This is a genomic window from Enterobacter cloacae complex sp. SHL018, assembly GCF_049237905.1.
Classification (GTDB): Bacteria; Pseudomonadota; Gammaproteobacteria; order Enterobacterales; family Enterobacteriaceae; genus Enterobacter; species Enterobacter hormaechei_C.
On sequence record NZ_JBMKJE010000001.1, the window covers coordinates 1765215 to 1821803 of the forward strand.

The 56589-nt window shown below is 56.1% G+C and carries 56 protein-coding genes (1 of these 56 cut by a window edge); 16 read left to right on the top strand and 40 right to left on the bottom strand.

What is annotated here, in order from left to right:
- The first annotated feature begins 77 nt into the window (after window positions 1–77).
- Entirely contained in the window at window positions 78–833 is a 756-nt protein-coding gene (gene znuC, locus ACOTY5_RS08535; protein ID WP_017384350.1) for a zinc ABC transporter ATP-binding protein ZnuC, read from the top strand.
- Window positions 830–1615: a zinc ABC transporter permease subunit ZnuB gene (znuB, locus tag ACOTY5_RS08540; RefSeq protein ID WP_015570280.1), complete on the top strand. Its 786-nt coding sequence runs from the start codon at window positions 830–832 to the stop codon at window positions 1613–1615. The genes znuC and znuB overlap by 4 nt, the downstream gene beginning before the upstream one ends.
- 52 nt (window positions 1616–1667) lie before the next feature.
- Here znuB and ruvB read toward each other — a convergent pair whose 3' ends face one another.
- The 6 genes from ruvB to aspS all read right to left on the bottom strand — a co-directional run bounded on the left by ruvB (window position 1668) and on the right by aspS (window position 6923).
- Window positions 1668–2678, bottom strand: a complete 1011-nt coding sequence (gene ruvB / locus ACOTY5_RS08545; protein WP_003859753.1) for a Holliday junction branch migration DNA helicase RuvB — start codon at window positions 2676–2678, stop codon at window positions 1668–1670.
- An 8-nt stretch (window positions 2679–2686) separates the two neighbouring features.
- Window positions 2687–3301: a Holliday junction branch migration protein RuvA gene (gene ruvA, locus ACOTY5_RS08550; RefSeq protein WP_003859751.1), complete on the bottom strand. Its 615-nt coding sequence runs from the start codon at window positions 3299–3301 to the stop codon at window positions 2687–2689.
- A gap of 80 nt (window positions 3302–3381) precedes the next feature.
- The gene (gene ruvC, locus ACOTY5_RS08555) at window positions 3382–3903 is read right to left on the bottom strand and encodes a crossover junction endodeoxyribonuclease RuvC (RefSeq protein WP_003859749.1); all 522 of its coding nucleotides are present in this window, start codon (window positions 3901–3903) and stop codon (window positions 3382–3384) included.
- A gap of 34 nt (window positions 3904–3937) precedes the next feature.
- Window positions 3938–4678, bottom strand: a complete 741-nt coding sequence (locus tag ACOTY5_RS08560; RefSeq protein WP_003859747.1) for a YebC/PmpR family DNA-binding transcriptional regulator — start codon at window positions 4676–4678, stop codon at window positions 3938–3940.
- Between the two features lie 27 nt (window positions 4679–4705).
- Window positions 4706–5149 carry a dihydroneopterin triphosphate diphosphatase gene (gene nudB, locus ACOTY5_RS08565; RefSeq protein ID WP_006811037.1) on the bottom strand — a complete coding sequence of 148 codons (444 nt, stop codon included), beginning with the start codon at window positions 5147–5149 and terminating at the stop codon, window positions 4706–4708.
- A gap of 1 nt (window position 5150) precedes the next feature.
- Entirely contained in the window at window positions 5151–6923 is a 1773-nt protein-coding gene (gene aspS / locus ACOTY5_RS08570) for an aspartate--tRNA ligase (protein ID WP_017384352.1), read from the bottom strand.
- A gap of 262 nt (window positions 6924–7185) precedes the next feature.
- On the opposite strand from aspS, the gene ACOTY5_RS08575 reads away from it, so the two are divergent.
- Genes ACOTY5_RS08575 through cmoB form a run of 5 tightly spaced genes read left to right on the top strand, consistent with a single transcriptional unit; the run spans window position 7186 to window position 10766 of the window.
- Window positions 7186–7752 (top strand): hydrolase, encoded by a 567-nt coding sequence (locus ACOTY5_RS08575; protein WP_045142111.1) that lies wholly within the window; start codon window positions 7186–7188, stop codon window positions 7750–7752.
- Window positions 7749–8567, top strand: a complete 819-nt coding sequence (locus ACOTY5_RS08580) for a DUF72 domain-containing protein (RefSeq protein WP_421631892.1) — start codon at window positions 7749–7751, stop codon at window positions 8565–8567. The genes ACOTY5_RS08575 and ACOTY5_RS08580 overlap by 4 nt, the downstream gene beginning before the upstream one ends.
- Window positions 8568–8618: 51 nt before the next feature.
- Complete coding sequence (locus tag ACOTY5_RS08585; RefSeq protein ID WP_003859737.1) at window positions 8619–9014, top strand: MAPEG family protein; 396 nt, start codon at window positions 8619–8621, stop codon at window positions 9012–9014.
- A gap of 40 nt (window positions 9015–9054) precedes the next feature.
- Window positions 9055–9798 carry a carboxy-S-adenosyl-L-methionine synthase CmoA gene (gene cmoA / locus ACOTY5_RS08590; RefSeq protein ID WP_003859735.1) on the top strand — a complete coding sequence of 248 codons (744 nt, stop codon included), beginning with the start codon at window positions 9055–9057 and terminating at the stop codon, window positions 9796–9798.
- A complete protein-coding gene (cmoB, locus tag ACOTY5_RS08595; protein ID WP_032648765.1) occupies window positions 9795–10766 on the top strand; it encodes a tRNA 5-methoxyuridine(34)/uridine 5-oxyacetic acid(34) synthase CmoB in 972 nt (323 codons plus the stop codon). The genes cmoA and cmoB overlap by 4 nt, the downstream gene beginning before the upstream one ends.
- 174 nt (window positions 10767–10940) lie before the next feature.
- Here the strand turns inward: cmoB and cutC are convergent, their stop codons facing one another.
- Window positions 10941–11684 (bottom strand): copper homeostasis protein CutC, encoded by a 744-nt coding sequence (gene cutC, locus ACOTY5_RS08600; RefSeq protein ID WP_045142112.1) that lies wholly within the window; start codon window positions 11682–11684, stop codon window positions 10941–10943.
- Window positions 11685–11762: 78 nt separating this feature from the next.
- A complete protein-coding gene (locus ACOTY5_RS08605) occupies window positions 11763–12323 on the bottom strand; it encodes a VOC family protein (RefSeq protein ID WP_015570274.1) in 561 nt (186 codons plus the stop codon).
- 238 nt (window positions 12324–12561) lie between these two features.
- Here ACOTY5_RS08605 and argS point away from each other — a divergent pair, with 238 nt between their 5' ends.
- A complete protein-coding gene (argS, locus tag ACOTY5_RS08610) occupies window positions 12562–14295 on the top strand; it encodes an arginine--tRNA ligase (protein ID WP_045142113.1) in 1734 nt (577 codons plus the stop codon).
- 34 nt (window positions 14296–14329) lie between these two features.
- On the opposite strand, the gene ACOTY5_RS08615 is transcribed toward argS, so the two are convergent.
- From ACOTY5_RS08615 to ACOTY5_RS08690, 16 genes are all read right to left on the bottom strand, one after another.
- Window positions 14330–15469: a glycoside hydrolase family 88/105 protein gene (locus ACOTY5_RS08615; protein WP_062933968.1), complete on the bottom strand. Its 1140-nt coding sequence runs from the start codon at window positions 15467–15469 to the stop codon at window positions 14330–14332.
- Between the two features lie 4 nt (window positions 15470–15473).
- Window positions 15474–17057, bottom strand: a complete 1584-nt coding sequence (locus tag ACOTY5_RS08620; protein WP_032103965.1) for an MFS transporter — start codon at window positions 17055–17057, stop codon at window positions 15474–15476.
- A gap of 260 nt (window positions 17058–17317) precedes the next feature.
- Entirely contained in the window at window positions 17318–17710 is a 393-nt protein-coding gene (flhE, locus tag ACOTY5_RS08625; RefSeq protein ID WP_045142115.1) for a flagellar protein FlhE, read from the bottom strand.
- Window positions 17710–19788, bottom strand: coding sequence for a flagellar biosynthesis protein FlhA (gene flhA, locus ACOTY5_RS08630; protein WP_003859723.1), 2079 nt, complete (start codon window positions 19786–19788; stop codon window positions 17710–17712). The genes flhE and flhA overlap by 1 nt, the downstream gene beginning before the upstream one ends.
- The gene (flhB, locus tag ACOTY5_RS08635; RefSeq protein WP_017693236.1) at window positions 19781–20929 is read right to left on the bottom strand and encodes a flagellar biosynthesis protein FlhB; all 1149 of its coding nucleotides are present in this window, start codon (window positions 20927–20929) and stop codon (window positions 19781–19783) included. Before flhB ends, flhA begins: the two co-directional genes overlap by 8 nt.
- Window positions 20930–21079: 150 nt before the next feature.
- On the bottom strand, window positions 21080–21724 hold the full coding sequence (cheZ, locus tag ACOTY5_RS08640; protein WP_003859718.1) for a protein phosphatase CheZ: 645 nt from the start codon (window positions 21722–21724) through the stop codon (window positions 21080–21082).
- 10 nt (window positions 21725–21734) lie between these two features.
- Window positions 21735–22124 carry a chemotaxis response regulator CheY gene (gene cheY, locus ACOTY5_RS08645; RefSeq protein ID WP_000763862.1) on the bottom strand — a complete coding sequence of 130 codons (390 nt, stop codon included), beginning with the start codon at window positions 22122–22124 and terminating at the stop codon, window positions 21735–21737.
- A gap of 17 nt (window positions 22125–22141) precedes the next feature.
- Window positions 22142–23191 (bottom strand): protein-glutamate methylesterase/protein-glutamine glutaminase, encoded by a 1050-nt coding sequence (locus ACOTY5_RS08650; RefSeq protein WP_014884341.1) that lies wholly within the window; start codon window positions 23189–23191, stop codon window positions 22142–22144.
- Window positions 23188–24054 carry a protein-glutamate O-methyltransferase CheR gene (gene cheR, locus ACOTY5_RS08655; RefSeq protein ID WP_045142116.1) on the bottom strand — a complete coding sequence of 289 codons (867 nt, stop codon included), beginning with the start codon at window positions 24052–24054 and terminating at the stop codon, window positions 23188–23190. Before cheR ends, ACOTY5_RS08650 begins: the two co-directional genes overlap by 4 nt.
- A 19-nt stretch (window positions 24055–24073) precedes the next feature.
- Entirely contained in the window at window positions 24074–25675 is a 1602-nt protein-coding gene (gene tap / locus ACOTY5_RS08660) for a methyl-accepting chemotaxis protein IV (protein ID WP_045142117.1), read from the bottom strand.
- 44 nt (window positions 25676–25719) lie between these two features.
- Window positions 25720–27387 carry a methyl-accepting chemotaxis protein II gene (gene tar, locus ACOTY5_RS08665; protein WP_045142118.1) on the bottom strand — a complete coding sequence of 556 codons (1668 nt, stop codon included), beginning with the start codon at window positions 27385–27387 and terminating at the stop codon, window positions 25720–25722.
- 85 nt (window positions 27388–27472) lie between these two features.
- Window positions 27473–28435, bottom strand: coding sequence for a Csu type fimbrial protein (locus tag ACOTY5_RS08670; RefSeq protein WP_017384412.1), 963 nt, complete (start codon window positions 28433–28435; stop codon window positions 27473–27475).
- A complete protein-coding gene (locus ACOTY5_RS08675; RefSeq protein WP_045142119.1) occupies window positions 28432–30816 on the bottom strand; it encodes a fimbria/pilus outer membrane usher protein in 2385 nt (794 codons plus the stop codon). Before ACOTY5_RS08675 ends, ACOTY5_RS08670 begins: the two co-directional genes overlap by 4 nt.
- Window positions 30792–31553 (bottom strand): fimbrial biogenesis chaperone, encoded by a 762-nt coding sequence (locus ACOTY5_RS08680; protein ID WP_015570266.1) that lies wholly within the window; start codon window positions 31551–31553, stop codon window positions 30792–30794. The genes ACOTY5_RS08675 and ACOTY5_RS08680 overlap by 25 nt, the downstream gene beginning before the upstream one ends.
- Window positions 31554–31569: 16 nt before the next feature.
- The gene (locus tag ACOTY5_RS08685; RefSeq protein ID WP_017384414.1) at window positions 31570–32118 is read right to left on the bottom strand and encodes a Csu type fimbrial protein; all 549 of its coding nucleotides are present in this window, start codon (window positions 32116–32118) and stop codon (window positions 31570–31572) included.
- A 7-nt stretch (window positions 32119–32125) separates the two neighbouring features.
- Window positions 32126–32698 (bottom strand): Csu type fimbrial protein, encoded by a 573-nt coding sequence (locus ACOTY5_RS08690; RefSeq protein WP_017693232.1) that lies wholly within the window; start codon window positions 32696–32698, stop codon window positions 32126–32128.
- Between the two features lie 427 nt (window positions 32699–33125).
- Between ACOTY5_RS08690 and ACOTY5_RS08695 the strand changes: the two genes are divergently transcribed.
- Window positions 33126–34385 carry a dicarboxylate/amino acid:cation symporter gene (locus tag ACOTY5_RS08695; RefSeq protein ID WP_045142120.1) on the top strand — a complete coding sequence of 420 codons (1260 nt, stop codon included), beginning with the start codon at window positions 33126–33128 and terminating at the stop codon, window positions 34383–34385.
- A 96-nt stretch (window positions 34386–34481) separates the two neighbouring features.
- Here the strand turns inward: ACOTY5_RS08695 and cheW are convergent, their stop codons facing one another.
- The 6 genes from cheW to flhD form a co-directional block, all read right to left on the bottom strand.
- The gene (cheW, locus tag ACOTY5_RS08700; protein ID WP_039270525.1) at window positions 34482–34985 is read right to left on the bottom strand and encodes a chemotaxis protein CheW; all 504 of its coding nucleotides are present in this window, start codon (window positions 34983–34985) and stop codon (window positions 34482–34484) included.
- A gap of 19 nt (window positions 34986–35004) precedes the next feature.
- Window positions 35005–37014 (bottom strand): chemotaxis protein CheA, encoded by a 2010-nt coding sequence (gene cheA / locus ACOTY5_RS08705; protein WP_017384416.1) that lies wholly within the window; start codon window positions 37012–37014, stop codon window positions 35005–35007.
- Between the two features lie 4 nt (window positions 37015–37018).
- The gene (gene motB, locus ACOTY5_RS08710; RefSeq protein ID WP_003859697.1) at window positions 37019–37948 is read right to left on the bottom strand and encodes a flagellar motor protein MotB; all 930 of its coding nucleotides are present in this window, start codon (window positions 37946–37948) and stop codon (window positions 37019–37021) included.
- Window positions 37945–38832, bottom strand: a complete 888-nt coding sequence (motA, locus tag ACOTY5_RS08715) for a flagellar motor stator protein MotA (protein ID WP_003859696.1) — start codon at window positions 38830–38832, stop codon at window positions 37945–37947. The genes motB and motA overlap by 4 nt, the downstream gene beginning before the upstream one ends.
- A 123-nt stretch (window positions 38833–38955) precedes the next feature.
- Window positions 38956–39534: a flagellar transcriptional regulator FlhC gene (flhC, locus tag ACOTY5_RS08720; protein ID WP_003859695.1), complete on the bottom strand. Its 579-nt coding sequence runs from the start codon at window positions 39532–39534 to the stop codon at window positions 38956–38958.
- Window positions 39535–39536: 2 nt separating this feature from the next.
- Window positions 39537–39887, bottom strand: coding sequence for a flagellar transcriptional regulator FlhD (gene flhD / locus ACOTY5_RS08725; protein WP_003859693.1), 351 nt, complete (start codon window positions 39885–39887; stop codon window positions 39537–39539).
- Between the two features lie 796 nt (window positions 39888–40683).
- Here flhD and uspC point away from each other — a divergent pair.
- Complete coding sequence (uspC, locus tag ACOTY5_RS08730) at window positions 40684–41112, top strand: universal stress protein UspC (RefSeq protein ID WP_017384418.1); 429 nt, start codon at window positions 40684–40686, stop codon at window positions 41110–41112.
- A gap of 15 nt (window positions 41113–41127) precedes the next feature.
- Here uspC and otsA read toward each other — a convergent pair whose 3' ends face one another.
- The 6 genes from otsA to ACOTY5_RS08760 all read right to left on the bottom strand — a co-directional run bounded on the left by otsA (window position 41128) and on the right by ACOTY5_RS08760 (window position 47929).
- Window positions 41128–42552, bottom strand: a complete 1425-nt coding sequence (gene otsA / locus ACOTY5_RS08735) for an alpha,alpha-trehalose-phosphate synthase (RefSeq protein ID WP_045142350.1) — start codon at window positions 42550–42552, stop codon at window positions 41128–41130.
- Window positions 42527–43330 carry a trehalose-phosphatase gene (otsB, locus tag ACOTY5_RS08740; RefSeq protein WP_033486793.1) on the bottom strand — a complete coding sequence of 268 codons (804 nt, stop codon included), beginning with the start codon at window positions 43328–43330 and terminating at the stop codon, window positions 42527–42529. Before otsB ends, otsA begins: the two co-directional genes overlap by 26 nt.
- Before the next feature lie 153 nt (window positions 43331–43483).
- The gene (gene araH / locus ACOTY5_RS08745; RefSeq protein ID WP_003859689.1) at window positions 43484–44464 is read right to left on the bottom strand and encodes an arabinose ABC transporter permease AraH; all 981 of its coding nucleotides are present in this window, start codon (window positions 44462–44464) and stop codon (window positions 43484–43486) included.
- Between the two features lie 14 nt (window positions 44465–44478).
- The gene (gene araG, locus ACOTY5_RS08750) at window positions 44479–45993 is read right to left on the bottom strand and encodes an L-arabinose ABC transporter ATP-binding protein AraG (protein ID WP_045142349.1); all 1515 of its coding nucleotides are present in this window, start codon (window positions 45991–45993) and stop codon (window positions 44479–44481) included.
- Between the two features lie 71 nt (window positions 45994–46064).
- Window positions 46065–47054: an arabinose ABC transporter substrate-binding protein AraF gene (gene araF, locus ACOTY5_RS08755; RefSeq protein ID WP_017384422.1), complete on the bottom strand. Its 990-nt coding sequence runs from the start codon at window positions 47052–47054 to the stop codon at window positions 46065–46067.
- A 317-nt stretch (window positions 47055–47371) separates the two neighbouring features.
- Window positions 47372–47929 (bottom strand): DJ-1 family glyoxalase III, encoded by a 558-nt coding sequence (locus ACOTY5_RS08760; protein WP_045142355.1) that lies wholly within the window; start codon window positions 47927–47929, stop codon window positions 47372–47374.
- Between the two features lie 503 nt (window positions 47930–48432).
- Between ACOTY5_RS08760 and ACOTY5_RS08765 the strand changes: the two genes are divergently transcribed.
- Window positions 48433–48936: a non-heme ferritin-like protein gene (locus ACOTY5_RS08765; RefSeq protein WP_017384424.1), complete on the top strand. Its 504-nt coding sequence runs from the start codon at window positions 48433–48435 to the stop codon at window positions 48934–48936.
- 576 nt (window positions 48937–49512) lie between these two features.
- The gene (locus ACOTY5_RS08770; RefSeq protein ID WP_421631893.1) at window positions 49513–50856 is read left to right on the top strand and encodes an anaerobic C4-dicarboxylate transporter; all 1344 of its coding nucleotides are present in this window, start codon (window positions 49513–49515) and stop codon (window positions 50854–50856) included.
- 80 nt (window positions 50857–50936) lie between these two features.
- Here ACOTY5_RS08770 and ACOTY5_RS08775 read toward each other — a convergent pair whose 3' ends face one another.
- On the bottom strand, window positions 50937–51188 hold the full coding sequence (locus ACOTY5_RS08775; protein ID WP_003859683.1) for a DUF2766 family protein: 252 nt from the start codon (window positions 51186–51188) through the stop codon (window positions 50937–50939).
- A gap of 106 nt (window positions 51189–51294) precedes the next feature.
- Window positions 51295–51378: a stress response protein AzuC gene (gene azuC, locus ACOTY5_RS08780; protein ID WP_003859682.1), complete on the bottom strand. Its 84-nt coding sequence runs from the start codon at window positions 51376–51378 to the stop codon at window positions 51295–51297.
- 214 nt (window positions 51379–51592) lie between these two features.
- On the opposite strand from azuC, the gene ACOTY5_RS08785 reads away from it, so the two are divergent.
- Window positions 51593–53011 carry an MFS transporter gene (locus tag ACOTY5_RS08785; protein ID WP_045142347.1) on the top strand — a complete coding sequence of 473 codons (1419 nt, stop codon included), beginning with the start codon at window positions 51593–51595 and terminating at the stop codon, window positions 53009–53011.
- A gap of 42 nt (window positions 53012–53053) precedes the next feature.
- On the opposite strand, the gene ACOTY5_RS08790 is transcribed toward ACOTY5_RS08785, so the two are convergent.
- Window positions 53054–53692 (bottom strand): RpiB/LacA/LacB family sugar-phosphate isomerase, encoded by a 639-nt coding sequence (locus tag ACOTY5_RS08790; protein ID WP_003859680.1) that lies wholly within the window; start codon window positions 53690–53692, stop codon window positions 53054–53056.
- Window positions 53693–53937: 245 nt separating this feature from the next.
- Between ACOTY5_RS08790 and yecR the strand changes: the two genes are divergently transcribed.
- Both yecR and ftnA read left to right on the top strand, forming a co-directional pair.
- Window positions 53938–54276 (top strand): YecR family lipoprotein, encoded by a 339-nt coding sequence (gene yecR / locus ACOTY5_RS08795; protein WP_015570249.1) that lies wholly within the window; start codon window positions 53938–53940, stop codon window positions 54274–54276.
- Window positions 54277–54476: 200 nt separating this feature from the next.
- Entirely contained in the window at window positions 54477–54974 is a 498-nt protein-coding gene (gene ftnA, locus ACOTY5_RS08800) for a non-heme ferritin (protein ID WP_003859676.1), read from the top strand.
- A gap of 36 nt (window positions 54975–55010) precedes the next feature.
- On the opposite strand, the gene ACOTY5_RS08805 is transcribed toward ftnA, so the two are convergent.
- A complete protein-coding gene (locus ACOTY5_RS08805) occupies window positions 55011–55247 on the bottom strand; it encodes a YecH family metal-binding protein (protein WP_003859673.1) in 237 nt (78 codons plus the stop codon).
- 191 nt (window positions 55248–55438) lie between these two features.
- Between ACOTY5_RS08805 and tyrP the strand changes: the two genes are divergently transcribed.
- Window positions 55439–56589 carry the 5' portion of a tyrosine transporter TyrP gene (tyrP, locus tag ACOTY5_RS08810; RefSeq protein WP_045142354.1) on the top strand. The gene runs 61 nt beyond the window's last position, so the window shows 1151 of its 1212 coding nt (coding positions 1–1151); the start codon lies at window positions 55439–55441; the stop codon falls past the right edge of the window.

The following is a 56589-nucleotide window of genomic DNA, read 5'->3' on the forward strand; positions in this document are numbered from 1 at the left end:
AATGCGACTAATCATCGTAATGAATGCGTGGAATGTGATATTATAACATTCGATGACTTCTGCAAGCTTAAATTGACATGACGACTTTAGTTTCTCTTGAAAATGTTTCGGTCTCATTCGGCCAGCGCCGCGTCCTTTCTGACGTGTCGCTGAATCTGAAGCCCGGCAAAATACTCACGCTGCTCGGTCCTAACGGTGCAGGCAAGTCGACGCTGGTACGCGTCGTATTAGGCCTGGTAGCCCCTGACGCAGGTGTTATCGTCCGCCAAGACAAGTTGCGTATCGGCTATGTGCCGCAAAAATTACACCTCGATGCCACCCTGCCCCTGACGGTGAGCCGCTTCCTGCGCCTCCGTCCCGGTACGCGTAAAGCGGATATCCTCCCGGCGCTGAAACGCGTTCAGGCGGGACATCTTGTTGAGGCGCCCTTGCAAAAGCTGTCGGGCGGTGAAACCCAGCGCGTATTACTTGCCCGCGCCCTGCTCAGCAGCCCTCAGCTGCTGGTCCTGGACGAGCCGACGCAGGGTGTTGACGTCAACGGTCAGGTTGCGCTGTACGATCTGATTGACCAGCTCCGTCGGGAGCTAAACTGCGCGGTGCTGATGGTGTCCCATGATCTGCACCTGGTGATGGCCAAAACCGACGAAGTACTGTGCCTGAACCATCACATTTGTTGTTCCGGCACGCCGGAAGTGGTGTCAATGCATCCGGAATTTATCTCTATGTTTGGCCATCGCGGCGCCGAGCAACTGGGCATCTATCGTCATAATCACAATCACCGCCATGATTTACAGGGACGAATCGTCCTGCGTCGGGGAAATGGACACTCATGATTGAACTGTTACTGCCCGGCTGGCTGGCCGGGATTATGCTTGCCTGCGCCGCGGGTCCACTCGGCTCGTTTGTCGTCTGGCGCAGAATGTCCTATTTCGGCGATACGCTGGCCCATGCTTCATTGCTGGGTGTGGCGTTTGGTTTGTTACTGGACGTGAACCCGTTTTATGCGGTGATTGTCGTCACGCTGCTGCTGGCTGCCGGTCTGGTCTGGCTGGAAAAACGCCCTCACCTGGCAATTGATACCCTGCTCGGCATTATGGCGCACAGCGCCCTGTCGCTGGGCCTGGTGGTAGTGAGCCTGATGTCAAACATCCGCGTAGATCTGATGGCCTACCTGTTTGGCGATCTGCTGGCCGTCACGCCCGAAGATCTCATTTCCATTGCCATTGGCGTGGCGGTGGTGCTCGGGATCCTGCTGTGGCAGTGGCGGAATTTACTGGCTATGACCGTCAGTCCGGATCTGGCCTTTGTCGATGGCGTGAAGCTTCAGCGCGTGAAGCTGCTGTTGATGCTGGTGACGGCGTTAACCATCGGCGTGGCGATGAAATTTGTTGGCGCGCTGATCATCACGTCGCTGCTGATAATTCCTGCCGCCACTGCGCGCCGTTTTGCGCGTACGCCGGAGCAAATGGCCGGTATCGCGGTGATTATCGGAATGATTGCGGTGACGGGCGGGTTAACCTTCTCGGCGTTTTATGACACGCCAGCGGGGCCGTCGGTGGTACTGTGCGCGGCGGTGTTGTTTATTTTCAGTATGATGAAAAAGACCGCGCAGTAGTCAGCATGTCCCCGGTGGCGCTTCGCTTACCGGGGCTACAATTTATCGCTGCTTACGGCATCGCGGGCGGCGTAATGCCGAAATGATTCCACGCCCGCACCGTTGCCATACGACCACGCGGGGTACGCTGCAAGAAGCCCTGCTGGATCAGATACGGCTCCAGCACGTCCTCGATAGTCTCACGCTCTTCGCCAATTGCCGCCGCCAGGTTATCCAGTCCTACCGGCCCGCCAAAGAACTTATCCAGCACCGCCAGCAGCAGCTTACGGTCCATATAGTCAAAACCTTCGGCATCGACATTCAGCATATCCAGCGCCTGGGCGGCGATCTCGGCCGATATAGTGCCGTCGTGCTTCACCTCGGCAAAGTCACGCACCCGGCGCAGCAGGCGGTTGGCGATACGCGGCGTACCGCGGGAGCGCTTCGCCACTTCAAACGCCCCCTCTTCGCTCATATCCAGCCCCATGTAGCGCGCGCTGCGGCCTACAATATGCTGAAGGTCAGGCACCTGATAAAACTCAAGACGCTGCACGATACCAAACCGGTCGCGTAGCGGAGAGGTCAGAGAGCCGGCGCGGGTCGTGGCGCCAATCAGGGTAAACGGCGGCAGATCGATTTTGATCGAGCGCGCGGCCGGGCCTTCACCGATCATGATATCCAGCTGGTAATCCTCCATTGCCGGATAGAGCACTTCCTCCACCACCGGTGAAAGACGGTGGATCTCATCGATAAACAGCACGTCATGCGGTTCGAGGTTGGTCAGCATCGCCGCCAGGTCCCCTGCTTTCTCCAGTACCGGGCCGGAGGTGGTACGCAGGTTAACGCCCATTTCATTGGCGACGATATTCGCCAGGGTGGTTTTACCTAACCCCGGCGGCCCAAAAATCAGCAGGTGATCGAGCGCATCGCCGCGCAGCTTTGCCGCCTGGATGAAAATCTCCATCTGAGAACGAACCTGCGGCTGGCCGATGTACTCATCCAGCAGTTTGGGACGGATCGCGCGATCCACCACGTCATCTGGCTGAATAGTGCCTGCCGATACCAGGCGGTCTGCTTCAATCATCCTTTACCTCACAATGCAGCGCGCAGCGCTTCACGAATCAGGGTTTCACTGCTGGCATCCGGTTTAGCAATTTTGCTCACCATCCGGCTGGCCTCCTGAGGTTTATAGCCCAGCGCCACCAGCGCGGCAACCGCTTCCTGCTCGGCATCATCATCAGATGCAGGCGCGCCCGGGGAAGTCAGCACCAGATCGGCTGCCGGCGTGAACAGATCGCCATGCAGACCTTTGAAGCGGTCCTTCATCTCGACAATCAAGCGCTCGGCGGTTTTCTTCCCGATGCCAGGAAGTTTAATTAACGCAGCCGGATCTTCACGCTCAACGGCGTTCACAAACTGTGGCGCTGACATACCGGACAGAATCGCCAGGGCCAGCTTCGGCCCGACGCCGTTGGTTTTAATCAATTCGCGGAACAGGGTGCGTTCCTGTTTGTTATTGAAGCCGTACAGCAGCTGAGCGTCTTCACGCACCACAAACTGGGTAAAGACAACCGCCTCTTTGCCCGCCTCCGGCAGCTCATAGAAGCAGGTCATTGGCATATGGACTTCATAGCCCACGCCACCCACTTCCAGCAGTACTAACGGGGGTTGTTTTTCAATGATGATGCCTCTGAGTCTGCCTATCACGTGACGCTCCTGCGTTCTGGAAGAAATTAACTGCCGACATAATAAAAAAAGGCTGGATAAACATCCAGCCTGATTTGTCATTATCGTAACCTGCCTCGCGCCAGATTGAGCCGCGACTCGCTCATTTGCATCGCATTCTGGCTGACGTGACAGTGGGTAATCGCAATGGCCAGCGCATCCGCGGCGTCGGCCTGCGGGTTCGCAGGGAGCTTCAGCAGGGTACGCACCATGTGCTGCACCTGGCTTTTCTCCGCGCTACCAATGCCCACCACCGTCTGCTTAACCTGACGGGCCGCGTACTCAAACACCGGCAGATCCTGGTTCACGGCGGCAACAATCGCCACGCCGCGCGCCTGACCGAGCTTTAACGCCGAGTCAGCGTTTTTCGCCATAAAGACCTGCTCGATGGCGAAATAGTCCGGCTGGAACTGGGTGATGATCTCCGACACGCCCGCATAGATGAGCTTCAGGCGCGACGGCAGATCGTCCACTTTGGTGCGAATACAGCCGCTGCCGAGGTAGGTTAGCTGGCGTCCCACCTGACGGATAACGCCATAGCCGGTGACGCGTGAGCCGGGGTCAATCCCGAGAATAATCGACATCACGCGTCTCCCGTAAACGGTTTACAGGCTCTCATCAGAGAGTCGCTGCAACCTCATCAGAGATTTCACCGTTGTGATACACTTCCTGCACGTCGTCGCAGTCTTCGAGCATGTCGATCAGACGCAGCAGTTTCGGTGCGGTTTCCGCATCCATGTCCGCTTTGGTAGACGGGATCATGGAGACTTCAGCGTTATCCGCCTTCAGGCCAGCCGCTTCCAGCGCATCGCGCACGGCACCCATCTCTTCCCATGCGGTGTAAACATCAATAGCGCCGTCGTCGTAGGTCACCACGTCTTCCGCACCGGCTTCCAGCGCCGCTTCCATGATCGCATCTTCGTCGCCTTTCTCGAAGGAGATGACGCCTTTTTTGCTGAACAGGTACGCTACAGAACCGTCAGTGCCCAGGTTACCACCGGTTTTGGTGAACGCGTGACGCACTTCCGCAACGGTACGGTTACGGTTGTCGGACAGACACTCAACCATCACCGCCGTACCGCCAGGACCGTAACCTTCATAAATGATGGTTTCCATGTTCGCGTCTTCATCACCGCCCACGCCACGTGCGATGGCACGGTTCAGGGTGTCACGCGTCATGTTGTTGGACAGGGCTTTATCCACCGCTGCGCGCAGACGTGGGTTAGAAGCCGGATCGCCGCCGCCCAGACGCGCCGCTGTCACCAGCTCACGAATGATTTTGGTAAAGATTTTACCGCGTTTGGCATCCTGTGCCGCTTTGCGGTGTTTGGTGTTGGCCCACTTACTATGACCTGCCATAAAAAGTTCTCCAAAAATCGCGCCTTCTCAGGCAGCGTTAATTACAAATTCTTCAATCGCCTGCCGGTTGCTCCACGACTTGGTCAGTGCGGCGGCATCCGCCGCATTCACCCAGCGGTAGGTCAGGTGTTCCGTGAACACGATCTCCCGCTCATGAGGAAGCGCAAGGCAGAACCACGATTCCGTATTGCGCTCAATGCCCGGTGCATAGCGATGACGTAAATGGCTAAAAATTTCAAACTCCACCGTGCGCTGACAGTCCTTCAGGGTCAGTTGCTCGCGAGCAACGTCAATGGCGACCTCTTCCTTTACTTCACGCGCGGCGGCCTGCGGCGCGGTCTCTCCCTCTTCCAGGCTGCCGGTAACCGACTGCCAGAAATCCGGATCGTCGCGCCGCTGCAACATCAGCACCCGCTTCGTGTCTTCTGCATAAATGACCACCAGAACCGAAACGGGACGCTTATATGCCATATCAGTTTTTCTCTTCCTTCTTCACCACCTCAATGCCCAGCTCAGCCAGCGCGGCCGGGTTGGCAAAGCTTGGCGCTTCAGTCATCAGACACGCCGCTGCGGTGGTTTTCGGGAAGGCGATCACATCACGGATGTTGTCGGTGCCGGTCAGCAGCATGGTCAGACGGTCAAGACCGAAGGCCAGACCCGCGTGCGGAGGGGTACCGTACTTCAGGGCGTCCAGCAGGAAGCCAAACTTCTCGCGCTGCTCCTGCTCGTTAATGCCCAGAATGCCGAACACGGTCTGCTGCATTTCACCGCTGTGAATACGCACGGAACCGCCGCCCACTTCGTAGCCGTTGATGACCATATCGTAGGCGTTTGCCACCGCGTCTTCCGGCGCCGCTTTCAGCTCTGCCGCCGTCATCTCTTTTGGCGAGGTGAACGGGTGGTGCATCGCGGTCAGGCCGCCTTCACCGTCATCTTCAAACATCGGGAAGTCGATCACCCACAGCGGCGCCCATTTGCTTTCGTCGGTCAGGTTCAGGTCTTTGCCAAGCTTCAGACGCAGCGCGCCCATCGCATCCGCAACCACTTTCTTGTTGTCTGCGCCGAAGAAGATCATGTCGCCGTCCTGCGCGCCGGTGCGCTCAAGGATCGCTTCCACGATGTCCGCATTCAGGAATTTCGCCACCGGGCTGGTGATGCCTTCCAGACCTTTTGCACGCTCGGTCACTTTAATATAGGCCAGACCTTTCGCGCCGTAGATCTTGATGAAGTTGCCGTAGTCGTCAATCTGCTTACGGCTAAGGGCAGCACCGCCCGGAACGCGCAGGGCAGCCACGCGGCCTTTCGGATCGTTAGCCGGGCCAGCAAAGACCGCGAACTCAACGGCTTTCACCAGGTCTGCCACGTCCACCAACTCCATCGGGTTACGCAGGTCTGGTTTGTCGGAACCGTAGCGACGCTCGGCTTCCGCGAAGGTCATGACAGGGAAATCGCCCAGTTCAACGCCTTTCACGTCGTTCCACAGGCTACGCACCAGGGCTTCCATCACCTCACGCACCTGCTCAGCGGTCATGAAGGAGGTTTCCACATCGATCTGGGTAAATTCTGGCTGACGGTCAGCGCGCAGGTCTTCGTCGCGGAAGCATTTCACGATCTGATAGTAGCGATCGAAGCCGGACATCATCAGCAGCTGTTTGAAAAGCTGTGGTGACTGCGGCAGCGCGTAGAATTTGCCTTTATGGACGCGGGATGGCACCAGGTAGTCGCGCGCGCCTTCCGGCGTGGCTTTGGTCAGCATCGGGGTTTCGATATCAAGGAAACCGTGGTCATCCATAAAACGGCGCACCAGGCTGGTGATTTTCGCACGGGTTTTCAGGCGCTGAGCCATTTCCGGACGACGCAGATCCAGGTAGCGGTATTTCAGACGCGCTTCTTCGGTGTTGACGTGGTTGGAGTCCAGCGGCAACGCTTCCGCGCGGTTGATGATCGTCAGATCGGACGCCAGCACTTCGATAGCGCCGGTCGCCATGTCGGCGTTGACGTTTTTCTCGTCACGCGCACGCACGGTGCCCGTCACCTGAATGCAGAACTCATTGCGCAGCTCAGAAGCCAGCTTCAACGCATCAGCGCGATCCGGATCGAAGAACACCTGAACGATACCTTCGCGGTCACGCATATCAATAAAGATAAGGCTACCAAGATCGCGACGACGATTGACCCAACCACACAGGGTGACCTGCTGCCCGACGTGGGACTGACGCAGCTGCCCGCAATATTCTGTACGCATGAGATATCCCTTAATTAGCCGCAGGCTGATTGTCGCCTGTCTCGCAGGCTACGATGTCGCAGCTTTCTGTATGTCACAACTGGATGAAAAAAGGCGGCTATTATACTGGAAATTCTGCCGCACGATAAGAGCGAAGCACGGCCTGACGCGCGTTTGCTGAACTCTTATTGCCTATTCTCACAAAAATTAACAAAATTATCCGACCGATAACAGGCCATCACGTCGTAAGGTGTAGAAAAGCAATCATTTGACGGGAGTGACGATGTTTACACTTGATGCCACCAAAACCGCCCTTGTGGTCATTGATTTACAGGAAGGCATTCTGCCTTTTGCCGGTGGTCCGCACACCGCTGACGATGTGGTCAGCCGCGCTGCGCGCCTGGCAGAAAAATGCCGCGCCAGCGGCTCGCCTGTTGTTATGGTGCGCGTCGGCTGGTCCGCTGATTTCGCCGAAGCGTTAAAACAGCCGGTTGATGCCAAGGCCCCGGCGCAGGCGCTGCCGGGCAACTGGTGGACATATCCTGTCTCGCTCGGTAAACGCGACAGCGATATAGAGGTCACCAAACGCCAGTGGGGCGCATTCTACGGCACCGACCTGGAGCTCCAGCTGCGCCGTCGCGGGATCGACACTATTATTCTGTGCGGGATCTCCACCAACATCGGTGTGGAATCCACCGCCCGTAACGCCTGGGAGCTGGGCTTTAACCTGGTGATCGCGGAAGATGCGTGCAGCGCAGCCTCTGCGGATCAGCACCAGGGCAGCATGACCCATATCTTCCCGCGTATCGGTCGCGTGCGCAGCACGGATGAGATCCTCAGCGCGCTATGATGTACGTGGGCCTGCCCCAGTGGTCGCACCCGAAATGGGTGCGCCTGGGTATTACCAGCCTTGAAGAGTATGCCCGACACTTTAACTGCGTGGAGGGCAATACCACGCTGTACGCCCTGCCCCGCGCGGAGATCGTCGAACGCTGGCGCGAGCAAACCAGCGACGACTTCCGCTTTTGCTTTAAATTCCCGGCGATCATCTCCCACAACGCCGCGCTGCGCAACTGCGATGATTTAACCCACGAGTTTTTCACCCGGATGTCGCCTCTGGCCAACCGTATTGGCCAGTACTGGCTCCAGCTTCCCGCCACGTTTGGCCCGCGCGACCTGCCTGCCCTCTGGCAGTTTCTCGACGCCCTGCCGCATGGCTTCACCTACGGCGTAGAAGTAAGGCATCCGGAATTCTTTGCCAAGGGCGACGCGGAGAAAGCGCTCAATCGCGGCCTGCATGAACGATCGGTCAACCGCGTGATCCTCGACAGCCGCCCCGTACATAGCGCAATCCCGCACAGCGAAGCCGTTGTTGATGCCCAGCGCAAAAAACCGAAAGTGCCCGTCCACGCGATCGTAACGGCACAGAACCCGATGGTCCGGTTTATCGGCAGCGATAACATGCAGCAAAATGAGGAGATGTTCGCCGTCTGGCTGCAAACGCTGGCGAAATGGGAGCACACCACCACGCCGTACCTTTTTTTACATACGCCGGATATCGCACAGGCGCCTGAACTGGTCGATGCTCTCTGGCAGGCCTTGCAGCAGGCGGTTCCGTCGGTTGGCCCCGCGCCGTCCATCCCACAACAATCTTCTCTTTTCTGAAATCACCCCCTATCATAGAGACGTGCCATCTGCCAAAAACAGGGAGTTAGTATGGTCAGCGCGCTGTATGCGGTGTTAGGTGCATTACTGCTGATTAAGTTTTCATTTGATGTTGTGCGCCTGAGAATGCAGTACCGCGTCTCGTACGGTGACGGGGGCTTTTCTGAGCTACAAAGCGCAATCCGCATCCACGGCAACGCGGTCGAGTACATTCCCGTCGCGTTAATTTTACTGCTGTTAATGGAGATGGATGGCGCTGAAACCTGGATGGTGCACGTCTGTGGGCTGCTGCTGATTGCAGGGCGTTTGATGCATTATTATGGTTTTCACCACCGCCTGATCCGCTGGCGTCGTTCCGGCATGAGCGCGACCTGGTGCTCGCTTTTGCTGATGGTGCTGGCTAACCTTTGGTATATGCCGTGGGAGTTGGTTTTCTCCTTCCATTAGCGCACAATATGCCCCTTTATTTTTCCCGGATTTTTACGTTATGTCAGATCGCGACACGCTTTTTTCCGCGCCTATCGCCAGCCTGGGCGACTGGACCTTTGATGAACGGGTAGCCGAAGTCTTCCCGGATATGATCCAGCGCTCTGTTCCCGGTTATTCCAATATTATCTCCATGATCGGCATGCTGGCGGAGCGTTTTGTTCAACCCGGCACGCAGGTCTATGACCTGGGCTGTTCGCTGGGAGCGGCAACGCTGTCTATTCGTCGTAACGTTCATCACGAAGGCTGCAAGATTGTGGCTGTCGATAACTCACCGGCCATGGTCGAACGCTGCCGTCGCCACATTGACGCGTATAAAGCCCCTACGCCTGTGGAGGTGGTAGAAGGCGATATCCGCGATATCGACATCCAGAACGCCTCGATGGTGGTACTGAACTTTACCCTTCAGTTCCTGGTGCCGGACGATCGTCAGCGATTGCTGGATAAAATTTATCAGGGCCTGAACCCGGGCGGCGCGCTGGTGTTGTCTGAGAAATTCAGCTTTGAAGACGCCAGCGTGGGCGAACTGCTGTTCAACATGCACCATGATTTCAAGCGTGCAAATGGCTACAGCGAGCTGGAGATCAGCCAGAAGCGCAGCATGCTTGAAAACGTCATGCTGACGGATTCCGTAGAAACCCACAAAGCGCGCCTGCGCAAAGCCGGATTTGAACACAGCGAACTGTGGTTCCAGTGCTTTAACTTTGGTTCTCTGGTGGCGCTTAAAGCCGGAGACGCAGCATGATCGAGTTCGGTAATTTCTATCAGCTGATTGCCAAAAACCACCTTTCCCACTGGCTGGAAACCCTGCCTGCGCAAATTGCCACCTGGCAGCGCGATCAGCAGCATGGTCTGTTGAAGCAGTGGTCCAACGCCGTGGAGTTTCTGCCTGAACTGACGCCCCATCGTCTGGATTTACTGCACAGCGTGACGGCGGAGAGCGAAGAGCCGCTCCCGGCCGGGCAGATCAACCGCATCGAAACGCTGATGCGTAACCTGATGCCGTGGCGCAAAGGGCCGTTCTCGCTGTACGGTGTAAATATCAACACCGAGTGGCGCTCTGACTGGAAGTGGGATCGCGTTCTGCCGCATTTATCCGACCTGACCGGGCGCACCATTCTGGACGTGGGCTGCGGTAGCGGCTATCACATGTGGCGCATGATCGGCGCAGGCGCGCATCTGGCCGTCGGTATCGATCCGATGCAGCTGTTCCTGTGCCAGTTTGAAGCGGTGCGTAAGCTGCTGGGTAACGACCAGCGTGCGCACCTGCTGCCGCTGGGTATCGAGCAACTCCCTGCCCTGAAAGCGTTTGATACCGTTTTCTCGATGGGCGTGCTGTACCACCGTCGTTCCCCGCTTGAACACCTGTGGCAACTGAAAGATCAGCTGGTCAGCGGCGGCGAACTGGTGCTGGAAACGCTGGTCATCGAAGGCGATGAACATGCCGTTCTGGTGCCGGGCGATCGCTATGCGCAGATGCGCAACGTTTACTTCATCCCTTCCGCGCTGGCGCTGAAGAACTGGCTGGAGAAATGTGGATTTGTCGATGTACGCATCGCCGATGTGTGCGTGACGTCAGTTGAGGAACAGCGCCGCACCGACTGGATGATCACCGAATCGCTGGAGCAATTCCTCGACCCGGACGATCACAGTAAAACCGTCGAAGGCTATCCGGCCCCGATGCGTGCGGTATTGATTGCGACCAAGCCGTAGCCTTTAGCCGGGTGGCGGCTGCGCCTTACCCGGCCTACGCGTGATTTCGTAGGCCCGGTAAGCGCAGCGCCACCGGGCATAAAAGAAAAAAAGGCCCCTGTGTAAATTGCAGGGGCCTGGTACAAGCAAGCATCATATTGGGCGACATGATGCGCGGTAAAAATCGGTACGTTGCTACACGTGATGACGTTCAATCAACGATTTCATTACCGCAACCGACTCTCCATCCACACCGTAGCGCGAGTACTCATCCGCTTCAGCATCCGTCGACATTGACAACCCTGTATTGCGATAACGCATGGGTGAAGGTATCCATTTACCCGCCGAGCTGTGCAGCTCTTCCACCCCTGCGTTTAAAAACAGTTCCAGATTGCTGGCGCGTACTCCTGCGCCCGCCATGATTATTGGAACACCGGAATGTGCTTTTAGTTCCGTAATTAATTTCAGTCCTTTTTCAGCCGAGGACTGCTGGCCCGACGTCAGAACGCGCGCCACGCCCAGTTCTGCCAGCGTATCAAAGGCTTGTATCGGATCCTTACACATATCGAACGCACGATGAAAAGTGACTGCCATCCCCCGGGCGGCGCGCATGACCTGACGCATACGCGGAAGATCGATGTTGCCGTCTACGTCCAGCACACCGATCACCAGCCCCGGAAAACCGGAATCACGGACGAGGGCGATATCCTCAAGCATGGCACTGAACTCACCCGCCGTATAACAAAAATCACCGCCGCGCGGGCGAATAATCGGGTGCACCGGAATAGAGATGGCCTGACGGGCTGATTTCAGCACGCCAAAGGACGGGGTTAATCCTCCTTCTTTCGGTGCCGCGCAAAGCTCGATGCGATCGGCCCCCTGCCGTTGCGCAGTGACGGCACACTCCACGCTGTAACAACAAATTTCCAGCAGCGCCATGTCATCCTCCTTAAATTTCACTCAACGTACCATCGTGGCACGTTGCCCGATTGGTGTCTGGATCGACGCTCACAATGCTTACGCTTCGCTGGCGACGATCTGCTCGATAGTCCAGGGATGGAATTTCACCGTCACGTTGCCGTCCGTTACGGCAAGCGTAGGGTTCGGTAAGCGTTCGCGCTCCCCTTTTGGCGAGCTGGTTTTGACGAAAATACCCGGCTGGCTTAACCCCTCGTCGGAAAGCAGCGCCAGCGCACGGGCGTTCAGCGTCTCGGGCTCCCCAGGCAGAACAATTTCGATATGCTCCCAGCCTTCGTGCGGATAACGCTTCTCTCCTGGCCAGGGCAGTTCCACAACGGTGAATTGCCAGTGCGCCACCGTTACCGGCGCGTGAAGTTTGAACAGACAGATCGGGCGACCGTTAATGATATTCTCCGACAGCAGTTCTCCGCACTGCTCAAAGCCACGCCGCCAGCGTTCGGCGGTGGCATTCTGGTGGCAGCGCAAAGAGATGTGATCGGCCTCAAGCGGCGCGATATCCAGCCCGAGACGGGTGGCAAGTTCTGTGAACGCCTGAGTGAAGCGCGGTAAATCTGCGGAAATATCATGCAGTTCGTCAATGGTATGCCAGTTCGCCATAGGTCAGTCTCGTTTCGTGTCGCAAAGCCGCTAATTTACTCTGTTGCCCTCTGTCGACCAACCGCAGAATCACCGTTTTTTCGACTGCATGATTATGCATACCGTCTTCGCCTGAATTCTGAGCGATCTTCGCCCCCCGCAGGGCTGACGCCCGAAGGCATTTGCAGTATACTCCCGCCCTAAATTCTTAAACTGGCGTGGGTGTTTTTTACCCGCATCAAAAACGTAAGGTATCCAGGTGAATATTCAGGCTCTTCTCTCAGAAAAAGTCAGTCAGGCACTGATTGCCGCAGGTGCGCCTGCGGATTGCGAACCCCAGGTTCGTCAGTCAGCGAAAGTACAGTTTGGCGACTATCAGGCTAATGGCGTGATGGCAGTGGCTAAAAAACTGGGCATGCCGCCGCGACAGCTCGCTGAGCAGGTACTGACGCATCTGGATCTCACCGGCATCGCCAGCAAAACCGAAATCGCCGGTCCAGGCTTTATCAACATTTTCCTTGAGCCTGCATTCCTCGCAAGCCACGTTGACGCGGCGCTGAAGTCTGACCGTCTGGGCGTGGCTCAGCCAGAAGCGCAGACCGTGGTGGTTGACTACTCCGCGCCAAACGTGGCGAAAGAGATGCACGTCGGTCACCTGCGCTCCACCATCATCGGTGACGCGGCGGTGCGTACCCTCGAGTTCCTTGGTCACAAGGTGATCCGCGCTAACCACGTAGGCGACTGGGGCACGCAGTTCGGCATGCTGATCGCGTATCTGGAAAAGCAGCAGCAGGAAAACGCAGGCGAAATGGCGCTGGCAGACCTGGAAGGTTTCTACCGTGCAGCCAAAAAGCACTATGACGAAGATGAAGCCTTCGCCGAGCGCGCGCGCAGCTACGTGGTGAAACTTCAAGGCGGCGACCCGTACTTCCTCGAGATGTGGCGCAAGCTGGTGGACATTACCATGTCCCAGAATCAGCTCACCTATAACCGTCTGAACGTGACCCTGACCCGTGACGACGTGATGGGTGAAAGCCTGTATAACCCGATGCTGCCAGGCATTGTGGCGGACCTGAAAGCTAAAAATCTGGCGGTGGAAAGCGAAGGCGCAACGGTGGTGTTCCTTGATGAGTATAAAAACAAGGAAGGCGAACCGATGGGCGTGATCGTCCAGAAAAAGGATGGCGGCTATCTCTACACCACCACCGACATCGCCTGTGCGAAATACCGTTACGAAACCCTGCATGCGGATCGCGTGCTGTATTACATCGACTCCCGTCAGCACCAGCACCTGATGCAGGCGTGGACTATCGTGCGTAAAGCGGGTTATGTGCCGGATTCCGTGCCGCTGGAACATCACATGTTCGGCATGATGCTGGGTAAAGACGGTAAGCCGTTCAAAACCCGTGCGGGCGGCACCGTGAAGCTTTCCGATCTGCTGGATGAAGCGCTGGAACGCGCGCGTCGCCTGGTGGCCGAGAAGAACCCGGATATGCCTGCTGACGAGCTGGAGAAACTGGCTAACGCGGTTGGGATCGGCGCGGTGAAATACGCGGATCTCTCCAAGAACCGTACCACCGACTATATCTTCGACTGGGACAACATGCTGGCGTTTGAAGGCAACACGGCGCCATATATGCAGTACGCTTATACCCGCGTACTCTCCGTCTTCCGTAAAGCCAATATCGACGAAAGCGTGCTGGCGAATGCCACGGTGACCCTTACCGAAGATCGTGAAGCACAGCTGGCTGCCCGCCTGCTTCAGTTCGAAGAGACGCTCTCCGTGGTCGCGCGTGACGGTACGCCGCACGTTATGTGTGCTTACCTGTACGATCTGGCCGGTCTGTTCTCTGGCTTCTACGAACACTGCCCTATCCTCTCTGCCGAGAGCGAAGCGGTGCGTCACAGCCGCCTGAAGCTGGCGCAGCTGACGGCGAAGACACTGAAGCTCGGTCTGGATACCCTGGGTATCGAAACCGTAGAACGTATGTAAAAAAGAAACCCGGCGAGCGCCGGGTTTTTTATTATCAGAAATATTTCCGCAAATATTCCGTCAGACACAGAATCGCCATTGCCTGGCCATACGGCATCGAGGTCAGCGGTATCTGGCGGTAAAACGCCAGATCGCTCCCCATCCCCGTCCCGAAGGACGTTTGCAGCAGCTCCCCTTCCGGCGAGATGTTTTGCACGATGCCGCGAATCGCTTTCTCCGCCACCTCTGCGTACTCTGCGCCGACATAACGCTTGCGCACGGCTTTCAGAATGCCGTAGGCAAACCCTGCCGTGGCCGACGCCTCCAGATAAGAATCAGGATCGTCCAGCAGCGTATGCCACAATCCACTCTCGTCCTGACATTTTGCCAGTGCGGCGATCTGCGCGTTCAGTACCTGCACCAGATAGCGACGAACGGCGTTGTTTTCCGGCAGATCCACCAGCTCGAGGAAATCCGGGATCACGATGGTCAGCCAGCTGTTGCCGCGCGCCCAGCGGGCCCGGGCAAAGTTGTGATTGCCGTCGTAATTCCAGCCGTGGAACCACAGCCCGGTCTCCCGATCCATCAGATTCTGTACGTGGAGCAGGAACTGATAGTTCGCCTCCTCGACGTACTCCGGCTTGTTCAGCAGCTTGCCGATTTTCGCCAGCGGCAGCACCGTCATCATCAGCGTGTCATCCCACATCTGCTGATGGTTCTCTTCCGCCAGGGTGATGTGCTGCATGCCGCCATGTTCGGTGCGCGGCATCTCATTCATCGCCCATTCCGCCCAACTTTCCAGCCACGGCAGCCAGGCCGGGTTTTTGGTCTCTTCGTAGCGATACGCCAGCGTCAGGAACGGCGACATGGTATTCACGTTTTTGGTGGTTGCGCCTTCAGCGAAACGGTCAGCAAACCAGCTGTCGATAATCTCGCGCATGCCTTCGTCACCGGTCTGGCAGTAATACTGCCAGATACCGTATAAACCGACGCCGTGGGTCCATTCCCATCCGGCCCAGCCTTTGGTGTCGATCACGCGCCCGTCGTCCAGCCGCAGCAAAAACTCACCCGTTTTGTCGTGGATATTGACCAGGTTATGCGTCACCTTTTGAATCAGCGATTTCAGCTCATCCCTGGCGATAAAGCGCTCAGGCTGACGCAGTAACGGGCTATGTTTGACAGGCCAAACTTTCATCATCTTAACCTCTGTTGTATGTCGAATTCAGTACCGCGCGATCCTTCAGCGAAGGGGCCGCCGGCTTATTGCGATTCAGATAACCGATGTTGTTGTTGCCCCACAGGGATTCATACGGCATTCCGGCCAGCATCTCCACGGTAGCGCGGGCCTGCGGGGTCACCGCCTCTGGCATCGCATGGCCGGACTCGCGCATTTTCACGGTCTCTTCACGCAGGGTGCTGTGGGTCTGCAAATTGAGTTTGAAGCGCAGGGAGACAAGGAAGCCGCAGAACAGCACCAGAATAGTGCCAACGCTCAGGATCATCAGAATGGTGTGGCTCACTTCCGCAGGCTGCACTTTTTGCCCGCTGACAAAACCCGACATCTGCATCACGATCCCCACCAGCATCACCGCACCGGCCTGAGACGCTTTACGGGTCAGCGTCATGATGCCCGCGAAGATCCCTTCGCGACGCTGTCCGGTGATCACTTCGTCCACGTCAGCAATGTAGGTGTAGGTATTCCACGGTACGTAGTTGATACCCCCGCGGCCAAGACCGGCAACCGCAGAGATCAGCAGCAGCAGAGCGTAAACGTCGCTCAGGCCCGCGTAATAAAGCACCGCGTAAGAGAGCGAGGCCAGACCAAACAGCACGACCACCATGCGGTAAGACGGCGCAGGTCCGAAGCGAATGCACAGCGGGATCATGCCGATCACGGCGAGGAACTGGAAGATGGCCATCGTGCCCAGCAGGTTGGACGCCATTGACGCCTCCTGCATCAGCACAAATACCACGTAATAGGTGAACACCGCATTAAAGACGTCCTGGGCGATGTAGCCGCCAAGGTACATCCCCAGATGCTGGCGGAAAATCTTGATGCGCAGCGTCGAACTTAATTCGACAAAAAGACGGTTCAGGCTCTGGCCCAGGGTCAGCTTTTTCTTCTCTTCCTCGGCACGCAGAGCCGCTTCAGACCACTCTTCCCGCGGACGCTCCCAGGTGAAGAACCAGACGAAAGTAAGCATCAGCGCGCAGAGTACGGAGAAGACCAGGCTTGCATAGAAGAAGGAGATCGCGTTGTCTTTGCCGAAATGCGTGAGCAGGATCCCCGGCAGGAAGGAGGCCAGAATGGCGGACATCTGCGCCATAGAGATTCGCGCCCCGGAGAATTTGGTTTTCTGTTTGAAATCGTCCGTCATCTCCGGCACCAGCGTTTCGTACGGCACCAGGATCATGGTGTAGACGATATCAAAGATCAGATAGGTCAGCAGGTAGTACCAGAAACTCATGTCCCCTACCCACATCAGCGAGTAGCTGAAAACGCAGGGAATACCGAGCAGGATGAAGAACTTACGACGGCCAAAACGCTTGCCCAGCCAGGTGGTGCCAAAGTTATCGGTTAAAAAGCCCATTAACGGGCTGACAACCGCATCCAGCACCCTTGCGGCAGCGAAGATAAAGGTTGCTTCAATCGGTGTGAGTCCACAGAAGGTGGTATAAAAATACAAAAGCCAGGCGGCCGTCAGGGCGGTAGTCCCCGCCCCGAGGAAGTCCCCTGACCCGTAAGCAAAATAATTTGCGAGTCCAATTTTACGTGTTTTCATTGCCGTCAACCCTAATCAGTTTTGGGAGACTCCCTGTAAGCAACCTCGTCCGGGAGTTTTTACACGGCTACAGTAAAAGTATCGACCTGTTGATACCTTTCTGTTTCTGCCATCACAAAGTGGTGAATGGCAAAAACGCAAAGAGTGTCAATACGCGTGTCACTGATTTATAAAACAGCGTTTCTTTTGTATCAAAAGGGAAGGTCATTTTTGCGAGCCAGCCTTCAGAAATGCCTGGAGACTGGCGAAAAGGCGGGCAGTTAGCGGTAGTTGACGAGCACCTCGTTGCGCTGAACCTTCAGCGCCGGGATCAGACGTCCACCGCCTGGCACTTCCCAGATAAAGCGTAAAGGCTCCTGAGCAGACACCCCGTTGAAGGCCTGGGTAGTGCCACGTTGACCCTCGATTTCCGCGCAGCGGGTCAGCGAGCACAGCCGCACCTGCAACCCGGCCGGTGTGGGTCCCGTCAGGGTGTAATTCCAGGCCACCAGCGTCATCTGCCCGGACACGGGCTCAGAGGCGGACAGCGGACGGGAGGAGATCGACTCCCCCCGATGGTTGAGCGTTAAGCCGATATTGCTGGCCTGCCATGCCCCCTCGCCTGCGGCCTGCGCCGCCAGCGGGAAAAGTAAGCTCCACAGCCACTTACGCATTATTTCCCTCCTATGGTCGCCGTCATGCGAATATTGCGGTTATCGGACAGCTCCATATTCGACAGCACCACCAGCTGGTTCAGGCTCCGGCGCAGGAAGCGCGACAGCAACGGACGCAGCGCGTGATTCACCAGCAGCACCGGCGGCGCGCCCAGCATCTCCTGACGCGCCAGCGCCTCCTGGGTTTGCGCCAGTAATCTGTCCGCCAGACCCGGCTCCAGCCCGCCACCGCCCTGCAACGCCTGAAGCAGCAGACGTTCCAGCGGCGTGTCCAGGCCAATGACCTGCACTTCGCCGGTTCCCGGGAACCATTGCTGGGTAATGGCGCGTCCAAGCGCCACGCGCACCACCGCCGTCAGTTCGTGCGGATCGCTTTGCAGCGGCGCATGTTCGGCCAGCGTCTCAAGGATGGTACGCATATCGCGAATGGGCACCTTCTCATCGAGCAGATTTTGCAGCACTTTGTGCAGGGTGGTTAAGGTCAGTACGCCCGGCACCAAATCTTCGGTCAGCTTCGGCATCTCCTGCGTTACGCGGTCGAGCAGCTGCTGCGCCTCCTGACGTCCAAACAGTTCCGCGGAGAACTGGCCAATCAGGTGGTTGAGGTGCGTTGCCACCACGGTACTGGCCTCAACGACCGTGTAACCCTGAATCTGGGCCTGCTCTTTCAGGGCGCTCTCAATCCAGATTGCCGCCAGACCAAAGGCCGGGTCGGTCGTCTGCTCACCCGGCAACGTGCCTGCGGCGGTGCCCGGGTTAATCGCCAGCCAGCGGCCGGGGTACGCATCACCGCTGCCGATTTCCACCCCTTTCATCAGGATGCGGTAGCGCGCAGGCGGGAGATCCATATTGTCCCGGATGTGGACCACCGGCGGCAGGAAGCCCATATCCTGGGCGAATTTTTTACGAATGCTGCGGATACGGCCAAGCAGCTCACCATCCTGCTGGAAATCCACCATCGGGATCAGGCGGTACCCCACTTCCATCCCCAGCGAATCTTCGAGCTGTACGTCGTTCCAGGTGGCTTCCACCGCCTGGGTGTTCTCAGGCATTTTGACCGGCGCAGGCTCTGCCTTAGGCTGCGTTTCCCGGCCACGCATCCACCAGGCAAGCCCCAGCAGCGCAGCGGTGAACAGCAGGAATACCAGGTTTGGCATGCCCGGCACCATACCGAGCAGGCCCAGCACCGCCGCAGAGAGCAGCATAACGCGCGGGTTGCTGAAGAGCTGCCCCACCATCTGTTCGCCCACGTCCTGATCGGTACTGACGCGAGTCACAATCACGCCCGCCGCGGTGGAGATCACCAGCGCCGGGATCTGCGCCACCAGACCGTCACCAATGGTCAGCAGCGTATAGCTTTCCGCCGCGTGGCCCATGTCCATGCCGTGTTGCAGCACGCCGACGAGCAGGCCGCCGACGACGTTAATCACCATGATCAGAATGCCCGCGATGGCGTCACCGCGCACAAACTTACTCGCACCGTCCATGGAGCCGTAGAAATCTGCCTCCTGGGTCACTTCGGCACGGCGTTTTTTCGCTTCATCTTCCGCGATCAGCCCGGCATTCAGGTCGGCGTCGATGGCCATCTGCTTGCCCGGCATCCCGTCGAGCACGAAGCGCGCGCCCACTTCAGCGATACGCCCCGCCCCTTTAGTGATAACCATGAAGTTGATAATCACCAGAATGACGAACACCACGATACCGATGGCGAAGTTGCCGCCCACCAGGAAGTGACCGAAGGCTTCGACCACCTTGCCCGCCGCCGCCGCGCCGGTGTGCCCTTCCATCAGGATGATACGCGTGGAGGCAACGTTCAGCGCCAGGCGCAGCAGCGTGGTGAACAGCAGGATCGTTGGAAACGCGGCGAACTCCAGCGTGCGCTGGGTGAACATCGCCACCAGCAACACCATGATGGACAACGCAATGTTGAAGGTGAAAAGCAGGTCGAGGATAAATGCCGGTAACGGCAGCACCATCATCGACAGAATTAGCAGGATCAGAATCGGTCCGGCAAGGATCTGCCATTGCGTCGATTTCAGGTTGCCGGGCAGGCGCAACATTGCCACCAGATTAGCCATCAGTGTCCTTCTCGTTCAAAAAATCCAGTGCTTCAGGCACCGGCAGGTTCTCAGGTTTTACAGGTCGTTGACCGCCCGCTAAACGCCAGCGTTTCAGTTGCCACACCCAGGCCAGCACCTCTGCGACAGCGGCGTAGAGCTGGCCCGGGATCTGTTGTCCAATTTCCGCGTGGCGATACAGCGCGCGAGCCAGCGGCGGTGCTTCCAGGATCGGCACACGGTTTTCCGTGGCAATTTCACGAATGCGCAGCGCAATCAGCCCGGCCCCTTTCGCCACCACTTTCGGCGCGCTCATTTTGTTTTCGTCGTACTGAAGCGCCACGGAGTAGTGAGTCGGGTTGGTGACGATGACGTCGGCTTTCGGCACATCTTCCATCATGCGCCGACGCGCGGCGGCGCGCTGCATCTGGCGGATACGGCCCTTAACGTGCGGGTCGCCTTCCATCTGTTTATATTCATCGCGGATGTCCTGACGCGACATTCGCAGCTTTTTGATATGGGAATAGATCTGGAAGATAACGTCGAACGCCACCATCGGAATAATGCTGAGTACCACCAGCAGCGAGCATAACCCGACCAGGTTCAGGGCATTTTTCATCGCCGTCATCGGGGACTCGCTGATGAGGCGCATCATCTCCGGCCAGTGGTGCCACAGAAAAAACCCGGCGGTACTGCCCATAAGAAGCGATTTCAGGATCGCTTTAAGAAGCTCAGCCCCGGTTTGCGCGGAAAACATTTTCGCAATGCCGGGGAACGGATTGAGCTTAGAGAATTTCGGTTGCAGCGATTTTCCGCTGAACACCAGGCCACCGAGCATGACCGGCGAAACCAGGGCCACGATGACCACGCCCGCGATCAGCGGCAGCAAGGCGAGCATCGCGCTTTTCACAAGGTTGATGATCTGAATGAGGATCAGATTGGGGTCATTGACCATGCTGTGATCAAAACGTAAGCCAGCCGAGAGCATTCCCGCCAGTCTGCGGGCGAGCATCTCCCCGCCCCACCAGATTATGCAGACGCCCACCACCAGGATCAGCAGGGATGTCAGCTCTCGGGATCGGGGGATCTGCCCATCCTCACGGGCTTTTTCAAGTCGGTGGGGTGTGGGGGCTTCTGTTTTGTCGTCGTTCTCTTCTGCCACTGTGCCTGCTCGCAGCCCATTAATTCACGGGTATCATGCCAGCGCAGAGAAAATCCAATGGCGGGAAAAGCCCGTTTATTCGGGCTCTTTTCGCTGTTTTTATTCTGAGCTGCCTCAGGCCGCGTTAACGACCTGAGGCAGAACGCGCAATCAGAAACCAAGACTGTCCAGCAGATCGTCCACCTGATCCTGGCTTGCCACCACGCCCGCTTTGCTGGTGTCAAGCTGTGGACCATTGAGCAGGCTTTCGTTCTCGCGTTTCGGACGGGCAGCCGGTTCCGGTATGTTCTCCAGCAGCACCATCAGCAGCTGACGTTCAATCTCCTGAATCACATCCATCATGCGCTTGATCACCTGGCCGGTGAGGTCCTGGAAATCCTGTGCCATCATGATGTCCAGCAGTTGGGCATTGGTGAAGCTGGTGTGCCCCGGCACGTCACCCAGGTACTGACGGGTATCCGTTACCAGTTCGCGGGCATCCGCCAGCTCAATAGGGTTCTCAAACCACTCATCCCAGCGTTTGCTCAGCGCTTTCGCCCCCTTCTCCATCGCATCCTGGTGCGGCTGCGAGGCTTCAACGCTGTTCAGCGCACGCTCGGCCGCCTGCGCGGTCATCTGTACGACGTAGTCCAGACGGTCGCGCGCGTCAGGGATGGCTTCCGCCGCTTCGGCGATAGCCTGGTCCAGCCCCAGCTCACGCAGGCTGTCGCGCAGCATGCGGGTCAGGCTACCAATGCGGGCAATAATGTCGCTCGGCGAATGTTCTTCAACGGGTTTCATAGCAGGTTGCAACATATCCATCACCTCACATGCCGAGTTTCTCGAAGATCTTCCCGAGCTTCTCTTCCAGAGTCGCCGCGGTGAATGGCTTCACCACGTAGCCGCTTGCGCCCGCCTGTGCAGCGGCAATAATGTTCTCTTTCTTCGCTTCTGCGGTCACCATCAGCACCGGCAGAGAGGCCATGCCTGCATCCGCGCGGATGGTTTTCAGCAGTTCGAGACCGTCCATGTTCGGCATGTTCCAGTCGGAAATCACAAAACCAAACCCGCCAGCCTGGAGTTTGTTCAGCGCATCCACCCCGTCTTCTGCTTCTTCAACATTGTTGAAGCCCAGCTCTTTCAGCAGGTTGCGCACAATGCGACGCATGGTGGAAAAGTCATCCACAACCAAAAACTTAAGTTCTTTATCCGCCATAAAATAATACTCCTGAGTCAAATACGTATTGCCTGTCCGGCACTGATTTTCGCCAGCATCTGCTGGCTTACCTGGCTAAGATCGACCACTTCGCTTACGCCACCCATATTGATGGCCTCGCGCGGCATGCCGAACACCACACAACTTGCTTCATTCTGCGCAATCGTCCAGGCGCCAGCCTGGTGCATCGCAAGCATTCCGGCGGCGCCGTCGTTGCCCATCCCCGTCAGGATCACCCCAACGGCGTTGCGCCCCGCATGTTTCGCCACCGAATGAAACAGCACATCCACCGACGGACGGTGCCGGTTAACCGGCGGCCCGTCATGAATTTTGATTTGATAGTTCGCCCCGCTGCGCGCCAGCTCCATGTGCTTGTCACCCGGGGCGATATAGGCGTGACCCGGCAGCACGCGCTCGCCATCTTCCGCCTCTTTCACGCTGATCTGGCACAGCTTATTCAGGCGCTCCGCGAACGAACGGGTAAATCCTGGCGGCATATGTTGCGTAATCAGAATACCCGGGCTTGAGAGCGGCAATGGCTGGAGTACATGGCGAATTGCCTCTGTTCCTCCGGTTGATGCCCCAATGACCAGCAACTTTTCCGAGCTGAGTAACGGCCCTGCCTTCAGGGTTGCCGGAGCTGCCATCGGCTTGTGGGCCGCGAGTTTTGCGCGCGACGCGGTGCGGATCTTCTCGGCGATCATCTCGCTGTACGCCAGCATCCCCTCGCGAATGCCGAGCTGCGGCTTGGTGACAAAATCCACCGCCCCCAGCTCCAGCGCGCGCAGGGTGATTTCTGAACCTTTACCGGTCAGAGATGACACCATCACCACCGGCATCGGGCGCAGGCGCATTAATTTTTCCAGGAAATCGATGCCATCCATGCGCGGCATTTCAACATCCAGCGTCAGCACGTCGGGGTTATATTTTTTGATTAAATCCCGCGCGACCAGCGGATCGGGCGCTGTCGCCACCATCTCCATATCGCTGTGGCTATTGATGATTTCGGTCATGATCTGACGCATCAGCGCCGAATCATCGACAGACAATACCCTGATTTTACTCATGCTTTTTCCTTACTCAGCACATATACCGTTTGCCCACGCAGGCTAAACTCACGCACGAGGTTGCTGAAGTTTTCCGAGTGCCCGGCAAACAGTAAACCGTCAGGCTTGAGCAACGGAACAAAGCGACGCAGGATGTCCTGCTGCGTCGTTTTATCAAAATAGATCATCACGTTACGGCAAAAAATGGCGTCGAATGGCCCCGGCACGTTGTACTGCTTATCCAGTAAATTAACGGGGGCAAATTCCACACAGTTCGCCAGCTCCTGGCGTACGCGCACCAGTCCTTCATGCGGTCCGGTACCGCGCATGAAGTAACGCTGTAGCTGCTGGGGAGACAGCGTTTTCAGCTCATCCTGGCGATAAACGCCGTTACGGGCTTTTTCCAGCACCTCGGTGTCGATGTCGCTGGCGTACACTTTCCAGCGGCCCGGCGCCATGCCCAGGGTGTCCGCCAGGGTGATGGCCAGCGAGTACGGCTCTTCCCCGGTAGAGGCCGCCGCGCTCCAGACGCGATACTCTCCGCTACGGCGACGGGCGTGTTCCGCCAGCACCGGGAAGTGATGCGCCTCACGGAAAAACGCGGTCAGGTTGGTGGTTAATGAGTTGATAAATGCCTGCCATTCGGCGCTGTTCTGATTCGCTTCGAGCATGCTCAGATAGCGGCCAAAATCGTCCAGCCCCAGCGTGCGCAAGCGCCGCACCAGCCGGTTGTAGACCATGTCTCGCTTATGGTCCGCAAGCACGATCCCCGCACGCTGGTAGATTAACTGACATATCCGACGAAAATGCGCGTCGGACAGCGCGAGGCGCTGTGTCATCTGCAACAATAATGACGTTTGCCCTGAGGGCATGGGTGATGTCATAGCGCCTTCTTAATCACATTCAGGATACAACGGGCACGGCCTGTGACCGTCCGACTTCTGTTACTGCTTCAACGTGCTCTTTCACATTAAATACGGCGACCAACCCGGTAAGGTGATCCGCCTGGTTTGCCAGCTGATCGGTAGCCGCCGCCGCCTCTTCCACCAGTGAGGCGTTCTGCTGCGTAACCTGATCCATCTGTGTAACGGCCTGCGCCACCTGCTCAATACCACGGCGTTGTTCATCAGACGCCGAGGCAATCTCGCCCATAATGTCGTTAACCCGCGTCACGGAGGTGACAATCTCGTGCATGGTCTGCGCGGCGGTATCCACCAGCGCGGAGCCCTGCTGAACGCGGGAGACCGACTCTTTTATCAGCCCTTTGATCTCTTTCGCCGCATTGGCGCTGCGGCTGGCGAGGTTTCGGACTTCACCGGCAACCACCGCGAACCCGCGCCCCTGCTCCCCGGCACGCGCCGCTTCAACGGCCGCGTTCAGCGCCAGAATATTGGTCTGGAACGCGATACCGTCGATGACGCTGATAATGTCGCCAATTTTCTGCGAGCTGGCGGCAATCTCCTGCATCGTGCTGGCGACGTGAGAGGCCTGATCGCCCCCACGTTTCGCCGTCATCGCCGCCTGTTTTGACAAGTCGGACGCCTGACGCGCGTTATCGGCGTTCTGGCTTACCGTCGCGGTCAGCTGCTCCATGCTGGCCGCCGTCTGCGCCAGCGATGCCGCCTGCTGTTCGGTGCGGGATGAGAGATCGTTATTGCCTGCCGCAATCTCGGAGATCCCGGTATGCATGGCGTAACTGCCCTGGCGAACGTTGCTTACCGTTTCCCGCAGCGACCCCTGCATCGCCTTCAGGCTGGCGAAAATCGCTGATATTTCATTCCTGCCATACACGGCCACCGGACGCGCCAGATCGCCCTTCGCCATACTGTCGAAGTGGCTGCTGACGATGGCCAGCGGCTGGACGATCATTTTGCGCGACCACCACAGCGAGCCGCCGGTCAGCAGGGCGGCCAGGATCACCATGATCAGGAAAATCGCCCCTGACATGCGGTAGCTGGTACGGCTGTCCGCACCGGCACGCGCCACAAACTGGTTAATATCCTGCTGCCAGGCGTTAAAGCTACCGTCGAACGCCGCCTGAGACGCCTGCACCGGCGCGGTCAGGAAGTCAGAAAGCTGGTTGTTCTCCAGCCACGTCGCCTGATGGTCGAGATCGCCGTACCACACATCAAAGGTCTTTTTCATGGCGACTTTCAGCGCTTTCTCTTTCTCACTGACCGCCTCCTGCGCCGTAAAGGCCTTAAACTGCGCGTCGGCCTGCTTCAGGCTGCTGCGGGCCACGACCATCAGCGCCTTAATATCCTCCGGCGGATAGCTCAGCGCGGTTAACGTCCCTGCTTTGTTCAGCGCAGTGCTTGCCTGCAACAGCACGGCACGCGTTTGTGCCAGTGCGGAGCGCTGCTGATTACTCGTCTCAACTTCCTGCAAATTCTGATAGCCATCGCGAAACGCCCAGAAAGACAACCCGTTACTGCCAACCTGCAAAACCCCACACAGGATCAGAATCAAAAACAGTGTGGTCGAGATACGAATACGATTTAACATCCACGCTCCCATCAAGCGGCAAGCAGCCGCGGTTTAATTGTCAGTCAAAATGTTTCCCAGTTTTCATCTTGTCCGGTCACCGCTGCGCGCGTACGTGTTGTCACGGGCGCCGGGGTTGCTTCGCTGTACGCCGACCGCGAGTTGACCGTATTTGTCGTTTTTGAAGTAAGACGGAACGCCGAGACGGCCATTTTCAGGCGGCTCGCCTGGTCCTCCAGCGCAGCGGCCGCGGCAGCGGACTCCTGCACCAGGGCGGCGTTTTGCTGCGTCACACGATCCATTTCCGATACCGCCAGGGCGACCTGGTCAATACCACGACTCTGCTCATCCGATGCAGAGGCGATTTCACCCATGATGTCCGTCACGCGCGTCACGGCATTCACGATGTCATTCATGGTTTCACCCGCACTTTCCACCAGCACCGAGCCGGTATCCACGCGTGAAACAGAGTCTTCAATCAGGGCTTTGATCTCTTTCGCCGCATTGGCGCTGCGGCTGGCGAGGTTACGCACTTCGCCAGCGACCACGGCAAACCCGCGCCCCTGCTCGCCCGCACGCGCCGCTTCAACGGCCGCGTTCAGCGCCAGGATATTGGTCTGGAAGGCGATGCCGTCGATAACGCTGATGATGTCGGCGATTTTCTTCGAGCTGTCGGCAATGTCATGCATGGTTTTCACCACGCCGTCGACCACCCGACCCCCGCGCTGGGCGGTGTCGGACGCGCTTTCTGCAAGCTGCGACGCCTGACGGGCGTTGTCGGCATTCTGCTTCACGGTCGCGGTGAGCTGCTCCATGCTGGCCGCCGTCTCTTCCAGTGCGGATGCCTGCTGTTCGGTACGGGACGAGAGATCGTTGTTGCCCATCGCGATTTCACTCGTGCCGGTATAGATGGCATCCGCCCCCTCGCGCACGTTGGCGACGGTATCAATCAGCGAACGCTGCATATGGTCGACGCTGGTTGCCAGCTCGGTGATCTCATTGCGGCCAGAAACGGTCAGCGTTTTCGTGAGATCGCCCCGGCCAATATCACGGATATGGGCAATGACGCGGCCAAGCGGGTTAAGCAGGATATGACGAATGCCGTACCACACGGCCACCAGTACGATGACCAGCGCGAGGGCGAGAACCGCCAACTGCCATTTCGCGAAACGGTAGTCGTTCTGGCTTTGCGTGAACGCGGAGTGATAAAGCTCGCCGCTGGCTTTAGCGTACTCGCCGAGCGCCGCGCCGAGGGCGTTCTGCATTCCCTGGGTCGGCTGCGCGAAATAGGCGTCCATATTGCCCTTCTCCAGGAACTGCACCAGCTCCGTGAGGCCGGCGAAGTAGGCCTGATATTTTTCATCTATGTTCGCGCTCGCCTGCGCCATTGCCGGCTGAGGGGCGATTTTTTTGAAGGCGTCGTAATGTTTCGCCGCGTCTGCCAGCGTGGCGCGCGCATTCTTCAGCAGTTCCGTTTTTGCGCTGCTCTGCTGGTTATTTGGGTCCATCATCATGCGGGCAGACGAGCGGCTCAGGTTGATACGCGTCTGCAACATCAGATCCCAGGTCGTGGTCAGTTCGCTTTGCTGCATTCGCAAATCGTTCGAGGCCGCGAAGCTGTCCTGGTTCTGTTTTAACGACGAGAAAAAGAGGCCGCCAGAAATAAGCTGAAGAAGTGCGAAAATGACCAGCACCATCATAAGCATTGTGACAACGCGGATACGGTTCAACATACAACACCTTCTCATAGATTTATTAACGGTGTTATCGGCACAGGCCACAGGAACTTTACATTTGCGAAAGGGAAAAGCGCGGGAGTCAGAACGCGACGTCGACAATCAGCGTGTCGGTGTAGGTTCCGGCAGGCGGCGTGGCCTGGCTGGTCAGAACTTTGGCGGTGTAGTTGTAGGTACGTAAAAGCCCGTCCGTACTGACCTGCGATGAGCTGGCGCTGGCCCAGCGCTCGCTGCCGCTGCTACCCCAGCGGTTGCTGGTCGCCTCTTTGTAGATGTCGTAACTCATGAAGTTGCTGCCGCTGACCATACGACGCACGTTGTTCAGGGCATTTGCCCCATTATTAATGCCTATGGTGTAGGTGCTGCCTTTGGTGCAGGTGACGGCAACCGACTGTGAAACGGTAGGAAAATTTTGCACCAGCGGCGCGCTGTTAAAATTCACGTCCGGCGTGGTCATGGTGCTGCAATCGTTGGTGACGGTCATGTTGAGGAGGATCGAGGTGGTTGCCGTACCGGTTTGCGGGGTCAGGCACGCTCCGACCGCGCCAACGGCGCACACGTTGTAGTTAATGCTGAACGTTAACAACACCTGATACGGCCCGGCGGTGACGTTCTGCCCCATTACGGTCCGGAAATAAAGGGGAATGTTGTAGCGCCTTGAACCCAGCAGCCCGAGCAGCGTGTTTCCGCTCCAGGTATAGGCTTTGCTGATTTGTATTTCACTGTTTCCGCCGCAGCCGGACGCCCCGCACAGCCGCGCAGGGATGACATCGGTAATAGCCGCGTTGTCCGTACGCTTCATGGTCGCCCGGCTATTCGCGAAGACGGATGCCGAGGTGTAATTCAGCGTCACCGAGTCGTTGGTTAACAGGTTGAGAACGGTATCGCAGGTCACCACCAGCGTGCCCGTCGTTTCCACTTCCCCGGTGCCGCTGAGTGCGAACGAGGTGACGCTGCCAAACGAGGCATTCACCGTACTGACGGTACAGGCCGCCCAGCTGCCGCCGGAGCACAGCAGCAGGAGCGCGATTAACAGGCGTCTCACGGCGCCTCCCGACAGGTCAGCGGACCGTAGGTTTGCAGCTTATGTTCAGGGTTTGCGCCAACGGTCAGCGTTGCCGTACAGCGTTTACCCTCCGGGGTGGTAACCTCGAGCGGATTCACGTCGTTGAGGTTTTCCAGCCAGGCGAGGCCGTCGTAGCCGACAACCGCGCTGCTGCGGGACGCGCGTCTGACCTGGCTTCCTACCGGGATCGCATTGCCCTGCACATCGTGCAGGATCACGCTGGCAACCCGCTCCTGCTCCATCGGGAAATCCACCAGATAACCGTTATGCCGACGAATCGCCACCCGACGCTCGGTCTCTTTCAGCCGGGTATCCGCGGGTAAGTTCAGGGTATCAATGCGGTAACTTGCCGGGTAATAGGCGGAAACGCCGCTCACCAGCAGATAGCCTTTGTTATTGGTTTTTCCGACCGGCTGGTTTTCGTAGCTGACGGGAACATCCGGATGTCCGTCGGTGCTGATCACCACAAACGCATCGTTGATTTTGTTCGCCGCAAACAGCTCACCGTCCATCAGCACGACAGAGCCCATCGCCTCGCCCCACCAGGTCATCATGCCCTTCTCACCGTAGCCGCCGCCCTGTAGCTCCACGTTGTTATTCCGCCAGCCGAGCGTGGCCTGCTGATAGTTACTCGACCGCGACTGGTTGGCCCAGGCCATGTTCCAGCTAAAGCCGCCGTCTGAAGGCATCGAGTGGTTGTAGTTAATGCGTTGAGTGCTGCCTGCGTCAGGGGTGTTTTCAAAGGTGACGGCGGCGCTGTCACGTTCGCCGAGGGGAACCTGCAACGACAGCGCAACCGTCCAGTCGCCCCGCTGCTGGTCACGGCTGGCAGCCAGATAAATACTGCTTGAGCCCCACATATTACGGCTCCAGGAGAGGTTGAGCAGCTCAGTTTTCTGGCTGTCAAAACTCTCAACGCCGATCCACGCCGCGCCGATATTGCCGTATCCGCCGAGGTTAAAGGTTAAGGAATACTGGTCGGTATTGCGGCTCAGGCTGGCAACGGGGTTATCCTTTTCATCATAAACGGTGGGCTGATCGTACAGGGCGAGATTGCCAAAACCACGATCACGTCGGGTATGCTGGGTCGCTACGCTAAACTCGCTGGTGTTGTATTGATAGCCCCAGTTTATCTGGCCGCCGCTATCGCCGCGCATGCGGCTTTGGGTCCACGAGGTATTTACCACGCCAAAACGCCCGAGCTTCAGTACCGTGCCCGCGCCGCCAAGCGCCAGCGACTCCGCCCCTTCCGCATGCCCCTCCAGCGTCAGCCAGTCGGTCACCCCGTAGCGGTACGATCCGCTGCCCGCCGCCGGGCCATAGTCAAAATTCTCAATACCGTAGTTACGCCGCAGGCTGCCCAGCGTCACGGCGCCGTCGCTTAACCCCTGCTTAAGCAGATCGCTGCTGACATAAAACGGCAGCGTGGTACTCACCTGACGACCCAGCGCATCAGTGGTAACCAGTACTGCATCGCCAGCACCGTTGATATACGGCAGATTGGTGAGGGTAAACGGCCCCGGCTGAAGGCGGGTGGAGCCGGAACGGTAGCCGTTAATAAAGAGATCGACCGAGGTCGGGACAGCCGCCTCGCCGGAAAACGCCGGCAGCGGCCAGGTCACCAGATCCGGACGCAGGGAGAAGTCGCGCCCGTAGCTGATCCCGCCCATGCGCACGCTGGTGCTCCAGCTCAGCGCATCGCTGATGACGTCCCCGGCGGACCAGGTGGTGGCATCCTCTTCGTTGGTGATCAGTAACGTAGAGTCATAACGCACGTACCCTTCCTGCTGTCCGCTGTTACCGGTGAAATTCTGCCGGGCGTAACCCGTCGATGAAAATGAATAATCCTCATTGAAATAGCGGAACTCGTGCCAGACCGATGCCTGACCGCCCGTGTGTTCGGAATGGTTGGTATAAACGTCGTAATTGAGCAGCGCGCCGCGGCCATAGTGCGGTTTGCTTTGCGTGCTCTGCTCACTGAAAGGCGTGACCCGCGCCGCGACCCAGTCCCGGGGGACCGTCAGCAACAGGCGCTGGGCCGTGCTGTCGTACTCTGCGTGTACCGACGTAAGCGTCGAGAGATTCACCTCTCCGGCTGGCACATGCGCGGGCGGCAGCCCGGCGCGGAGCAAATCCGCGCCCGAAATAAACCAGGCGCCCTCACGCTGCGTCACCTGCACCACCAGACCCGTGTCATAGTGGTTCAGCACCAGGGCGAGCTGGAATACTGCTTCGCCGTTTATCGTCCGTGCATCCGGCGGCGGCGGTAAACTGTCGTCGCCGGTTTCGGCAAAGGCGCTGGTACTGACGCAAAGCAGGATCATCATCGCCGGTTTCAGTTGACGGGCGTCGATTGCCATTGCGTATCCCTGGCATTAATTTGCGCGCTCATCCGGTTCGGCTGATAAATCCCTGCCGGAAGCGGCCAGCTTCGGGTGCTGCCTGGCAGCACATAACCCAGCAGCCCCTCGGCAACCGTGCGTTTTTGCCCGCCCTGCTCAACCGCAACCTGGCTGAGCCGGACGTGCACATCCCCTTGATTACGGACCTGAAGCGCGGGTTTCCCCCCTTCCTGAACGACCCGCCAGCTCAGCTGTTGAGTATTCGCCAACGCGTGGTGCGCCCCTTCGTTGAGGGTGGGGATCCCCTGCCCATAAACAAATAAGGGAATGGAATAGCGCATTTGCAGTTTGAGGCCCATGGACGGTTCCGCTTTGGCATCCGGCTGGGGAATTTCATCCACAATAATGCGGTAGGCCTGCTCAACCCCCGACGGGATTGTCCCCTGCTTGATCAGGCGAATAAGCTGTTTACTGCCTTTGGCGATGGTCACGATCGGCGGGCTGGCAACCACATCCTGCTGGGCGGTGTAACGCTCATATCCGCCCTCCTGCTTCCAGCGCACAATACGCACCTGCATTGTCGTGGCGCTGTTGCCCTGATTCTGGATCCACAATTCAGTTGCTCTGGCCTCTGCCGAAAGCCACGGATCGATGGGCCACAAAAGAATGGTTGCCGCTGCCTGCGCCTGGCCCGCTGCCAGAGCCGTTGCCCCCAACAGACCCACCAGGCCTGATCGCCTGAAAAATGGCTTCATCAATGTTCTCCCTTTCCTACCATGACAAGGTCACGGTGAGTTGATCTGAATATGTTCCCGGCAGGCTAAACCCCGTCAGGAGCGCGACGCCAAAAAGAGGCAGCGCGATGTTATTGCTGTTGGTATAGGTAATCGGTATGGCCTGGTTAACCCCAATTTCGCTGTTCGCCGCCAGAGAGCTGCTGCTGTAAAGCCGGTAACCAACAACTTCGGTCCCGCCTGAACGCGTCATCCGTCGCACCGAGCTGTAATTCTGGCCGCCGTCAATGCTCATGCTCAGCGCCACGCCCGGCGTGCAGGCGATGGACAACGCGCCGTCGGCGACAAAGCTGGTGCTGACCGGCGTGTTGTCCACGCCGTTACGGGTTCCAAAATCCAGCGTCCCAAAGCGCCCGCCCGTACCGGTACTCACCGAGCACCCTGGTACTACCGTCGCGCTCACCCTGAAGGACTGGGAGGTCACCGCCCCGGCGTCGCAGATCATCATCAGCCCGACGAGCAGGGCCAAAAAAGGGTGCACGACGCCCTCTGCGCTTTCGCGCAGACATAAACACAATGCCTTCATGGCTGAATCAGTAGGTGACGCTGACGTTAATCGTGTCGGTATAGGTTCCCGGTACAACCGTTACGCTATTGCCACCGCCCGTTATGCGTCCGTAGAGGGTATAACTGTCCACCCCGCCCGCCGTGGAGGCAACGGGCAACGCGGCGTTGTTAGCGATCACGTTGTTGTACCCGCTGTCGCTATAGAGGCTGTATGCCACGCCCTGTGCCGCATTGGCGGTGTTCACCAGATAGCGGGCGGGTGTGCCGGGGGTGCCGACAACGGTTCCGGGTGCGGTCGCGTTGGTGTTGCCGGTGATCGCCACCGTGTAACTGGCAGTGGTACATTGAATGGTAAAGGTGTTTCCGCCGCTGGCCCCGGTTAACTGGGTTGTCAGGGTGGAGAATGTCGCAGGATGGGTCCCGAAATCGAGTGTCCCGAAGTTAATGCCGTTTTGCGTTGGCGAGCCGTTGATCAAACAACCGTTCGTCAACGTCAGCGTCGCCCCGATAGTACCGCTACTGGTGACTGCCAGCGCCTGACCGACAGTCGCCGCCGTCAGCAGTGTACCCGCGCAGATAAAAAGAAGTGTTCTTTTCATTTACCACCCTCCAGAAGAAATAATGGTCCGCTTACCCTATTTTATTCATACTGTTCAGTATGTTAGCCCCGCTTAAACATTCCCCGGCGCGGTTACTGAGAATTTAGTTTATGGTTCACGCTTCAACCACTTTCAGCGAAGGTGAGACACCCGCCCTCCAATTAACAGACTATTAACAAACATTACAAAGAGTTAGCAAAATAAAACGGGCATTATTCTTGCTTAATTTGAGGATATATCGCCTGTAATGTGATACGCATCACAATATATCGTCATTGTAAAAACAACGAATTTCATAAAAAATAAAAACAAGTTGTAACTCACGCAGCTTTACTTCAATTTATGCCCCGAATATTTTCCTGCGCTTAAATAAAAATTTTGTATGCATTGACGCAGGAAACTCTTTTAGCGCATAGAGGATCTTTTTGTGGCAAGTGCAAACAAACTCACGCTCTTCATCGTGATTTTCATGCTGGCGGGTATTCTTTCAGGTGCGGCGATCCATGAGTATGCTTCGCCCGACGCGATACAGGCCTGGTCGGAGAACATTACGCTGCTGACCGATATTTTCCTGCGGCTGATTAAGATGGTGATTGCCCCGCTGGTGTTCAGCACCCTGACGGTGGGCATTATGAAGCTGGGTGAAACGTCGACGATTGGGCGCGTCGGGGGTAAAGCGATGGTGTGGTTTATCAGCTCATCCGTGCTTTCCATTCTGGTGGGGCTGTTTATTGTTACCCTTGAACAACCCGGCAGCGGCCTGAACCTGAGCATTCCGACCGAGACGGTTGATACCGGCCTGGCCGTTAGCGGGATGTCGCTGAAGGCCTTCCTGTCACACACAATTCCAACCAGCATTGCCGGCGCGATGGCGAAAAATGAGATCCTGCAAATTGTGGTCTTCTCGATGTTCTTCGGCATCGGCGGCGCGTCATTAGGCCAAAAATTCAACGCCCCGCTGGTGGCGGCGCTGGATGTGGTCTCCCACATTATGCTGAAAGTGACGGGCTACGTGATGTACGTTGCGCCGCTGGCCATTTTTGCCGCGATTTCGTCCGTGATTGCCACTCAGGGTCTCGGCATTTTGCTGAACTATGCCTCGTTTATTGGCGGTTACTATGTGGCGATCCTTCTGACCTGTCTGGTATTGCTGGCGGTAGGTTACATGGTGCTGAAAAAAGAGATTTTCCGTCTGGTGGCGATGCTGAAAGATCCGGTGCTGGTCGCCTTTACCACCAGCAGCTCAGAAGCGGCATACCCGAAAACGCTGGAGCAGTTAGCGCGCTTCGGCTGTTCACGTAATATCGCCTCTTTCGTCCTGCCGATCGGCTACTCGTTTAACCTGGTCGGCTCTATGGTGTACTGCTCATTCGCCTCGATGTTTATTGCTCAGGCGTACAACATTCACCTGAGTTTCACCGAGGTGACGGTGCTGATGTTAACGCTGATGCTGGCCTCGAAGGGCATTGCGGGCGTACCGCGCTCGTCGCTGGTGGTGCTGGCGGCAACCATTCCGAGCTTTAACATTCCGGTGGCCGGGATCCTGCTGCTGATGGGGATTGACCATTTCCTGGATATGGGACGATCGGCCATTAACGTGCTGGGGAACGGGATTGCGACGGCGATGCTGTCGCAGAATGAAGGGGCGCGGGAAGCGGAATCAGCGCTGGTGGAGCAGGAGGCGTAAGGTTACAAAAGAGCCGGGTGGCGCTGACGCTTACCCGGCCTACGTGTTCGAGCCATTTGTAGGCCGGGTAAGGCGAAGCCGCCACCCGGCTTTGTTTTATGCTACGTGATTCGCCGCGATATCCAGCAGCGCCATCTCTTCGCTGTTCAGCAGCTTCTCAATATTCACCAGAATCAGCATACGCTCGCCGAGCGCACCCAGCCCCGTCAGGTATTCCGTCGACAGCGTGACCGCAAACTCCGGCGCAGGACGGATTTGATCGGCGGTCAGCGACAGTACATCAGACACGCCATCCACCACGATCCCCACCACGCGCTGCCCCAGATTCAGGACGATCACCACCGTGTTTTCGTTGTACTCCACATCGCCCTGGCTAAACTTCACGCGCAGGTCCACGATAGGCACAATCACACCGCGCAGGTTGGTCACACCCTTGATAAACGCTGGCGTGTTCGCAATGCGCGTTACCTGGTCGTAACCGCGAATTTCCTGCACTTTCAGGATGTCGATACCGTACTCTTCATCCCCTAAAGTGAAAACCAGGAATTCCTGTCCAGATGGCTCGCCCGCCAGTTTCGTTACGTTACTCATACCGGTCATGTTATTACCTTTTACTTAATCAGGCGGCTGTGTTCGCCACACGTTGTTCACGATTTAATCCCTGAAGTGCCGATACATCGACGATCAGCGCGACGCTACCATCACCCAGGATGGTGGCAGCAGAGATCCCCGGCACTTTGCGGTAGTTACTTTCCAGGTTCTTAACCACCACCTGATGCTGACCAATCAGCTGATCGACCAGCAGCGCGTAGCGGCGTCCGGCGCTTTGCAGGATCACAACGATACCCTGCGTGGCCTCGGTTTTTGCCCCGTCCACTTCAAACACTTTCCACAGTTCCACCAGCGGCAGGTACTCGCCGCGCACTTCGAGCACGCGCTCGCCGCCCGCCAGCGGATGCAGATCTTCTTCACGCGGCTGGAGGGACTCCATCACCGCGTTCAGCGGCAGAATAAAGACTTCGTCCGCCACTTTAACGGACATGCCGTCAAGAATGGCCAGCGTCAGCGGCAACAGGATACGAATCGTGGTGCCCGCGCCCTGCTTAGACTGGATCTCAACGTGACCGCCCATCTCCTGAATGTTACGTTTCACCACGTCCATGCCCACGCCGCGGCCGGAAACGTCGGTGACCTGCTCTGCGGTTGAGAAGCCCGGGGCAAAAATCAACATCCCCACTTCTTCGTCGGTCATATTTTCGTTGACCGCCATTCCCTGCGAAATCGCCTTCGCCAGAATGCGCTCGCGGTTCAGGCCGGCGCCATCATCGGTCACTTCGATGCAGATGTTGCCGCCCTGATGTTCCGCTGACAGGATCAGGTTGCCCACGGGCGATTTTCCAGCTGCTACGCGGTTTTCCGGCAGCTCGATGCCGTGGTCGAGGCTGTTACGCACCAGGTGCGTTAACGGATCGATAATGCGTTCAATCAGGCTCTTGTCCAGCTCGGTGGAGCTGCCCATCAGCGTGAGTTCGATCTGTTTGTTGAGCTTGCCGGCCAGGTCGCGCACCAGGCGCGGGAAGCGGCTGAAGACATATTCCATCGGCATCATGCGGATGGACATCACCGATTCCTGCAAATCGCGGGCGTTACGTTGTAACTGGCCCATGCTGGTGATGAGATCGCCATGGGTCACCGGGTCCAGCTCGTTGGAGCGCTGGGCCAGCATCGACTGGGTGATGACCAGTTCACCCACCAGGTTGATCAGCTGATCCACTTTTTCCACCGCCACGCGAATGCTCGTGGACTCGCTGGAACGCGCCGCTGGTTTTTCACCGCGGGCCGGAGCGGCCGTCTCTTTTGGCACGGCTTTCAGGGCCGGGGCAGCGGCAACTACCGCAGGGGTATTCTCTGCCGGAGCAGGCGCTTCAACGGCCGCCGCCTCGGTTTCAAACGCAATCTGATCCGCTTCAATCACGAAGCAGAGCACCGCCACGATGTCATCCTGGCCGATCCCGCCGTCGAGCGTCGCGGCCAGGCTGTCTTTGCCCTTCACCACGTTGCTGAGCGTCGCCAGGTTCCCCAGCTCCTCTTCCAGCAGGTTCACCTCGTTCTCCTTCAGACGTGACAGCACTACGCGCAGTTTTCCTGCGGGCGCGTCAGGCGCCGTATCGGGTTCGGCCACGGCGTCAACAACGCTCAGTTTTGCCGCAGGGACAGCGGGCGCAGACGCCTCACCTTTGGCTTCCAGCGCTAACTGACGCAGCGCGTTGCAGATGTATTCAAAGCTGGCGGCATCAGGCTCTGCCGAACTTTTATAGGCGTCGAGCTGTTCCTGCATAATATCTTTCGTTTCCAAAAACAGGTTGATAATGTCGGTATTGAGCTGCATCTCACCGCGTCGTGCTTCATCCAGAAGGTTTTCCATTAAATGGGTGGTTTCCTGCAAAATGGTAAATCCAAACGTTCCGGCACCGCCTTTAATGGAATGCGCCGCACGGAAGATGGCATTGAGCTGTTCTGAGTCCGGTGCCTCGGGCACCAGATCCAGCAAATGTTGCTCCATATCGGCCAACAATTCGTCGGCTTCATCAAAAAATGTCTGGTAAAAATCGGTAATATCCATGCTCACGCTATCACCTCGGATTGGCTGGTGGCGATGTTGGAACGGCAGCCGAAGGGACGGCCCCAGGCTGTTTTAAATCGTCCAGTGACTCATTCTGACTTTCGGCGTTTTCATGCAGGATGGCCTGCTCCGCCTGCTGGTTCAGCACTAAAAGACTGATACGACGGTTGATGGCGTCATCCGGTCCGCGGTCGGTCAGGCGCATGGTTGCAGCCATGCCGACCACGCGCAGGACCTTGCCATCATCAAGCCCACCCGCCACCAGCTCGCGACGCGAGGCGTTGGCGCGATCGGCAGAAAGCTCCCAGTTGCTGTAGCCCTTCTCTCCCGTGGCGTACGGGAAATCATCCGTGTGTCCGGACAGGCTAATGCGGTTAGGAATACCGTTCAGCACCGGTGCAATCGCACGCAGAATATCGCGCATGTAAGGCTCCACGTCGGCGCTGCCGGTTTTGAACATCGGCCGGTTCTGGCTGTCGATGATCTGAATACGCAGCCCTTCCTGCACCAGGTCAATTTTCAGATGCGGACGCAGCGCGCGCAGCTTAGGGTCTGCTTCAATCAGCTGATCCAGGTCACCGCGCAGTTTTTTCAGACGCGCCTGCTCCATCCTTTTTTTCAGCTCGTCGATGTTAGGCTGTTTTTTCACTTCACCCTGCTGCTGAGTGTAATCGTCACCGCCGCCGGGGATCGGGCTGTCGCTGTTAGAAATGCGCGGCCCGCCGGTAACCGCCGTCGCCAGCGGCGTTCTGAAATATTCCGCAATCTGAATAAGCTCTTTCGGGCTGGAGATGGAGATTAGCCACATCACCAGAAAGAAGGCCATCATGGCGGTCATAAAGTCGGCGTACGCGATCTTCCAGGAGCCGTGAGAACCGTGCCCGTGCCCCTTATGCTTGCGCTTTTTTACGATGACGATCGGATGGGACTGGTTTTTCATGCGTCCTCAGTTGTCGTCTGTTGGTTAGGGTTTTTCACCGCGCGCACGTGCTCTTCCAGTTCGATAAACGACGGACGTTCGCTGGAGTAAAGCGTCTTACGACCAAATTCGACGGCAATCGGTGGCGCATAGCCGTTGAGGTTTGAGAGCAGCGTAATTTTCACGCACTGCATCATTTTGGTGGTTTCGGCGCTCTTCTGGCGCAGCACGCTCGCCAGCGGGGAGATAAAGCCGTAGGCCAGTAAAATACCGAGGAACGTCCCCACCATCGCGTGGGCAATCAGCGCCCCCAGTTCAGCCGCCGGGCGATCCGCCGAGGCCAGGGCATGAACAACGCCCATGACCGCCGCCACGATGCCGAACGCCGGAAGCGAGTCGCCCACCAGCGCCAGGCTGTTGGCCGGTACTTCGGATTCGCTCTCGTGGGTTTCGATCTCTTCGTCCATCAGGGCTTCAATTTCGAAGGTGTTCATGTTGCCGCTGATGATCAGTCGCAGGTAATCGACGATAAAATCGAGCATCATCGCGTCGGCCAGAATACGCGGGTAGCTGGCGAAAATTTCGCTCTCTTTCGGGTTTTCGATGTCCCGCTCCAGCGAGAACATCCCCTGCTGACGTGACTTCGCCATCAGGCGATAGAGCAGCGCCAGCAGATCCATATACATGCTTTTGGTGTATTTCGAGCGACGAAACAGCAGCGGAATCGCCTTCAGCGTGCCCTTGATCGATTTGCCGTTGTTACCAACGATAAAAGCCCCTACCCCTGCACCGCCGATGATGACAAGTTCAGCCGGTTGATAGAGTGCTCCAAGGTGCCCGCCGGTCATCATGTAACCGCCGAAAACTGTACCGAGAACTACCAGGTAACCTAATAAGATAAGCACGACATCATCCTTCCGCTAGTGACTATGGCAGGACGTCCATTTCGAGCGCATGACCTGAACGCAGGGTAAAAAAAAGCAGCGGTAATCGCTTACCGCTGCTGGAATCTTGCCCACAGGTTCGGGTTAAACAGCGTGTTCGATCTGTTCATCCAGCAGTTGTGGAATAATATCGGCAGCATCCCGGGAAAGTTTACGTCTTTTTACGGCTCGGGATGGAGGCTGGCACAAACTACAGGCGAAGCTGCCCGCAGGCTGGTGCGCGTGGGTAATGAAATTGCCGTCACAGCAGTTGCAGCGGGACAATTCAAGCATTCCGCTTTCAACAAAACGCACCAGCGTCCAGGCGCGGGTCAGCGCCAGCAGGGGTCCCTCTTCCTGCTGCGGGCATTGCTCAAGGTAAAGTTTGTAGGCTTTGATCACGGCATCAACGCCGCTGCATAAGCCCGTTTTAAGCAGGTACTGCCAGGCGTTACAGAACATGGAAGCATGGATGTTCTGCTCCCAGGTCATGAACCAGTCAGTCGAAAACGGCAGCATACCTTTTGGCGGCGGGCTACCACGCAATTCTTTGTACAGCTTGATCAGACGACCACGGCTCAGCTGCGTCTCGCTTTCCAGCATTTGTAAACGCGCACCGAGCGTGATGAGTTCCATCGCCAGCTGGATATCACGGGCTTCCTGAACAATGCTTTTTTCGCTCATTGTTAAGCCCTTTTCTTCCGGGCTACGTCATCAGGCTGGCTGATTTCGTTGAGCAGGCGGGTGGAGAGAAGAATACCGGTGTGGATCTGTTGCAGATCGTCCACGCGGGATTCCTGAGTCAGACGCGTAATGGTCTGCGGGTTATCAAAACGGAACTGGCAGACAAGTTGATTGGTTTCAGCCAGCTTGACCATTTGCGGGAGGGTTAATCCACCCAGCATGGTTGCCATCTCTTCGTTAACACCCAGACGAAACATCGCTGACGGTTTGTCCTGACTAATCAAACGCTGCGCGAGCAATAAATACGACAAATTGATGTCATAAATATGTTTTAGCAACTCGGATGTATGCATTTTTCCCATCCCGAATAACCAACTATTATTTTTATGCGGAAAGACCGCACCCCGTGATGTCGCCGGGAAATCACCCGGTATAAAAAGAAAAGGCCAAATGCATAGTTGAATTTAGGTTTGTACGTCGTAAAGCGCGTGACCGGTTAACATGGCCAAAATGTCGGTTACACATTTTATCTTTTCTTACAAATAACTAAGATTTTTCCTAATTCGACGCAAACTCTACTCGTCAGTTTTGACACATACAATGCAGCCCCCCCTGGAATTTAAAAAAAATGTGATCTCCGTCACATAATTTACGCGAATGTAACCCATAAATCCATCAGCGTGACTTGTAATTTGACTATTTATTGAGCAACTGAAGCTTGTTTATATTCTTATGGAACGAATACTCATGCAGAGGGATGAGGGGATCGGGTATGAAAATTGCTACGTCGAAGAAGCACTGCCCTTTCGCGTCACAGCGGGCGCGAACGCCAGAGAAGAGGCGGAGTTAATTAAGTAAAAACAGCAGCTTAAGTTTTCCTTTCGAGAAAAAAGTTTCCATGGGTAACCATCACGCTTGCGTTGACGATCGGTTAACGCGATTTAACAGCACGGAAGGCTAAATGTGTGATTTACGTTAAGTTGTTAATTACTTTCATTTAGCGTCCCCATTTCGTTATTCTTCTTATAAGAATAATTAATGAATAATTATGATAAGCTTCACACTATTGTCGCATGTGCCTCTTGCAGAAGCGGCAGATTCGCGGTAAAGCTTGAGAAACGTGTCATTCTGACATAAAAGGAGTGTGTGATGAGTTACTCCCATCTTCTTGTTTCTGTTGCGGTTTCCCCCGAAAGTCATCAACTCGTCGCCCGTGCCGTTTCCATTGCCCGCCCGAATAATGCCCGCATAAGTCTGATTACCCTGGCTGCTGAACCCGAAATGTATAATCAACTGGCAGCGCCAATGCTGGAAGATATTCGTGAGGTTCTTCAGGAGGAAACGCAGCAATTTCTGCGCGAGCTGGTTGAGCGGGCAAAATATCCTGTCCACCAGACGGTGATTGCCACCGGCGAGTTAAGTGGACATATTCTCGACATTTGTCAGAAACAGAATGTTGACCTGGTCATTTGCGGAAATCATAACCAGAGCTTTTTTTCCCGGGCGGCATGCTCGGCAAAATCCATCGTTTCGTCAAGCCAGGTGGATGTCCTGCTGGTGCCTCTCGGGGGCAATTAATGCCCCCGGAGAAAATCAGGCGAGTTTAGGGAAGGTCGCGATCTTTTTTTGCAGATCACCTTCCTGAGTTTGCGGCTGGATCGCGCGCAAATCGTCAATAAAACGCGCCTGCCAGCGGTTGATATCATTCTTAACGATGGTCTCCATCATTTCTGAATGACGTGAAATACGTTCCGCAAGCGGCATGGTTAACGCGCGGTTCAGGGCATTTGCCACATCATCGCGATCGTAAGGGTTCACAATCAGCGCCGAGGTTAACTCGTTTGCCGCACCGGCAAATTGGGACAGCACCAGCACGCCCGGGTCAGCAGGATCTTGTGCTGCTACATACTCTTTTGCCACCAGATTCATCCCGTCGCGCAGCGGGGTGACCAGCCCGACGTCCGCATAGCGGAACACTTTCATCAGGATTTTGCGCTCAAAGTGCTGATTCAGATAGAAAAGTGGAGTCCAGCCGAGCTGACCATAGCGCCCGTTGATGCGCCCTGCTTCGGTCTCCAGCTGGTGACGAATATCCTGGTAAGCCTGAACCTCACCGCGCGAGGTCGGCGCTATCTGGGTATAGCGGATCTTGCCGTGATGCTGCGGGAATTTATCCAGCAGGGTTTCATAAGCGAGGAATCGCTCCGGCAACCCTTTGGAATAATCCAGTCGTTCAACCGAAAAGATATTCTTAACGTGCTTGAGTTCGTCCTTGAGCTGGGCAAGCTTCGGCGGCAGCGGACCAGAGGCCTGCTCGGCGATTTCGTCTGGCTCAATACCAATCGGGTAGACTTCGGTATGGAAATTTCGTCCCCACGCGGTGTGAGATTTGCCGCCGTGAGTGACCAGCCGGGTTTTACCCGACACGCTGTCGAGGAACGCCAGCCTGTCATTTTCCGTCTGGAAACCGAGCAGGTCGTAATCAGACAATGCTTCAAGAATTTCATCATGCTGCGGCAGCGCCGTAAAGATCTCCGGGGTCGGGAACGGAATATGCAGGAAGAAGCCGATCCGGTTCTTCACACCCCGTTTACGCAGCTCCCTGGCGAAGGGCAGCAGATGGTAATCGTGGATCCATAAAATATCGTCATCTTCGATCAGCGGCAGCAGTTTATCTGCCAGCAGCGCGTTTACGCGCATGTAGCCTTCATAGGATTCACGCTGGAATTTCACCAGATCCAGACGATAGTGAAACGCTGGCCACAGCACGGCGTTTGAGAACTCGGAATAATATTCATCGTAGTCCTTCTCACTAAGGGCGAAGGAGGCCCACGTGATATTGCCCCGTGACACCTTTTTTAGCGGTTTCTCTTCATTACTGATTTCCCCGCTCCAGCCAAACCAGAGACCACCCGCGGCTTTGAGGGCACCTAATACCCCGACCGCCAGGCCACCGGCACTGGCTTTTTTATCATCCGGCGGTGCGATGCGATTAGAGACGACGACTAAGCGACCCATAATGATTTCTCCCGTTGTTTTGCGCTATTTGTTGTTGTTGCTGGTTAGCGACGTCAGATATCCACTGCCAGACGCTGGCGACATTTTCCAGCCGCCATCCGGCAATGGTTTCACCAGATCCAACCTTGACAGACATGCCCTGGGCCTGGTTTACCACCCTGAACCCGGCCTCGTCGGTCAGGTCATCCCCAAAAAAGACTGGCGTACGCCCTTTGAACGGCGCTTCCGCCATAAACGCTGCAATGGCAGCGCCTTTGTTAATTCCAGCCGGTTTAATCTCGACCACACATTTACCCGGCTGTAACGCCAGCTCCGGATGGGCTTCCGCCACGCTTCTTGCCACCGCAAAGATCGCCGCCTCATGATGGGGCGCCTGACGGTAGTGCAGCGCAAAGGCCATGCCTTTGGCTTCCAGTTCCGTACCGGGAAGCATTTCCAGAGCCGAAGAGAGTTGCGCATGTAGCGCCTGAATCAGCGTGTCGGGGAGTGAAACTATATGCAGTTGATCATGGATATCGCGGCGCTCCGCTCCGTGCACACCGGCCAGCGGAAAGTGATAAGGACTGGCGAGCACGTCCAGCTCGGCCATTGAGCGCCCTGAAATCAATGCCAGTGCCCCCTCGTTCTGTCGGGAGAGCTGCTGCAAATTCTCTAACACCGTGTCCGGTACAACGACGTCATCCGGATGCGGTTCAATCCCGGCGAGCGTCCCGTCGAGGTCAAAAAAGAAAGCAAATTTTCCGGGCAGTACAGGCGGTGCGGTTAACAAGTCAGCCACCCTAATCCTCCTTACAGTGAACAAAACAGCCATGTAAGTATAGACAGTGTGACGGTGCTCGCCATTTGGCAACCGGCCCGTCAGCAAAACTGGCGGGCCGGTCAGGGGGTCAACTATGGTTAATAGTTGAGCATATTGATGGCTAAAAATAAATCAGACGGTACGCTTCGCTTTTTGCTTGTAACGGTCGAAGATCACCGCCGCCAGCAGGATCAGGCCGCGTACGACGTACTGAGAGAACGGAGAAATATTAAGCAGGTTCATGGCGTTCTCCACGGTCCCCAGAATGAGGATCCCCGCCACCACATATGAGATTTTTCCGATGCCGCCCTTGAGGGAAACGCCCCCTAAAACGCAGGCTGAGATGACGATTAGCTCATAACCAATGGAGGTCATTGGCTGGCCGCTGGTCATACGCGACGCCAGAATAATCCCCGCCGCCGCCGATACCAGCCCGGAAAGCACGAAGATAATGATCTTGGTCCGTACGACCGGGACACCCGCCAGACGCGCCGCCTCTTCATTGCCGCCAATCGCCAGCGTGTTACGGCCAAACGTGGTGCGGTTAAGCAGGAAACCGAACAGGATCAAACAGCCTACCGTCAGCCAGATTGGCGCAGGCAGACCCAGCCAGTTGGCATAGCCCAGCGTGAAGAAACGCTCGTCTTCAATCCCCACGGCTTTCCCGTCGGAGATGATATAGGCCAGACCGCGCACGATTTGCATGGTCGCCAGCGTCGTGATCAGGGCGTTAATCTTCAGGCGCGCAATGACAAACCCGTTCACCAGGCCGCTCAGCACGCCGAGCAGCAGCCCGGCCAGCACGCCGATCCACAGGCTTTCGGTCATGTTGATCACCACGGCAGTGGTGACGCCTGCACAGGCAATCACCGAGGCAACCGACAGGTCAAAATCACCGGAGGCCAGGCAGAACAGCATTCCGCAGGCCACCATGCCGGACATGGAGATAGCCAGCCCCAGCCCCTTCATATTGATGAACGTGGCGAAATTCGGCACAAAAATCGCGCAGGCGACGAACAGGGCAGCAAAGACCACCAGCATGCCGTACTGGTCCCAGATGCGGCCAAAACTGAAAGCCGACTTCGGCGCTCCGGATGTAGTAACAGAGGACATCATTGACTCCTTACTCAGGCGACAGCCTGGCTAACTTTAGGCATGGCGAGACTCAACGCCTGTTGTTCATTCGCCTGTTCATGCAGCAATTCACCGGCAATTTCACCTTCACGCATCACAACAATGCGGTCGGCGACGCCCAGCACCTCAGGCAGATCGCTGGAGGCGAACAGGACCGCCACACCGCGTTTTGCCAGTTCATAGATGACGTTATAGATTTCGTGTTTCGCCCCCACGTCGATACCGCGCGTTGGCTCATCCAGCAAAATGACCTTCATATCTTCCGACAGCCAGCGCCCCAGAATGGCTTTTTGCTGATTGCCGCCGGACAGGTTCATGATCAGCTGTTCAGCGCCGGGGGTTTTGATGTTCAGCGAACGGATATGGTGATCCGCGTTGCTCGCCTCCCAGCCGTCGTTAATCAGACATCCCGCGCGGATGAACTTGCGCCGGGCAGAGATGTTGATGTTGTCGCGCACCGAGTGCACCGGAATGATGCCCTCGGCCTTTCGATCCTCCGGGCAGAGCATAATCCCCGCGTTAATCGCCTGCGCAGGCTTCTGAATATCGACCTTTTTCCCGTCGACGAAAACCTGGCCCTGGGTTATTCGGGTGCCGCCAAACAGCCCTTTCATCAGCTCGCTGCGCCCTGCCCCCACAAGGCCAAACAGCCCGACGATTTCGCCGCTGCGCACCGAGAGTGAAATGGGCGTGCGCACGCCCGGGGCTTTGACGTTATCCAGACGCAGACGCTCAAGGCCATACTCGCGCGGTTTCCAGTGGTAAATATCCCCCAGATCGCGTCCGACCATCGCCTGCACCAGTTGGTCATGGTTGACCTGCTGCATATCGGTGAAGGTGCGCACGTAGCGGCCATCTTTAAACACGGTGATGGCATCGCTTAAGGCAAAAATCTCTTCCATTCGGTGAGAAACGTACAGAATGATGCGGCCCTCTTTGCGCAGCTCGCGGATCACGCGAAAGAGATTTTCTATTTCACGCGCCGAGAGCGAGCTGGTTGGCTCGTCAAAAGCGATAATTTTGGCGTTACGTGCCAGCGCTTTGGCAATTTCCACCATCTGCCACTGGCCGATGGAGAGATACTTAAGGGGCGTTTGCGGATCGACATCCAGCCCAAGGTGCTTGAGCTGCAAGCCCGCTTCATAGTTGAGCAGCGAGCGGTTGACCACGCCGCTTTTATGCGGAAGCTGGCCCAGATAGATGTTCTCCGCCACGGTCATTTCAGGAATGAGATGCAGCTCCTGATAGATGATAGCGACGCCCGCATTTAACGCTGCCGTGGTGTCGGCAAAGGCCACCTCTTCGCCGCGAATAGCCAGCGTGCCGGTGGTGGGCGTGTAGTTGCCGCTGAGAATTTTTAGCAGCGTGGATTTTCCCGCGCCATTCTCCCCCATCAGGGCGTGAACCTGGCCGGCATAGCAGTCGAAGCTGATATCGGTCAGCGCGTTTACACCGGGGAACGTTTTACCGATGCCGCGGAAAGAGAGATACGGATCAGACTGTTGCATAACGACTCCGTGATTCCTGTAGTGTGTACGTCTGGCCCCTCACGGTGAGTGAGGGGCGCAATCACAGCGTATTACTTACCGCCCAGTCCTTTTTTCGCCAGCTCCTCTTTGAAGTTATCGCGGGTGATCAGCACCACATCGGTCACTTCGGTGAATTTCGGCGGCTCAACCCCTTTAGTCACCCAGTTGTAGAGCATTTCGCTGGATTTATAACCGTGGACATCCGGGCTTGGCAGCAGAGAACCATAGAAGCCGGTCGCCTGCGCTTTAGACAGTTCGCTCACGGCGTCAACGCCGTTGATGCCGATCCCGATCACGTCCGGTGCTTTAAAGCCCTGGCCTTCCGTTGCACGCACGCCGCCCAGTACGGTGTTGTCGTTCATCCCCACCACCAGCCAGTGCTTCACTTCCGGATGCTGGACGAGCATGGAGTTCGCCGCATCAAAGGCGCCCGGAATATCGTTGGATTTGGTCGGAACTTTGTAGATCTGTTTTTCCGGGAAGCCAGCCGCTTTCAGGGCGTCCATGGACCCGGTGGTACGACGACGGGCGGTGTCCAGCTCGTCAGCGGTAATGGCCATCACGGCGGTCTCTTTGACATCCCAGCCGCGTTTTTGCATCTCTTTGTAGAGCTCCTGGCCCTGACGCTCACCGATTTTAGTGGCCGCCATCATTACCAGCGGAACGGTATCCATCGGTTTACCTTTGGCGTTCACGAACTGATCGTCCACCGCAATCACTTTCATGTCGTAACCGCGCGCTTTCGCGGCAATCGCTGACCCCAGTTTTGGATCCGGCGTACAGATAACGAAACCTTTCGCGCCGCTTGCCGCCAGGCTATCAATGGCGTTCAGCGTTTTCTCACCGTCAGGTACGGCGATTTTAATTACCTCAAATCCCAAATCTTTTCCGGCTTTATCAGCAAATTTCCATTCGGTCTGGAACCACGGCTCTTCCGGCTGTTTAACCAGAAAACCGAGCTTTAAATTTTCAGCGATAGCGGATTGTGACATAACGGCAGCCAGGCCGATGGCCGCCAGCGCTTTAGTAAATTTGTGCATGGTAAACTCCAGCTTTAGCATTCTTATCTGTAGGGAATAATGGCGAACAACTTATTTAATCGGACTTAAAACAAGGCATTAGCGCTTACCTCGTCATAAGCGTTATTGCTGGAGATAGTTTTAGCGGGAAATTAATCATCCATAAGAGAGCGACATCACACCGCAGAATTACAGTAATTGCGTACATAAATTCAGCGGAAAATGACATAAAAAAGGACGTAATTGTCCTACAAATGGAAAGGAGTTAAGCAGGATTATCCATAAGGTCAGCTAAGAAATCCCTGTAACCCGGACGCCTTAGCGCCCGGCAGAAAAAATTACCAGCGGTAATAGATGTGTTCAGCATGATCGCGCACGGGGGCGTCGTCACCCAACAGACGAGCAGAGAGCGCCAGCGCAAAGTCAAAAGCGTGCCCCAGCCCCTTGCCGCTGATGAGGTTATTATCCACCACGACCGGCGCATCCACATATACTCCCTCATCAACGCTCTGCCAGAGATCGCCGGAACAGACGTAGCGACGCCCCTTCAGTAGCCCGTTACCGCCCAGCACCCGCGCGGCCGCAGAGCAGATTGGGCAGATGAGTTTGCCCTGCTCGTCATGCGCGGAAACAAAGCGGATCACCTCCTGGCTAGCCGCAAGATTGACGCTCCCCTGCGGCCCACCGGGCAACACGACTGCGTCATACAGCGTATTAATGCGCTCCGTTAACGTACTGTCAGCCACCATGGGGATATTGTGGTAACTCACTACCGCACGGGACTCCGCACAGGCCAGCGTCTCCACCTCAATCTGTAAACGCCGCAGAATATCAATCGTGATAATCGCTTCTGCTTCTTCAAAACCGGGTGCCAGCAGCACCGCAACGTTAGCCATCATAAACCTCAACGAATGAAACGATGTAAAACAGTGTTTCATTTTCACTCTTTATCAGATCACAATCTTGCGACGCGATCACAGAACCGTATATTGAGTGAAAATTGATTTAGCTCAAATTTGATACGACAGGATATATTTGCAGATATTATTTCTGTTTTAACACTTTTACAGAATTTCCCGCCAAAGAACGTTTCCTGAAACGATAAAAATGAGCAATATTAATTTCACACCCATTAAAATCAACAGGTTATATTAAATCCAATCTCTTACCCCTCTTTCTGTTCTGGGCTATATTTAAATTTGTAATGTATGGTAAACACAGCCCAATTAAGAGTTTTCTTAAGTCAAAGAGAAGCGTATGCTTATTTTAATCGAACACAGGAAGTGAATTTTCGAGTTTTTTACCTTGCAGAAATCTATTTCTGCCATTCAATCGTCAATACCTGCCGGGTCAGGTTAAGTAGCGGACATCAAGTCCCACAGTCAATAAGGATATGAGAATGACTACCCAAACGATGATGCAAAAACTGAATGCCCAGATGAACCTGGAGTTTTATGCTTCAAATCTGCATCTGCATTTGAGCGCGTGGTGTTCCAGAAAAAGCCTCAACGGCACTGCCACCTTCTTTCGTACTCAGGCGCAAAGTAACGTCACGCACATGATGCGCGTCTTTAACTTTTTGAAAGCTGTCGGCGCAAACCCTACCGTCAAAGAGCTTGAAACGATTGAAGATAATTACACTTCTCTGGAAGAACTGTTTCAGAAAACGCTCGAAGAGTATGAGCAACGCTGTGCGAAGCTGAGCAAACTGGCTGATGAAGCCAAAGCGCAACGGGACATCATTACCCTCAAGTTTTTACGTGATATGGACAGAGAGCAGCAGCAGGATGGCATGCTGCTGAAGACGCTCGCAGATGAAATCCGCAACGCGAAACGCGCGGGGATTTGTCTGGAGCAGACGGACCGCCATCTTCTCGACATTGCTACCGTGCAACACCACTAAGTCCTTCACCCGCTCCCGTCAGGGCTGAGAGTTCCCCACAAAATAATGCCTGCACAGACGGCCCCCTCTCCCTTGAGGGAGAGGGCTGGGGTGAGGGGGAACATACGGCTCTGGTGGTCATTCCGTTCACTTTATGTTCCTTGCTACTCTGTCACGGCATAACCGGTGAACGTGCCAGGGTGGCTCAGTCGCCACCACCCTGGCGACCCGGGCTTCCGGCGGAAAATCGCCGCTTCGCGGTACCTTCGGCTTATTCCTTCCGGCTTATCGGGGACGGGCGGAGGTAACATCCCTGTAAAGCCCGCCCTCTCGGCGCATCCCTGCGCCTCGCCCCGGCCTACAGGAAACGCCTCAGCGATTTACAGCCGGACCGAGGCATCGCTGAAAGCCTTCAGTTATTCTGAAGGCAACGTTATCGCTTTTGCTTTCAAATTACTGGGGATCCCTCAGCCCGTCAGGGAGTGGGTACCAACTCCCTGCTTTTGCTGACATTTAACAAATCAGATCTTGCTCCCAATGAATAACCATACATCGTGTAATGATTTGTTTAATTACATTCATTAACGAGGGAGCATCATGATCACCATTGAGTTTATTGTCATTATCCTCTGCCTGCTGATAGGCACCCGCTTCGGCGGGATGGGCCTGGGGCTGATAAGCGGCATCGGCCTGTTTGTTTTGAGTTTTGTCTTTGGTCTGCAACCCGGTAAACCGCCGGTTGACGTGATGCTCACGATCCTCGCCGTCATCGGCTGTGCCGCCACGCTACAGACCGCCGGTGGCCTGAATGTAATGATGCAGTTTGCAGAGCGCCTGCTGCGTAAACATCCCCAGCACATCACCCTTCTCGCACCGTTTACCACCTGGATGTTGACCTTCCTGTGCGGGACCGGGCACGTCGTCTACACCATGTTTCCCATTATCGCGGATATCGCCCTGAAAAAAGGCATACGCCCGGAACGGCCGATGGCGGTGGCCTCGGTGGCATCTCAGATGGCGATCACCGCCTCCCCCGTTTCCGTGGCCGTCGTTTCGCTGGTCTCGATTCTGGGTGCGCAGCATGGTATCGGCCACGCGTGGGGGATCCTCGAAATTCTTGCGGTCTCCGTACCGGCCTCACTGTCTGGCGTCGCCATTGCGGCACTGTGGAGCTTGCGTCGCGGGAAAAACCTCGCACACGATCCTGAATTTCAGGAAAAGCTGAAAGATCCGAAACAGCGGGAGTTTATCTATGGAGGAACGGAGACGTTGATGGATCAACGTTTCCCGAAACAGGCCTACTGGTCCACGTGGATCTTCTTCGCCGGGATTGCCGTAGTGGTCCTGCTGGGTGCGCTGCCCGAGCTGCGTCCGGCGTTTGAGATCAAAGGGAAAACGACAGCCCTGTCGATGAACCTTGTCATTCAAATGATGATGCTGATCGCCGGGGCCATCATGCTGATGACCTGCAAGGTGAATGCGTCGGCCATTTCAAACGGGGCGGTATTTAAGGCGGGGATGGTCGCGATTTTCTCGGTGTTTGGCGTGGCGTGGATGAGCGATACCTTTTTTCAGGCGCATCTCGACGAGCTGAAAATGGCGCTGGAGGGGGTGGTGAAAAGTCATCCCTGGACGTATGCCATCGTGCTGTTCCTGGTATCAAAACTGGTCAACAGCCAGGCTGCGGCCTTGACCGCGGTCGCCCCGATGGGGTTGATGCTGGGCATCGATCCGAAAATGCTGGTGGCCTTCTTCCCGGCATCCTACGGCTACTTTGTGCTGCCCACCTATCCGAGCGATCTGGCCTGTATCGGGTTCGATCGCTCCGGCACCACCCGCATCGGTAAATTCATCATCAACCACAGCTTTATTCTGCCGGGGCTGATTGGCGTCAGCTGTGCCTGCGTGGTGAGCTATCTGCTGGTGCAGACGTTCTTCTGATCCTTCTGCGGGCGACAGGCTCTGTCGCCCTTCGACGTAAAAGCAGAAAAGAGTTTCTAATTTTAAAACATCGGTTTATTTTAGTGTGACTCACCCTGCGGTGTGAAGCGGAGTTCAATCAGCGCAATCGCTTTCTGGATCGCGCGGAGCGTAACCGGGTCCGCCGCAGCAGGATGGTTGGTGAAATCGATGTTTTTCAGTTGGGTCGACATCTTTTCGCGTACCTCAACCGGCGCGATAACGTCAATCACATCAAGGATTTGTTTGATAACCAGCTGGCAGGCGACGACGTCAGATACCAGTTCCTGATCGGCGCTCAGGTTTTGTGACATGGGGTTCTCCTTATTCAAAGGCCGCCATAGTAGCAAAACAGACGCCCTTCCATCTCCCTCTCGTCGTCCGCAGACATAAAAAAACCTGCCGAAGCAGGTTTTTTTATCAGAACATCGCACCCGGTGGGACGTCTTTAAACGTTGTGCAGTAGTTTGCCCACATGCTTTTCAGGATTTTGCGCAGTTTCATTATGTTGCTCCAGTAACGTGTTATGCAGGTGTTATTGTCAATACGCTTATAATATGACCACCATCACAAAAATCAACCATTTTGTGACCTGCATCACGGTTATTAAACCCTCAGTGCTGCTGGTTTGTTAAAAAAAGCCATGATAAATCCGCACGTTACAGGCTTATAAATTCCAGTAAATGTTTATAAAATTTTTTGAGCGGGCAGGAAGAGAATGAGTGAAAACGTATCCGGCAAAGAGAGCCGTGGATTATCGCCTGCGGCGCTGCTGGTGGCCGGTGCTTTCTTTATGGAGTTTCTGGATGGGACGGTGATCGCCACCGCGTTGCCGGATATGGCAAAAAGCTTCGGCGTACAGGCGGTGGATCTGAATATCGGCATCAGCGCCTATCTGATCACCCTGGCCGTGCTAATCCCCGCCAGCGGCTGGATCGCCGACCGCTTCGGCGCGCGAAAAGTGTTTGCCCTCGCGCTGGCGATCTTCACGCTGGCCTCGGTATTGTGCGGCCTGTCCACCACGCTCGATCAGTTCGTCGCGATGCGCGTCCTCCAGGGCATGGGTGGCGCGCTGATGGTGCCCGTAGGTCGCCTGGCCGTGCTACGCACCACGCCAAAACATCAGCTCATCACGGCAATCGCCACCCTGACGTGGCCTGCGCTGGTCGCGCCGATCATCGGCCCGCCGCTGGGTGGGTTCATTACCAGCTATGCCGACTGGCGCTGGATCTTCTTTATTAACGTGCCGCTGGGGATAATCGCCATTTTGCTGGCACTGCGCATCATTCCAGACCTGCATGAAGATACGCGCCGACCGTTTGATTTACCGGGTTTTGTTGTCACCACCCTTGCCATGGTGAGCCTGGTTTATGCGATGGAGTTGATGGGCGCAGAGCCTCTGCGAACAGGATTAACCGCCACGCTGTTTATCGTCGGTGTCGTCGCCTTAAGCCTGGCGCTGCGTCACTTTAAGCGGGCAACCTGGCCGATGATCAGGCTCAATGCGATGCAGGTGTCGACGTTTCGCGTCACCCTGTACGGCGGATCGCTGTTTCGCGCCTCCATCAGCGCGGTTCCGTTCCTGTTACCGCTGATGTTCCAGGTCGGCTTTGGCATGGACGCGTTCCATTCTGGCCTGCTGGTGCTGGCGGTTTTCGTTGGCAATCTCACCATTAAGCCGGCGACGACGCCGCTTATCCGCAGCCTGGGGTTTAAGCGGCTGTTGCTGATTAACGGTGCGTTGAATGTCCTGGCGTTGCTGGCCTGCGCGTTTCTTACGCCGCAGACGCCCGCGTGGCTCATCATGCTGATCCTTTATCTGGGCGGCGTTTTCCGTTCGATTCAGTTTACAGCCATCAGTACGCTGGCTTTTGCGGATGTGCCATCGGCGCAGATGAGCTATGCCAATACTCTGTTTTCAACCGCAACGCAGCTTGCCGTGGGGCTTGGGATCACGCTCGGGGCGATTGGTATTCGTATCGGGGAAAAAGTCAGTGAGGCGATGGGGATTGCCGGTATGCCGGGAATGAGCTTCCGGCTGGCATTTGTGGCAATCGCGCTGATCTGCCTGGTGGGAATGGTTGACACGCTGCGGCTGACTAAAGATGCGGGCAGCGCGGTCTCATCGAAAAAGTAACGCTATCTGCCGGGCAGGCAACGCACCGCCCGGCAAAGTAAATCAGCCAACAATACCGCGCACGAAGGCTTCAATCTCTTTGTCCTGGCAGTTCTCGAAGAAGCACTGCTGGAAGCGCTGGCCTGATACGGCGGTTTTAACCAGCTCAGGATCGATTGCTCGCAGGGTATCCAGATAGTTTTCTTTCACCACCGCCGCTTTCACCTGGTTCAGGATCCCGGCGTTACGCACCTGCGGCTCTTTACGCTCTGGTGGATAGCCTTCGCCATTGCGTCCGGTAAACGCTTTCTCAAAGATAAAGCGTACGTTCAGTTCTGCCCCCCAGCCGAAGCCCTTCGCAAACGGCAGAGAAAGCGCGTTACCGTTGTTGATTTGCGCAAACAGGAAAGCATCCGCAGGATCGATGCAGTAACCGCAAATCACACCCGGATGGATGTTCAGGGACATCAGCGCGCCCTGCCCGGTACCGCAGCCGGTAACAACAAAATCAACGGCTTTAGCGTTAAGCAGAATGCTCGCCATGATGCCCAGGTGAATATAGGTGAGATGATGATCGTTCTCATCACTCATACCGACGTTATAGACCGGAAAACCTTTCTCATCAGCAACGGCTTTCAGCTCATTAAGGATGATGGGATTCTTAGCGGCCTGGCTGTTTTCCATCATCAGTGCAATTTTCATCTTGTCTCTCCTGAATGCATGGCGGGCGATCCCGCTGTGGATACCTTTTCAACTTAACCTTACTATCAAACAAACGCACTTTCAAATTAAGTGAAAACTTGTTTTAAAAAACAAAGATGCGCTCACAATTTCGCGCGGTGGCCCGGCTCGTTGCACAGTGAGAGGGCAGATCCTCCGGCTATTCCAGCCATTGCGTACCATCACGTTGGTTACAATGGCGTATTTCCCGTCACGCAGAGTGAACCATGAAACGTGTAATCATAGCCGGAACGATCCTGTTGCTCGCCGGGTGCAGTATCAACCGTCAGGCAGAAGTCAGCAGTACGGATGCCCCAAACGGAATTGTGCGCCTCGACTATGGCCAGGCCATGCTGCAAAACGCCTGGTCTGATGAGTATGTTAATAACGGTACGGCAACCAAAGCCTGTCAACATATGGGCTACGCCACTGCGTCAGCCTACGGGCAGCCAATTAAAACCTGCACCCTGATCAGCGGTTCACTCTGTCTGAACGAAAGTGTGACCATTCAGTATAAATGTCAGGGATATGCTGTTACCTCTTCCAGCCAGAATCCGTGGTATTAACCGCTACTGCCAGTCACGCTGGCAGTTTATTTAACAAGAACTAAAACAATTCTCATTAATAAATATAAATGACGGCAATGCGTTTTATTCCCATTCGTATTTTTAATAAATAAATATTTATTTTACTTTTTGCAAATAATTAAATAACAAATTATAGTGTCGCTCATCGTGAACCAGAATTAATAAACCGGAGCTGCACCATGTTAAAAACTGAAATGATCGACAAGCTCAATGCGCAAATGAATCTTGAGCTTTTTTCTTCCCTGCTTTATCAGCAGATGAGCGCCTGGTGCAGCTATCACAGCTTTGAAGGGGCGGCCGCCTTCCTGCGTCGTCATGCCCAGGAAGAGATGACGCACATGCAGCGTCTGTTTGATTACCTGACGGACACCGGCAGCCTGCCGCGCATTGATAACGTGGCATCGCCTTTTGCCGAATACGGCTCTCTTGATGAACTGTTCCGCGCCACCTATGAGCATGAACAGCTGATCACCCAGAAAATTAATGAACTGGCTCATGCCGCCATGACCAGCCAGGATTATCCAACCTTTAATTTCCTTCAGTGGTATGTGGCTGAACAGCACGAAGAAGAGAAGCTGTTTAAATCCGTGCTGGATAAATTATCTCTGGCAGGTAAATCCGGGGAAGGTCTGTACTTCATTGATAAAGAGCTGTCGACGCTCGATACCCAGAATTAACAGAAAAGCGGTGCTGAGTTTTCAGCACCGCATTATTTAATGGCGGCAGATTTTACTTTCGTGAGTGGAAAATCCGTCTGCTGCTGGAATGAATTTTCCGCGCGCCGCCAGAAACGCCACCAGCTCCGCGGCCGTCATCTCCGAAGCTGAACAGGTATGGAAACGCGCCGCTTCGCCAAAGCGGGCATGTATCGCCTCAACCAGACTCTCCTCCGTATAGCGCTCACCTGACTCAATCATCATATTCAGCACGTCGTGTCCGTGAATTGACATGGTTACCTCTCGCAAATAAAAAGCAGACTAAACGTTCCCTCTACGGCACGCTTTGCGCTGGCGCAGGTTACCCTTTTCTTTTTGTAAATTAATTATTACACCCTATGTAACGGTGATTTGACGAGATGGTGCTTTTCCCTTACTCTGCGCCGCAGAATGAGTCGCGGTATGGAAGCGTTGTAGAGGAAAGCGTGAAGAACAGAACTCTGGGAAGTATTTTTATCGTCGCCGGAACGACAATTGGCGCAGGAATGTTGGCCATGCCGTTGGCTGCCGCCGGCGTCGGGTTTGGGGTTACCGTAGTGCTGCTGGGCGGTCTGTGGGCCCTGATGTGTTACACCGCGCTATTATTGCTGGAGGTTTATCAGCATGTCCCTGCCGATACTGGCTTAGGCTCCCTGGCTGCACGCTATCTTGGACGCTACGGGCAGTGGATCACCGGTTTCAGCATGATGTTCCTGATGTACGCCCTGACTGCCGCTTACATCAGCGGCGCCGGGGAGCTGATTGCGTCAAGTATCAATGACGGCTTCGGTGCGTCACTTTCACCGGAAACAGGCGCCATTGTCTTTACGCTGATCGGTGGCGGCGTGGTTTGTGCGGGCACATCGCTGGTCGATCTGTTTAACCGTTTTTTGTTCAGCGCCAAAATTCTCTTCCTGATTGTGATGCTGGTGCTGCTGGCACCGCATGTTCACAAGATTAACCTGCTCTCCCTCCCGCTGGAGAAAGGTCTGGCGCTTTCGGCCATCCCGGTTATTTTCACCTCCTTCGGTTTTCACGGCAGCGTGCCGAGCATCGTGAGCTATATGAACGGTGATATTCGCAAGCTGCGCCGCGTCTTTGTTATCGGCAGCGCCATTCCGTTGATTGCTTACCTGTTCTGGCAGCTGGTGACGCTGGGCAGTATTGATTCCAATACCTTTATCGGCCTGATGGCAGAGCATTCTGGTCTGAATGGATTCCTGGTTGCCCTGCGTAACGTGGTGGCCTCTTCACACGTGGAGCTGGCGGTACATCTGTTTGCAGACCTGGCGCTGGCAACCTCCTTCCTCGGCGTGGCGCTTGGCCTGTTTGACTATATGGCGGATCTGTTCCAGCGTCGCAATACCGTTGCGGGACGCTTACAGACGGGGGCGATGACCTTCCTGCCGCCGCTGGCCTTCGCGCTCTTTTACCCGCGCGGGTTTGTGATGGCGCTGGGGTATGCTGGCGTGGCGTTATCGGTACTGGCCCTGCTGCTGCCTTCCCTGCTGGCGTGGAAGAGCCGCCAGCAACATCCGCAGCAGGGGTATCGCGTAGCGGGCGGTACGCCAATGCTGTGCGCGGTGTTTGGTTGTGG

What these genes read in the sequence shown, in the direction of transcription:
- znuC (WP_017384350.1), top strand. Translation starts at nt 78, where the DNA reads ATGACGACTTTAGTTTCTCTTGAAAATGTTTCGGTCTCATTCGGCCAG.
- znuB (WP_015570280.1), top strand. Translation starts at nt 830, where the DNA reads ATGATTGAACTGTTACTGCCCGGCTGGCTGGCCGGGATTATGCTTGCC.
- ruvB (WP_003859753.1), bottom strand. Translation starts at nt 2,678, where the DNA reads ATGATTGAAGCAGACCGCCTGGTATCGGCAGGCACTATTCAGCCAGAT.
- ruvC (WP_003859749.1), bottom strand. Translation starts at nt 3,903, where the DNA reads ATGTCGATTATTCTCGGGATTGACCCCGGCTCACGCGTCACCGGCTAT.
- ACOTY5_RS08560 (WP_003859747.1), bottom strand. Translation starts at nt 4,678, where the DNA reads ATGGCAGGTCATAGTAAGTGGGCCAACACCAAACACCGCAAAGCGGCA.
- nudB (WP_006811037.1), bottom strand. Translation starts at nt 5,149, where the DNA reads ATGGCATATAAGCGTCCCGTTTCGGTTCTGGTGGTCATTTATGCAGAA.
- aspS (WP_017384352.1), bottom strand. Translation starts at nt 6,923, where the DNA reads ATGCGTACAGAATATTGCGGGCAGCTGCGTCAGTCCCACGTCGGGCAG.
- ACOTY5_RS08575 (WP_045142111.1), top strand. Translation starts at nt 7,186, where the DNA reads ATGTTTACACTTGATGCCACCAAAACCGCCCTTGTGGTCATTGATTTA.
- ACOTY5_RS08580 (WP_421631892.1), top strand. Translation starts at nt 7,749, where the DNA reads ATGATGTACGTGGGCCTGCCCCAGTGGTCGCACCCGAAATGGGTGCGC.
- ACOTY5_RS08585 (WP_003859737.1), top strand. Translation starts at nt 8,619, where the DNA reads ATGGTCAGCGCGCTGTATGCGGTGTTAGGTGCATTACTGCTGATTAAG.
- cmoA (WP_003859735.1), top strand. Translation starts at nt 9,055, where the DNA reads ATGTCAGATCGCGACACGCTTTTTTCCGCGCCTATCGCCAGCCTGGGC.
- cmoB (WP_032648765.1), top strand. Translation starts at nt 9,795, where the DNA reads ATGATCGAGTTCGGTAATTTCTATCAGCTGATTGCCAAAAACCACCTT.
- cutC (WP_045142112.1), bottom strand. Translation starts at nt 11,684, where the DNA reads ATGGCGCTGCTGGAAATTTGTTGTTACAGCGTGGAGTGTGCCGTCACT.
- ACOTY5_RS08605 (WP_015570274.1), bottom strand. Translation starts at nt 12,323, where the DNA reads ATGGCGAACTGGCATACCATTGACGAACTGCATGATATTTCCGCAGAT.
- ACOTY5_RS08615 (WP_062933968.1), bottom strand. Translation starts at nt 15,469, where the DNA reads ATGAAAGTTTGGCCTGTCAAACATAGCCCGTTACTGCGTCAGCCTGAG.
- ACOTY5_RS08620 (WP_032103965.1), bottom strand. Translation starts at nt 17,057, where the DNA reads ATGAAAACACGTAAAATTGGACTCGCAAATTATTTTGCTTACGGGTCA.
- flhE (WP_045142115.1), bottom strand. Translation starts at nt 17,710, where the DNA reads ATGCGTAAGTGGCTGTGGAGCTTACTTTTCCCGCTGGCGGCGCAGGCC.
- flhA (WP_003859723.1), bottom strand. Translation starts at nt 19,788, where the DNA reads ATGGCTAATCTGGTGGCAATGTTGCGCCTGCCCGGCAACCTGAAATCG.
- cheZ (WP_003859718.1), bottom strand. Translation starts at nt 21,724, where the DNA reads ATGTTGCAACCTGCTATGAAACCCGTTGAAGAACATTCGCCGAGCGAC.
- cheY (WP_000763862.1), bottom strand. Translation starts at nt 22,124, where the DNA reads ATGGCGGATAAAGAACTTAAGTTTTTGGTTGTGGATGACTTTTCCACC.
- ACOTY5_RS08650 (WP_014884341.1), bottom strand. Translation starts at nt 23,191, where the DNA reads ATGAGTAAAATCAGGGTATTGTCTGTCGATGATTCGGCGCTGATGCGT.
- cheR (WP_045142116.1), bottom strand. Translation starts at nt 24,054, where the DNA reads ATGACATCACCCATGCCCTCAGGGCAAACGTCATTATTGTTGCAGATG.
- tap (WP_045142117.1), bottom strand. Translation starts at nt 25,675, where the DNA reads ATGTTAAATCGTATTCGTATCTCGACCACACTGTTTTTGATTCTGATC.
- tar (WP_045142118.1), bottom strand. Translation starts at nt 27,387, where the DNA reads ATGTTGAACCGTATCCGCGTTGTCACAATGCTTATGATGGTGCTGGTC.
- ACOTY5_RS08675 (WP_045142119.1), bottom strand. Translation starts at nt 30,816, where the DNA reads ATGGCAATCGACGCCCGTCAACTGAAACCGGCGATGATGATCCTGCTT.
- ACOTY5_RS08680 (WP_015570266.1), bottom strand. Translation starts at nt 31,553, where the DNA reads ATGAAGCCATTTTTCAGGCGATCAGGCCTGGTGGGTCTGTTGGGGGCA.
- ACOTY5_RS08685 (WP_017384414.1), bottom strand. Translation starts at nt 32,118, where the DNA reads ATGAAGGCATTGTGTTTATGTCTGCGCGAAAGCGCAGAGGGCGTCGTG.
- ACOTY5_RS08690 (WP_017693232.1), bottom strand. Translation starts at nt 32,698, where the DNA reads ATGAAAAGAACACTTCTTTTTATCTGCGCGGGTACACTGCTGACGGCG.
- cheW (WP_039270525.1), bottom strand. Translation starts at nt 34,985, where the DNA reads ATGACCGGTATGAGTAACGTAACGAAACTGGCGGGCGAGCCATCTGGA.
- motB (WP_003859697.1), bottom strand. Translation starts at nt 37,948, where the DNA reads ATGAAAAACCAGTCCCATCCGATCGTCATCGTAAAAAAGCGCAAGCAT.
- flhC (WP_003859695.1), bottom strand. Translation starts at nt 39,534, where the DNA reads ATGAGCGAAAAAAGCATTGTTCAGGAAGCCCGTGATATCCAGCTGGCG.
- flhD (WP_003859693.1), bottom strand. Translation starts at nt 39,887, where the DNA reads ATGCATACATCCGAGTTGCTAAAACATATTTATGACATCAATTTGTCG.
- uspC (WP_017384418.1), top strand. Translation starts at nt 40,684, where the DNA reads ATGAGTTACTCCCATCTTCTTGTTTCTGTTGCGGTTTCCCCCGAAAGT.
- otsA (WP_045142350.1), bottom strand. Translation starts at nt 42,552, where the DNA reads ATGGGTCGCTTAGTCGTCGTCTCTAATCGCATCGCACCGCCGGATGAT.
- araH (WP_003859689.1), bottom strand. Translation starts at nt 44,464, where the DNA reads ATGTCCTCTGTTACTACATCCGGAGCGCCGAAGTCGGCTTTCAGTTTT.
- araG (WP_045142349.1), bottom strand. Translation starts at nt 45,993, where the DNA reads ATGCAACAGTCTGATCCGTATCTCTCTTTCCGCGGCATCGGTAAAACG.
- araF (WP_017384422.1), bottom strand. Translation starts at nt 47,054, where the DNA reads ATGCACAAATTTACTAAAGCGCTGGCGGCCATCGGCCTGGCTGCCGTT.
- ACOTY5_RS08760 (WP_045142355.1), bottom strand. Translation starts at nt 47,929, where the DNA reads ATGGCTAACGTTGCGGTGCTGCTGGCACCCGGTTTTGAAGAAGCAGAA.
- ACOTY5_RS08765 (WP_017384424.1), top strand. Translation starts at nt 48,433, where the DNA reads ATGACTACCCAAACGATGATGCAAAAACTGAATGCCCAGATGAACCTG.
- ACOTY5_RS08770 (WP_421631893.1), top strand. Translation starts at nt 49,513, where the DNA reads ATGATCACCATTGAGTTTATTGTCATTATCCTCTGCCTGCTGATAGGC.
- ACOTY5_RS08775 (WP_003859683.1), bottom strand. Translation starts at nt 51,188, where the DNA reads ATGTCACAAAACCTGAGCGCCGATCAGGAACTGGTATCTGACGTCGTC.
- azuC (WP_003859682.1), bottom strand. Translation starts at nt 51,378, where the DNA reads ATGAAACTGCGCAAAATCCTGAAAAGCATGTGGGCAAACTACTGCACA.
- ACOTY5_RS08785 (WP_045142347.1), top strand. Translation starts at nt 51,593, where the DNA reads ATGAGTGAAAACGTATCCGGCAAAGAGAGCCGTGGATTATCGCCTGCG.
- ACOTY5_RS08790 (WP_003859680.1), bottom strand. Translation starts at nt 53,692, where the DNA reads ATGAAAATTGCACTGATGATGGAAAACAGCCAGGCCGCTAAGAATCCC.
- yecR (WP_015570249.1), top strand. Translation starts at nt 53,938, where the DNA reads ATGAAACGTGTAATCATAGCCGGAACGATCCTGTTGCTCGCCGGGTGC.
- ftnA (WP_003859676.1), top strand. Translation starts at nt 54,477, where the DNA reads ATGTTAAAAACTGAAATGATCGACAAGCTCAATGCGCAAATGAATCTT.
- ACOTY5_RS08805 (WP_003859673.1), bottom strand. Translation starts at nt 55,247, where the DNA reads ATGTCAATTCACGGACACGACGTGCTGAATATGATGATTGAGTCAGGT.